The sequence below is a fragment of the Marinilabilia salmonicolor genome, from assembly GCF_003003035.1.
Classification (GTDB): Bacteria; Bacteroidota; Bacteroidia; order Bacteroidales; family Marinilabiliaceae; genus Marinilabilia; species Marinilabilia salmonicolor_A.
Genome location: NZ_PVTS01000005.1, coordinates 1 through 57671, shown reverse-complemented (window position 1 = coordinate 57671; position 57671 = coordinate 1). Strand labels below are relative to the sequence as shown.

Genomic DNA, 57671 nt, shown 5'->3' with positions numbered 1-57671 from the left:
ATCAAACTGATCCCTGAATTTTATCTTGGCATTAAATCCTTCACGGGTTACCTCTGTCCAGTTCGGAACATCTTCATAGTGGTTAAAGGTATAGACCTTCCGGAGTTTTCCGATTTTCTTTGCAATTGGGAACAATCGTTTATAGGTTGGTAAATCTGACACCAACAACATTTTACTGTCGGAATGCGAAAGAATGTGTCTGTAATCCTCATCACCCATTGTAGGATAAACAGGAACATGCACCACTCCAACCATGGCCATCCCCATATCCACAAAGTTCCACTCGGGGCGGTTGTTGGAAACAGTGGCAATTTTATCCCCCTTTTTAAAGCCCATTGCCAGCAACCCGAAAGCAAAGTTCCGTGCATTCCGGACATAATCCTCAGTGCTGAATTTAACCCAGTTCCCCTCTCTTTTGGCAACTAAAATATCAGACTTTTCATGGTTGAGTCTAAGGTTTTCCAGTAAATCAAAAGTCCTGTCGATCCTCATTGCAAAATATCTGTTTGCCGACCTTAAGGCCGGATATTAACCAAGTTTCTCTTCTATCAGTGCTTTAGCTTTAGTAAGGGCACTGTCAAGTCCTGCCGGATTTTTACCGCCGGCTGATGCAAAGAAGGGCTGGCCACCTCCGCCACCATTAATCTCCTGAGCTACCGAACGGATAAGTTCCACAGCATTCAAAGTTCCATTCTCAGCCAGGCTGTCAGATAAAATTACGGCAAGCTGGGGTTTTCCTTTTACTTCTGAGCCCAAAACTGCCACCATCTCACCATCCATATCATTGCGAAGCTGAAAAGCCAGATCCTTAAGATTTCCCCCCAGTTCGGGCTTCACCTGCCTGATGATGACACTTACACCATTCACATTATCTGCACCGTCAATGATAGATTGTTTTTCAATCCTCAGGAAGTTCTGCATCATTCCCTCAAGATCTTTGGTCAACCGGGAATTCTGGCTGATCAAACTCTCGATACTCTTACGCAGTTCACCTTTACTTTTTACCAGGCCGGCAATCTCCTCCAGCACATCAGCCTGACTATATACCAACTCTTCTGCGCGATCTGCGGTAACTGCTTCAATACGACGTATTCCGGCAGAAACAGACCCTTCACTGATGATACGGAAAAATCCTATCTCTCCGGTAGCATGTACGTGGGTACCCCCGCAAAGTTCCACTGAATTTCCAAATCCGATGGTGCGAACCACATCTCCGTACTTTTCTCCAAACAAGGCCATAGCTCCCATCTCCCGTGCCTTTTCAAGAGGCACCTCCCGATGCTCTTCCACCTGAATATTGGCCCGAATATCAGCATTTACCATCTTCTCCACCTGACGAATCTCGTCTGCTGTAACTTTCTGAAAATGGGCAAAGTCAAACCTCAGATAGTCGGGATGAACCAGCGAACCCTTCTGTTCCACATGATCTCCAAGAACGGTTCTTAAAGCTTTATGCAACAAGTGCGTGGCAGTATGATTGCTTGCAGCCCTGCGGCGTTTCTCCACATTCACCTCCGCTTTGAAAGAAGCCTCAGGATTTGCCGGCAGCTTTTTGGCAATATGAATAATCAGGTCATTTTCCTTTTTGGTATCGATAATTTCAACCTTTTCTTCTTCTGAAACAAGAACCCCGGAATCACCTACCTGACCTCCACTTTCGGCATAAAAAGGAGTGATGTTAAACACCAGTTGGTATTGTTCTTTGTTTTTTACCTTAATTTGTCGGTAGCGGGTAATGAAAACCTCTGTTTCATAATAATCATACCCCACAAACTCTTCCTCCTTATCGTCACGCAAAACTACCCAATCCCCAGTCTCTACAGCAGAGGCATTACGGGCACGAGATTTCTGCGCCTCCATCTCCTTCTCAAATTCACGACGATTAACCACCAACCCTTTTTCGGAAAGAATCAGCTCTGTCAGATCAAGCGGAAAACCAAAAGTGTCGTATAATTCAAAAGCAACTTTACCATCCACCACTTTATATTCACCTTTCAGTGTTTCAACTATGATTTTATCGAGCAGTGCAATACCTGTGGCCAGTGTTTTCAGGAAAGATTCTTCCTCCTCATGAATGACCTTCTGAATTAATTCCTTTTGCGATTTCAACTCGGGGTAGGCCTCCCCCATCACATCAATCAGCACAGAAAGCAGCCCGCTCAAAAACGGCTTACGAACATTCAGGAATGTGTAGGCATACCGAACAGCCCTTCTCAAAATCCGGCGTATAACATACCCGGCTTTATTATTGGAGGGAAGCTGTCCGTCGGCAATAGAAAATGCTATGGTACGGATATGATCAGCAATGACCCTCATGGCCACATCTCCATCATTAGATGCACCGTATTTTACATCTGTAAGCGATGCGATCTGGTGAATCAGTGGCAGAAAAATATCGGTATCATAATTGGAGCTTTTTTGCTGAAGTACCCGACAGAGGCGTTCAAATCCCATTCCGGTATCCACATGCTTCTGGGGCAAAGCAGTCAATTCACCAGAAGATTTCCGGTTATACTGAATAAATACAAGATTCCAGATTTCTATCACCTCCGGATGATCCTTGTTAACCAGTTCGTGCCCCCCTTTCTTCATGCGCTCTTCTTCATTGCGCAAGTCAATGTGAATCTCAGAACAGGGGCCGCAGGGACCGGATTCTCCCATCTCCCAGAAATTGTCCTTTTTATTCCCGTTCAAAATCCTTTCTTTGGGAAGGTATTGCTGCCAGCATTGAGCAGCCTCCTCATCGCGGTCAACATTGTCACCTGCGTCCCCTTCAAAAACGGTGGCATACAGGCGATTTTTATCAACTTTCAACTCTTCGGTAAGAAATTCCCAGGCCCAGTCGATGGCTTCCTTTTTGAAATAATCTCCAAATGACCAGTTACCCAGCATCTCGAACATTGTATGATGGTAGGTATCATGTCCCACCTCTTCCAGGTCGTTGTGTTTTCCGGAAACCCTCAGGCATTTCTGAGCATCTGCCACCCTTGTTGCAGCCGGCTCCCTGTTACCCAGAAAAATATCCTTAAACTGATTCATCCCCGCATTGGTAAACATAAGCGTTGGGTCGTTCTTCACAACCATGGGTGCAGAGGGCACGATAGCGTGCTCTTTGGATTTGAAAAAATCAAAAAATTTCTGTCTTACCTCAGATGCTCTCATATACTGTTCATTAATAATTTGTTGTCGAAATAAAACTTTCCGCCAAAAAAATTAAACTTTTTTTTACTTTTTCCGTAAACTATCCGTCCAAGCGAAGGAAGATTGGTCATTTTTTACCATCACAACTATTTGTTTTGCAATATGATAAAAACTTCTAAAAGGACAATTTGTTTAAACGAAAAATTATCTGCCTGCAATAATGACAAAAAATTCAGACGCCACAAAATTAGATTAATCCTCTAATAAATAGGTGTTGAAAACTTTTTTTTCTATTTTTGGGCAACAAAATTATACCCTATGTCAAAAGTAAAGTATAAATACAATCCGGAAACGTTAACTTACGAACCAATTGCGACAGGGACGCGCTATATGCTTCGTCGCATTTTCACCTACTCCATGTTTTCTGCTGTATTGGGAGTTTTTTACTTTTTAGGTTATTCTTACTTTTTTGACAGCCCGCAAGAGAAAAAACTGAATCGCGAAAATTCAAGATTACAGGCACAATACGAAATATTAGATAAAAAACTTCAACAAGTCCAGATTGTACTGGACGATATTCAACAACGCGATGAAAACATTTACCGCGTCATTTATCAGGCCGATTCCATTCCCAATTCAATAAGAAGAGCCGGTTTTGGTGGTATGAACCGCTACAAACATCTGGAAAATCTGGAAAATGCCGATCTGGTGGTCAACACTTCTGAAAAACTTGACGTGATTATGAAACAGCTCTACGTCCAGAGCAAATCGTTTGATGAAGTCATTGACCTTACCCTTCGTAAAGAAGAAATGCTCAGATGCACACCTGCCATTCAGCCCATCTCCAACAAAGACCTTCGTCGCACAGCCTCCGGTTACGGATGGCGAATCGATCCCATATACAAAGTTAAGCGTTTTCATGAAGGAATGGATTTTTCTGCTCCTACCGGAACAGACATCTACTCAACCGGCGACGGAGTAGTAAAAAGAGTCATTCGATCTCATGGAGGTTATGGCAACCACATTGAAGTTGACCATGGTTTTGGTTACTCCACTGTTTATGCACACATGCACGAGTTTAATGTCAAGAAGGGACAAAAAGTGAAGCGTGGTGATGTGATTGGCTGGGTAGGAAACACCGGAAAATCAACCGCTCCCCACCTGCATTACGAAGTAAGAGTAAAAAGTCGCCCCGTAAATCCGGCACATTATTACTTCCAGGATCTGACGCCTGAGCAATATGAGAAAATGATTCATATCTCAAGCAACAGCAATCAGACATTTGACTAGTGTCTGTCCATAAAGTACCATTTGCGTCCCCTAAGAATCGGGGCAGGCTGTTACGCTTGCCGCCAATACAGACGGGCTTTTGACTAACCCACTTATTTTAAAACGATTCCACTTCAGGAAGCAGCACTAATATTTGCAGCCTCCAAAAAAAAGAATTAAAATTGTAATTGCTGCCCAAACACGCTTTTGGCAGCAATTCTTGTATAATGGTGACCATAAATTCATAAAACGATGCCCTACAAAGAGCCAAAAATTGAAAAGCTTTATTACTCCATCGGAGAGGTTGCTTCTATTTTTGATGTCAACACATCATTGATTCGTTTCTGGGAAAAAGAATTCGACATCATTAAGCCTCATAAAAACAAGAAAGGGAACCGTTTATTTACACAAAAAGACATTGACAACTTCCATTTGATTTTTCATCTGGTAAAAGAGCGTGGGATGACCCTTAAAGGGGCGCAGAAGAAACTTAAAGAGAACAAGGAAGGCACCGAAAACAATTTTGAGGTTGTTAAACGACTTAAAGACATCAGAGCCCTGCTGGTAGATATTAAAGACAATATTTAGTGTTTGTCCATAAAGTACCATTTACTGCGTTACGCTTGCCCGAAAATTACTCATTTACTCAAGTAAACTGCGGATTTTCGGGCTTCGCAAGCCCCCGAAGAAAAATCGGGGCAGGCATTGTAACTGGCACTTTCTTGACAAACACATGACCAGAAACAAAATTTTGCTTAGTTTATAGACAGGCACTATTTAGTTTGTGGCCATAAAGTTCCACTTGCATCCCCGAAGGATCGGGGCAGGTTGTTACGCTTGCCTCCAAAATACTCATTTACGATTAGATGAACAGGGATGCAATCTCAACTCTTTAACCGAACACCAATATTATAATAGATAGAATGTCAATGTCATACGATTTTTCTAATCTCTAATTTCTAAAAGTCCAACGATCTATTGATAAATGATAGCTTTAAAAAACATAATTAAGGAACTGGAAACGTTTGCACCTCCTGTATTTCAGGAGGACTATGACAACTCAGGCCTTCAGACAGGCAACCCTGAAGCAGATATTTCAGGTGTCCTGATCACGCTGGATGTGACGGAGGAAGTTTTGGAGGAAGCCATCGCTCATCACTGTAATCTGATTTTGGCGCACCATCCGTTAACCCTCAAGGGTATAAAGACGCTGACAGGCAAAAACGAACCGGAACGCATCCTTATAAAAGCGGTAAAAAATGATCTGGCCATCTATTCTGCACACACCAATCTGGATAGTGTGGAGAATGGCGTGAGCACCGCGCTTGCCCGTAAACTGGGTTTACAAAACATCCGAATTTTACAACCGCGCGAAGGACTGCTGTTGAAGCTTGTTACTTTTGTACCTCAGGATTATGCCGCCAAAGTCAGGGAAGCTTTGTTTTCATCAGGCGCCGGCCACATAGGCAACTACGACAGTTGCAGCTACAATTTGGTTGGAGAAGGGACTTTCCGGGCGGGAGAAAACACCAATCCTTTTGCCGGTACCAAAGGGCTGTTGCACCACGAAAAAGAGGGAAGAGTGGAAACGGTTGTTCCCGCACACCTGAAAAATAAAGTATTACAGACACTTTTTCAGGCTCATCCTTACGAGGAGGTGGCGTATGACTTCTACCCCCTTGAAAACAGCTGGAACCAGGTTGGATTTGGAGCCTTCGGGGAAACAGAAACCGCGGTGACTGAAGAAGAGTTTCTTAAACAGCTAAAAGCCACAACCAATGCAGGCTGTATCCGACATACAGACCTGAGAAAAAAGCCCGTAAAGAAAGTGGCTGTTTGCGGCGGATCAGGTAGTTTCCTGTTACAACAAGCCATAAAAGCAGGTGCTGACATGTTTGTCAGTGCCGATTTTAAATATCACCAATTTGCAGAGGCCGACGGCAAAATCGTTATTGCAGATGTAGGGCACTATGAAAGTGAACAATTTACTAAAGAAGTTTTTTTTGAGTTACTTACAAAAAAATTCCCTAATTTTGCAGTCCGTTTGTCGAACGTTTCTACCAATCCCATAAAATACTATTAGCAGAATGGCAAAAATGGATAAAAAAACAAATACCGGCGAGAAGACCGTAGAAGACAGACTTCGTGCGCTGTACAATCTTCAGAAAGTGATGTCGGATGTTGATAAAATCCGCACCCTTCGTGGAGAACTCCCTCTGGAAGTTCAGGATCTGGAAGATGAAGTTGAAGGACTGGAGACCCGTATCAACAATCTGAATGCTGAGATAAAGAACCTGAACAACAACATACAGGACAAAAAGAACGGTATCAAAGAAGCCGATCTTTTGATTAAGAAATACGAATCACAGCAATCCAGTGTTCGCAACAACCGTGAGTTTGAGTCCCTGAATAAAGAGATTGAATTCCAGAACCTGGAAAAAGAGCTTTGCAAAAAAAGGATCAAAGAATTTGAGACCGAAATGAAAGCAAAGCAGGAAGCAGTTGCCAGTTCTGAAGAGTTGATGGGCGAAAGAAAAGCAGACCTGGAGTCCAAAAAGAAAGAGCTGGAGAATATTGTTTCTGACACACAGGAGGACGAAGATAAGCTCAAGAAAAAAGGAAAAGAGATTGAAAAAGAGATTGATGAGCGCCTGCTGACTGCATTCAAACGCATCCGCAAGAATGCCCGCAACGGACTGGCAGTGGTTACGGTTGAGCGTGACGCATGTGGTGGTTGCTTTAACAAAATTCCTCCCCAGCGGCAACTGGACATTCAGTCACGCAAAAAAGTGATTGTTTGTGAATATTGTGGTCGCATTTTGGTGGATAGCGAATTGTAATTCCGGAATATCCAGAATTTAAAATAGAAAAAGAGCTGCTTCTGATTATTTAGAAGCAGCTCTTTTTTTATGAGAATTACATTATCTTTTTAATCAAGGTGTCACCCCTGCCGGGGCTGATCCTATCATAACAATGCCTTTGCTACCATACTGTCGCCTTGCTGGGGCTGGCCTACCATCAAAAGAAAATATTGACCCCACATTATCTCCCTCCATAAATTGAAAAACACATGGTAATGCAAATCTTCTGCTTTCTGCCTTATAACTAACATCAAGCTCTGCGCGGCAGTTGTTTTTCACCATCTATGCCATTTATATAGCTTTGCGGAAGCCATCTACCAACTACCACCGGCACCGCCTCCGCCGAAACTGCCTCCGCCGAAGCCGCCGAAACCGCCTCCCCCGCCAAAGCTACCACCTCCTGAAGAGAAGTTCCCCCAGCTTCCGGAATGGCTTCTGCTCCCGGATCCCATCATAGATAAAAGCATCCAGAAAGGCAAACCATGGCCTATCGAACTGTGTCTTGATTTCTGACTCCTGAAGGCCGAGATAAAAATTACTCCAAAAATTATCATCACAATCACAGCCCCTGAAGCCCCGCCACTACGGCCGGTTTGTTCCATATAACCATCTGCGGTAAATTCTCCCCTCGTAAGATTGGCCAGCACCTGCACTGCCGCTAAAACACCACCGGTATAATCGTTTTGCTTAAACCTGGGAATCATTTCATTGTCCACAATGCGATTGGCCACCGCATCGGGAACCACACCCTCCAGTCCGTAACCGGTGGCAATAAATGCCTGGCCCCGAAGATCATTCGTTTTAGGCTGAACCAATATAAGAATTCCATTGTCTTTGCCTTTCTGGCCTATCCCCCACTTCTCAGCAAGCTGAAAAGCATAATCTCCGGCATCATAACCGCCAAGATCAGAGATCGTGACCACGGCAATCTGGGTGCTGGTTTCTTTGGCAAAATCCACCAGTGTATTTTCCAATGGCTCCTTTACCTCTTGATCAAGCACTCCGGCCAGATCATTCACCAAACGAGGTGGTTCGGGCCGGGGTGGGAAATCGTCCTGCGCAAAAGAAGAAAAAGAAATCAAAAATGCCCCAATCAGGGCTGTTATTACTTGTCTCATATCAATAGATCGTTATATTTCAAGGGGTTAGGGGTTGGAAATTAGAGGTTAGGGATTAGAGGTTAGAGGTTGAAAATTAGAGATCAGAAAAAAAACTATAATTACTTGACAATTAACACTTTACCAAACACATTCCGTTAATTTAAAGATTTAACTTCCGAAGGGTTGAAAAGGTTTAATGGACTGTTGTCAGATAGCTTTCATTATTTATCCGAAAGAAATATCATCATTCAACTCATTCACATCATCTTTCTGATAAGGGAAATGGGTTTTCAACTGTTCTCCGCTGCGGAGAACTCCCTGAGTCAATCCGCCGGCAAAATCTCCTTCCCGAAAACTGGTCAACATCAATTCTTTGATTTCATCCCAGAACCCTTTCGGGACTTTAGCATTAATTCCGGCATCGCCTAAAATGGCAAATTTCCGATCTTTTACAGCCAGGTAAAAAAGCACTCCGTTTCGAAGTTCTGTTTTATGCATCTTCAGCTTTTCAAATATGTAAGCAGCACGATCCATCACATCTTCGGGACAACTTTTCTCGATATGTACCCGGATCTCCCCGGAAGTATTTAGTTCTGCTTCTTTGATTGCATTTATAATCTCCGTTTTTTGATCTTCGGTAAAAAGGTCTTTAGCCATATAATATAGGTTATTAGATATTAGTGAATTAGTCAGTAGTAAAAATAGCAATTAGCGATTGGCTCTTAGCTCTTAGGAAATCAGTCGCCAGACAGGAGACAGAAGTTGTTAGAAGCTTAAAGCCAAAAGAAATAATAAAGCCTGCGTTAAAGACCTGCTTAAAACTGCACTTCCGGAACCTCACTGGATCCCTCGTCAGCCTCAAAATAAGGTTTACTCTCAAAATCAAACATTCCGGCAATCAGATTCCTTGGAAACCGCCGGATGTAGGTATTGTAAGCACGCGTAGCTTCATTAAAATTGCGGCGTTCCACAGCTATGCGGTTCTCTGTTCCTTCCAGCTGAGCCTGCAGATCACGGAAATTCTGATTGGCTTTTAAGTCGGGGTACCGCTCCATTACCACCATCAGACGCGACAATGCAGAAGAGAGCCCCTCCTGTGCTTTCTGAAAATTCTGTAATGTTTGTTCATTGAGTTCATCGGCCGACAGGTTGATGCTGGTAGCTTTGGATCTTGCTTCCACTACGCCCTGAAGAGTTTCCTGTTCGTGTTCGGCATAACCTTTCACGGTATTTACCAGGTTGGGAATCAAATCAGCGCGTCGCTGATAAACATTCTCCACCTGCGCCCAACTGGCAGTAACATTCTCATCCAACTCAACCATTGTGTTATAACCACAACTCGACAGTAACGGAATCATTACCACTGCCATCAATATCCACTTTATTCTTCTCATTGCTTCTAAATTTTAGTTATTGTAATTATGAGCCCACTCCGAAAAGTCCAATTTCGCCAACTTCTTTGTTGAGCCGTTTTTTTGAATCCTCATTATCAAGCGATAACTCCGGATCAAAAAATCCGTTCGCCTCGAATTTAACGAAATTCTTACTTTTAGGAGTACACTCAATTCTAATGTTCTATGCCGCTCAAATATGGTTCCACAAACTCAGAGATGCCATTCTGTCACGACTCTTTGTGTGAAAATATCCACAGAAGACCAAAAGCCATTGCTCCGTTGAGCATCAGTTTCTCAAAACCGAGTGCAAACCCGAACCAATCAATGGCGTTGTAATCAATAACTCCGGTAATTAGAGGTGTCAGCACGGCAATCAACGGCACCACTTTATCTCTGACCCGGCGCCGGGTATAAAGACCGAAGGCAAACAATCCCAACAACGGGCCGTATGTATATCCGGCCAATGTGTAAACAGTATCAATAATACTGTCCTGCCCGGCCATTCTAAAAACAATAATTACAAAACCTGTTATGATGGCAAAACAAAGATGGACAAACATCCGGACTCGCTTACCGGCCTGAGGTGTCAGTTGATTAACCTTCAAAATATCTACGGAAAAAGAGGTTGTCAGAGAAGTCAATGCCGAATCAGCACTGGAAAGAGCAGCTGCCAGCAATCCCAGAAAAAACAGAACGCCTACTGAGAGCGGAAGATAGCCTCCTGTGGCCACCACCGGAAAAATATCATCGGCCCGGGCCGGCATGGGAATGCCTTTAAACTGCATAAAAACAACCAGCAAAGCGCCCAGCGAAAGAAAAAGCAAGTTGACCGGCACAAAAGCAAATCCGTAGGACAATACATTCTTTCTGGACTCCCGAAGATTTCGGCAACTCAGGTTTTTCTGCATCATATCCTGATCCAGTCCGGTCATGACAATGGTAATAAAAATGCCGGAAAAGAATTGCTTGACAAAATGCTGTGAAGAATGCCAGTTCTCAAATTCAAATATTTTAAACAACCCGCTGTCCCCTATGGCCGATATCAGTCCCGATACTCCCAGGTTCATTTCGTTCCCGATGTGATAAATTGTAACGCCCACAGCCACCAGAAACAAAAGTGTCTGCAATGCATCTGTCCAGATAATGGTTTTTATTCCTCCGCGAAAAGTATAGAGGTAAATCAAACCAATCAACACAGCTACCGTAGTGGCAAACGAGACTCCCAAATCGTCGAACAAGGCTATCTGCAACACCACTGCCATCAGGTACAATCGGGCAGCCGCCCCTACCAGCTTACTGGCAATAAAAAGCAACGCTCCTGATTTATAAGAACTGACACCAAAACGTCCGTCGAGATAAGAGTAAATAGAAGTGAGATTTAACCGGTAATAAAGGGGCAACAGGACAAAAGCAATTACCAGATACCCCACAAAAAAACCGGCCACCATTTGCATATAGGTAAACCCGACCGAAGTCACATACCCGGGTACCGAAACAAAAGTAACACCCGACAGGGATGCACCCACCATCCCGATGGCAACCACCACCCAAGGTGAGCGGCGGTTTCCCAGAAAAAAACTGTCGTTATCGGCTTTGCGGGAGGTAATGACCGATAAGGCAATCAAAACAACAAAATAGACACCTACCAGTGAAAGTATCAGTAACGGATCCATAAGCCTGAATTCTGTTTTGGAACAAAGTTCACAAATTTAAGGGAAGATTGGAGAAAAAAACAAAATACCTCGCTTCGTACCTGCTCCGGGGCATCATCGTACCTGCTTCGACCCTTGATCGACTGTTCTTCGACTGTTGTCCGACTCTATAGATTCGAAGAATAGTCGAACAAGACCCGAAGAAAACCCGAAGAAGGTACGAACAAGGTACAAGCAGACATCTTTCAAATAGCTATCCTTCACCGCTTTAATAAATTCTTAGATTATCATAATATTATTAACAACCAATCCAGATATGAAAAAAAACCTCCTGAAAATCAACTTCAGAGACCGTCTTTGCCGAAGAAAAGCCGAAGGTCTTTAAGCAATAGCCTGAGCCAAACCACAGAAAATTACAATCAGTAGTGTCCGGTTAAAAAATGCGATTGGATCACTACGTTACCATTGACAGATTTAAGTAATAAACATTTTCCGCTCTTTATTGATCGTGTTATGATTAATAAAGAGAATACTTTGCTTTCTTTGTGTTTTGCCAACCTTCAACGAACGGACCTGTTATTTTACTAACTTTGCAGCATTAAAACATCAATCATGTCAGATATCCAGTTTCCATCCAAGATACTTGAAAATGCGGTGAATGAGTTTTCCAAGCTGCCCGGGATTGGCAGGAAAACGGCTCTCCGACTGGTATTGCATATCCTGAAACAGGAGAAGGAATCGGCCTACCAGTTTGCAGATGCCATCACCACCCTGGCCGATGAAATCAAATATTGCAAAAGTTGTTACAACATTTCCGACAGCGATATCTGTTCCATCTGCTCCAATCCCCGGCGCGACCACTCCGTGGTTTGTGTGGTAGAAAATGTACGTGATGTAATGGCGATTGAGAACACCCACCAATACCAGGGCATTTACCACGTGTTAGGGGGCCTGATCTCTCCTATGGATGGAACAGGTCCCGATGACCTTACCATTACTCCTTTGGAGGAGAAGTTGAAATCAGAAGAAGTAAAAGAGATCATTTTTGCCCTGAGCACCACCATGGAAGGAGACACCACCAATTTTTTTCTATACCGGAAATTTCAACAATACCCGGTGAAATTCAGCACCATTGCGCGCGGTGTGGCTATTGGTGACGAGCTGGAATATGCCGATGAAGTGACGCTGGGACGATCTTTGGTGGACCGGCAACCATTTGAGAAAAACGCACTATAAAAAAAACAAGAAATACAGACATTCAGTAAAATGGACAAATCAATCAAACAAATTAAAATAATCTTCTGGGCTCTTCTTTTTATCATGCTGATCATGGCCGCCATGGCATTTTACGTCACAAGGCAAACAGGCCCCCTAATGGATTGGACACTTTCACAAAAAGAGAATCTAAAGTCCGTCATTCTGATTTTAGCCCTGGGGGGAATTCCGGCGAGCTACATCTTTCACTCCAAGAAGATAAAACACATCGCTGAAGACCTTCCCATGGAGCAAAAGGTCAACCAGTTTAAAATCAGCTATCTTATAAAAATCATTACTTTGGAAGCCCTGTCTGTGCTGGGCATTCTCAGTTATATGATAACAGCCGACAATACTTTTCTATACATTTTCGCGTTACTATTTGTGGCCTATCTCATAAACAGACCAACAAAACACGGCATTACGGAAGAGATTGAGCCCTATACCCCGGAAGAGACCAACGAATCATAAAAAGAGAACTGAACATGATTATTGCAGTTGATTTTGACGGCACCATCGTTGAACACCAATATCCCAAAATAGGGAAGGAGAAACTTTTTGCCTTCGAAACCCTGAAAGCGCTCCAGAAACAAGGTCATTTACTGATCTTATGGACTTTCAGAGCCGGTAAAGAACTCGATGAGGCGGTGGAGTACTGCAAAAAAAACGGTCTTGAGTTTTTTGCAGTCAATAAAAGTTATCCCGAAGAAGATAATGATCCTTCATTAAGTCGAAAAATCAATGCAGACCTTTTTATTGACGACAGAAATATTGGTGGTTTCCCGGGATGGGGAGAGATTTATCAGATGTTAAGCAACGACGTATCGGAACAGGAACGTGAACTGTTTTTTTCGAAATACAAAAAGGCAGAAAGGAAAACCTTTTGCGGATTCATTAAATACCTGTTTTGCAAAGATTAGCACATCAAAATTCGCAATGAGAAAAACTGCTTTATGACGCCACGCATTTCAGTTATTACCGTTACGTACCATGCCACACCATTAGAATATCTTTATCTGTGGTCGTTGGCTGCATCGGGACTGAAACATTCAGAAGTCATTATTGTGGACAATACAGGAAAAGATCCGATTCTTCTGAAGATCAAAGAAAAATACCCTTTCATCAGGATCATTCACAACACTGAAAACGAAGGCTTTGGAAAGGCTTGTAATCGGGGATTCGCAGAAGCCCGGGGAGACATTGCGCTCTTTTTAAACCCTGACACCATTGTTCCCGAGGATCTTGAGAATCAGATTCTGGAGTTCTTTAAAACGCATCCCCGATGTGGAGCCATGGGAGCAATGATGATCGACGGGCAAGGCCATTTCTTACCGGAGTCAAAAAGAAACTTTCCCACACCGGCAGCTTCCTTTCTGCGGTTCAGCGGACTGGACAAATTCTTCCATTCAAAAGAGGAAAGATGGAGCTATTATGTACAGCAAAGCTCATCCAATGCTCCTTTCAAGGTTCCCGTCCTGTCCGGAGCATTCATGGCAGTAACCCGAAAAGCAATGCAGCTAACAGGAGGCTTTGATCCCCGCTTTTTTATGTTTGCAGAAGACATCGATCTTTCTGTTCAGATTGCCAGAGCCCGACTGGAAGTCTGGTACAACCCCCGTATCCGGATCATTCACTTCAAAGGACAGACCTCCAGACAATCAAGAAACTACCCATCCCTCTTTCACAACTCCATGAGTTTGTTTTATCAAAAGTATTACAAAAACCACCACTCCCAATTACAATGTTTTTTCATAAAATCCAGCATCAGCCTGTTGAAGCAATTCGCACAATGGCGTATGTTTTTTAGAAACAGCACATCCGGAAAAAACAGCACACAACCCTCCTTTACACAGGAATCGTCCTACCGGGCAATAAAAGCAATTCAACCAAAGGCAATCTCCGGGACATATTCAAAAAACAAAAAACCCGGCTTGCTTTTATCTACGTTGGAGCTTTCTCCATCAAAACTTATTACCCTGATAGCCGAAAGATCCCCGGGTGAGCCAAAGATTTTTTTATACCACGATGAGACAGGAAATCTGTTCGAACTCAGTGACAAAAATCACTTTGTGCAAATTTTATTATAGTCAAACATCACTAAAAAACGGTTTTTCATCACAAAAAACCAATCGTTAAAAAAACTCCTTAAAATAGCTGTTCCCACAACAACCAAAATTTCGTATTTTAACGCGTTGAAACCTAACCTGAAAATTCAATTTCTTACGAAAATGCAATAATTTATCAGGCTAAAATACCGCCATCATGTCGAGAAAACTTTACGCTTTTTTTGTTACAACGATAATCATAATTAGCTTTTTTTTCAATAATGCTGCTGCTCAGTCAACCCGAAAAATAATCCGTGAAGCCAACCAGCTTATCGAAATTGCCTATTATGACGAAGCAATCAAAGTGCTCACCCCTCTTGCAAACCAGGATCATCCGGAAGCACTTCTGCTAACAGGCTTCAGCCACCTGGCCAACGATCATGAACTACAAAAAGCTATAGCATCTCTGGAAAAAGCAGCAGCACTTTATCCGCTAAAGAAAAACAGCAGCAACCAGGCCCTGGAGGCTCATTTTTACCTGGGTCAGGCATATCGGTTAAATAAAGAACCGGAAAAAGCATGTGAGAAATTCAACCTGGTAAAAACACACACCCGAAGCACCGAGTTTATTGAAGACATCGAACAGGAAATTGCCTATTGTGAAAACTACCTGAAATTAAAAGAGACCCCTGTAGATAGAAAAGTTGAGCACCTGGGTGCCATTATTAACAGCCCCTTTGAGGACCACAGCCCCATTGTTTTGTACGATGAATCAACCATTTACTTTACCTCAACCCGGCCTGTGGATAGTTCACGGATTGATGGCCCTTTCTTTGAGAATATTTTCGCCAGCCACTGGCGCAATGGTCAATGGACCACCCCAAAAGTATTGGAAATCCCCGGATACGGTGGAACCAATCGTGCCACAGTGGGACTTACGCCCGATGGACAGGGATTGATATTCTTCGAAAACTTTGGCGTTGAAGGAGCTCTCTTTATTACCTACAAAACATTTGAAGGATGGACCGACCCTGAGCCACTTCCGGCCCCTATTAATTCAGGCTTCAAAGAGACTCATGCATCCTTTTCCCCCGACGGAAATACCATTTATTTTTCCAGTGAAAGACCCGGAGGTTTGGGAGGCAAAGATATTTACTCTTCCGGCAAGCTGCCTGACGGAACCTGGGGAATGCCCGTTAATGCCGGAGAAACCATCAACTCACCCCGGGATGAAGAGAGTCCGTTTATCCATCCCGACGGAAAAACACTCTATTACTCCTCATCCGGGAAAAACTCTATGGGTGGATACGATGTGTTTAAAAGTACGATGACAGAAGATGGAAAATGGAGTACTCCCAAAAACATTGGATACCCCATCAACACCCCTACTGATGATCTTTTCTACCTTCCCACACCCAACGGACAGAGGGTTTATTACTCCTCTCAAAAGGAACAGGGAATGGGGCTGTCAGATTTGTTTGTACTTCACTTCCCGCCGGAAAACGAACGTGCCATGGCCGTGGTTTCTTCACATATTTTCAATAGTGACAATCAACCTGCGGAGAATGCAGTCATCCGTGTCAAAAATCTGAATTCTCAGGAGATTATGGGAACATTCAGGACCAATCCCCTGACCGGAAAATTTGTGGCAATCATCCCCACTGCGCAGGAGTATCAACTTACCATTGAATGTGATGGGCATGATTCCTATACCAAAACATTTAACCTGGACGCGAGAGACGATTACAAATCCAAAAACCGGGCAATTTATCTTCCGGCAATAACGCTGACAAGTAACCTCACTGTTGAATAACACCATCTCTGTTTTTGGGGAACCGGCTGCATTCATTTATTTTTGCCGGCATAAATTACCGGCACATGATCAGAAATGACAAAATAATTCTCAGAGCCCTCGAACCGGCAGATGCAGATTTGCTCTACCAATGGGAAAACCAGATGGAGTTGTGGAATGTAAGCAATACGCTTACCCCTTTTAGCCGACATCAGATTGTGACTTACATCAACCAGATTTCACTGGATATTTATCAGACCAAACAACTGCGCCTGATGATTGATATTCCCAAAGAAAACAGGCAGGAAAGCATTGGAATGATTGATCTGTTCGATTTTGACCCCTACCATTCACGCGGAGGCATTGGAGTAATGATTTACAAGCAGGAAAGAGAAAAAGGTTATGCACGGGAGGCAGTGGCCCTCTTTGCTGAATATGCTTTTTCACACCTCGGACTGCATCAGATTTTCTGCGATATTTCCGAGGAGAACACCGCCAGCATTAAACTTTTCGAAAGTCTTGACTTCACTTTTGTCGGTAGAAAAAAACAATGGTTGAAAACTTCGGAGGGCTATAAAGATGAATTAATGTACCAGAAAATATCAACTAAGTAGTTTCTGTCCATAAAGTACCACTTGCGTCGTTACGCTTGCCGCCAAAATACTCATTTACGCAAGTAAACTGCGCTTTTGGCGGCTTCGCAAGCCTTGCAATTGGCACTTTCTGACCAGAAACAGCTCATAAAACAGAATTTACTTAGTTTATGAACAGAAACTAAGTAGTATCTGTCCATAAAGTACCATTTACTGCGTTACGCTTGTCCGAAAAGTACTCATCTACAAAAAGTAAACTCCGTATTTCCGGACTTCGCAAGCCTCGTAACTGGCACCTTCTGAACAGACACAGCTCCAGCCAGAAACTTTCCCGACTCTATAGACGGGCAGTAAGTAACCTGAACTACAACTCTTCAAAAGACGGAAAGCCCGAAAGTGCCTCATGATCTCCCGTCTCCACATCTGTTTTTATACAATAATGGGTCAGACCATTGGTCAGCACCAAAAACGGAACTTTTAAAGTAGTATTGTACCTGGCAGCCTGGGTTAATGTCCTGGTATTAACCGGCACCGAGGGTGCCTTGCACTCAACAATTAGTACGGGCTCTCCTCTCCTGTTGTAAAGAAGAATGTCACAACGTTGAGACAGACCATTGACCTTTAGCATCTTTTCCACTCCGGTAAGCGCTTTAGGATAATGCAAATGAGCCTCCATAAACCGTAAAAAATGCTGCCTGACCCACTCTTCCGGTGTCAGGGCAACGAATTTTGCTCTAACCTCATCGAAAATAAACTTTTTCCCTTTTTCTTCCTTGTATCTGAAAGTATATTCCGGCAAATTCAACTTCTCCATTGTACAAAAATAAGACAATTTAACCACCCTATACGAAAATTAAATTATATTCGTAAAAAAACCGTAAACCAATTTACAATGAAGACCAAAAACGAAATTGTTGAAAACTGGCTGCCCAGATACACCGGTCGGCCTCTTAAAGAATTTACAAAGCACATATTACTGACCAATTTTAACCATTATGTGGAGTTGTTCTCCAAATGGCATAATGTGCCTATTGTAGGAGAAGAACACAACATGCCAAACTGCAGCGCCGACGGCATTACCATTTTGAATTTTGGAATGGGAAGTCCCAATGCGGCAACCATCATGGACCTTTTAAGTGCCGTGGATCCTCAGGCAGTTTTATTTTTGGGGAAATGTGGCGGACTAAAAAGAAAAAACACATTAGGTGATTTAATACTCCCCATTGCCGCCATTCGAAGCGATGGTACCTCCAATGACTATCTGCCTCCGGAAATTCCGGCGCTTCCGGCCTTTAGCCTGCAAAGAGCCGTATCCACCACCATCCGTGATTATGGTCGTGACTATTACACCGGTACTGTATTTACCACCAACAAGCGCGTTTGGGAATACGACGAACGATTTAAAAAATACCTGGCAAAAACCAGAGCCATGGCCATCGACATGGAATCGGCAACGATTTTCACAGTCGGTTTTGCCAACTCAATCCCCACAGGGGCTTTGCTGCTGGTTTCAGATCAGCCCATGATTTCCACAGGCATAAAAACCGATGAAAGCGACAAAAAAGTTACCAAGGAATTTGTTAATGAACACCTTCAGATTGGCATCGATTCGCTTAAGGAGATTATCAACAACGGAAAATCGGTGAAACACCTGAAGTTTGACACCTGATAACAAATGAAGTTTATGGTAAATAGTTTTTAGTGAGTAGTCAAGTTTTAACCGGGTAGTGCGTTTTCTAACCTACCTTTCACACAAAACAGGAAAGATGTAAACAAACTGAAAGCCTGAGAGCAAAAGTTCCGAAAAACACCCCGGGTATCAGGACCCCCCTCACGTGCCTTTCTTCTTTATCGGTTACATTAAAATCAATAAAGAGATAATCAGGTTAAAATTTTAACTTTGCCTGTTCAAAGTATTAATCTATGGATTTCGCACAAATAGTCGCACAGTTAAAAAAAGGAGAGTTTGCCCAGGTGTATTTCCTGTCGGGTGAAGAACCCTGGTATGCCGATTACATTACCGATTACATTGCCCAAAATGCCATCAAGGAAGAGGAGAAAGCCTTTAATCAGTCGGTCTTTTACGGTGCTGATGTGAACATCGTGGATGTGGTGGAATCTGCACGCCGGTTTCCAATGATGGCTCCCAAACAGGTGGTAATCGTTAAGGAAGCCCAGAACATCAAAGACCTCAAAAAAAGCGACAATGCTCTTGAATCCTATTTACGAGCCCCCTCTCCCTCCACCATTTTGGTTATCAATTACCGTGACAAGTTTGACAAACGGTCAAAGGTTTGGAAAGAACTTAAGAAGAAAGACTTTGTCACTTTTGAATCCCAAAAGCTTTGGGAAAACCAGGTGGGGCCCTGGATCAGCAAATACCTGAAATCCATAGGGCTGGAAATCGATCCCAAAGCCAACACCATACTGGTCGAGCATCTTGGAAACAAGCTCACCAATGTGGTGAAAGCCCTCGACAAGCTGAAAGTGGCAGTGGGAACCGATGTAAAAACAATCACTCCGCAACACATAGAAGATTATGTAGGTATCAGCAAAGACTTTAACAACTTTGAGCTACAGGATGCCATCGTAAAAGGGGATGTTTACAAAGCCAATCAGATTGCCCGCGTATTTGCCAAAAACCCCAAAGATTTTCCGATTCAGCTGACCATCGGGTTGCTCTTCTCCTTTTTCAGTAAACTGATGCTCTATGTGGCAACGCGGGACAAAAGCAATCAGAATCTTGGATCGCTGGGCATCACACCTTTCCGGGCCAAACAGTTTCAATCGGCCTCCCGACGTTTTGGATGGAACAAAAGTCGTCGCATCGTCTCCCTGCTGCGCGAATACGACATGAAATCGAAAGGTTTTAACAACAATTCGGCAACCCAGGGAGATCTTTTACAGGAGATGATTTTTAAGATTATGCATTGAAGCAGAGATCGAAGTTAATAGTTTGTAGTCAGTAGTTTATAGAAAAGAATTCCATATGCACATAGATATCAACATCATACTCATCATCATCATTTCGGCCATCAGTATTTTTGCTTTCAGCCGACCCGACATTCTGGACAAGTTGAAGTTTAATGCCTGGCAGGTGGTGCACCGAAAAGAATATCACCGTATTCTTTCTTACGGGCTGGTTCACGGCAGCTGGATGCACCTACTGATCAATATGTTTGTACTGTGGTCTTTCGGACGTGCAGTTTTGTATTATTTCGACATGGCTTTTGACGGAGGAACCGTAATTCGCTACCTCATATTGTTCGTCAGTGCCCTTGGTGTTTCGACACTCTCGACTCTGAACAAGGAAAAGAACAATCCCCACTACAATGCTGTTGGCGCTTCAGGAGCAGTTTCTGCAGTAGTATTCACCTCTATTCTGTTCAATCCTTACAATCCCATTCTGCTGTTTGGCATCATTCCCATTCCGGGAATAATTTTCGGTGTCCTTTACATTATTTATTCCAAATATATGGCCGGAAAAAATGTGGATAACATTGGTCATGATGCGCACTATTACGGAGCCATCTACGGATTGATATTTCCGCTCTTTTATGAACCCAAACTGGCTCTGCATTTTTTTAATGAACTCATTAGTTTTAACTTTTAAGCCGCTTCTTCATGCCTCCCGGCAATAAAAAATACCTTATTCTTAACGGTCATTTTTATGAAACCGATCGCCCGCTCTTTTCCCCTGAAAACAGAGCCTTCCGGTACGGCGACGGATTGTTCGAAACCATTCGGTGTCACAAAACCATTCCGTTGTTTTTCGAAGAGCACTACGATCGGCTTTTACGGGGCATGGCCACTCTTAAATTAACCGCAGCAGGTCTCCCCTCTCTTTCCGTACTTAAAAACCATATTGAAAAATTAATCGTCAGAAACCGGATTTTTTATGATGCACGGGTACGGCTGACCGTCTTTCGACGCGAAGGAGGCTTGTACACACCCGAAACCAACAGTCCTGCATGGCTGCTGGAAGCCTTTCCGCTTGATGACAAAGGGTATCATCTCAACCGCGATGGGATACGCATCGGACTGTTTACCGGGTTCCCAAAAGCATGGAGCCTGGCAGCAAGCTACAAAACCCTCTCCTGCACTCCGTCTATTCTGGCCGGCATCCACAAAAAAGAGAACTATTGGGATGACTGCCTCATCGTTAATCAGGATAAAAAAATTATAGAAAGCATCAGTTCCAATCTGTTTTGGGTGAAAAACAATACCATTTATACCCCGTCGCTATCTTCGGGATGTGTGGACGGCATTATGCGACGACAAATCTTCAAATTTGCTAAAGAAATCAACGCAGAGCTAAAAGAAAACAGCGGTGCTTCCAAAGAAGAACTGATGGATGCCGAAGAAATATTTCTCTCCAATTCGATTTCCGGTATCACCTGGGTAGTGGCTTTTGAGCACAAGCGTTATTTCAACCGGATCCCCAAACAAATTGAGAACTGGCTGAACAATCAATTGAAAACTATAGCTCCGGATTAATTAGTGTCTGTCCATAAAATACCATTTACTACGTTACGTTTGTCCGAAAAGTACTCATTTACGAAAAGTAAACTCCGTATTTTCGGACTTCGCAAGCCCCCGAAGAAAAATCGGGGCAGGCATTGTAACTGGCACTTTCTGAACAGACACGCTTCTAAAAACAGAATTTGCTTAGTTTATAGACAGGCACTAATTAGGGGTTTCTGCAAAAGTCAGCAGCCCAATTTTTATTATATTTTCTTCTGTTCTTTTTGGCATTGCCCCAAAAAGGAACCCAAAAGGTCTAGTCCGTTTAAACCTCTCCTCCCGCGAAAGCCAAAATTTCCGGCCATTGCGCAAGACCCTGAAATTGGCCCATTTTGGCTTCCCGCTATCCGCCAGCCCGGAAAACGGACAGGCTACCCTGCCTTTTTAATAGTAAAAATCGTTCATTAAAATACCATTCTTTTGAACAATGATAGGTTGACAGTTTACCCTTGCAGGTGCAGCCTTTTTGAAATAATTGCAAGAAAAACCTTGCACTTAGAATTGCAACATTTACAATAAATCACTTATTATTAGATTTTTGCATATTTTTCAGCAGACATTAATTGAAGGCAGGATTTCTGGGGAAATTAGTCCAGGTCTTGTAAATATCTCCCATTTGCGACATGGCTTTTTCCCAAATGTCGTCAACATCGCGTGTCATAATAAACTCATCGCTGAGTGTGGAAACCACCCAACTGTTTTCTGCCAGCTCACCATCCAGCTGATCAGGTGCCCAACCTGAGTAACCTGCAAAAAACTTTACCGAATTACTCGATGCCTCTCCCTCATTTATCATCTTTTTCAGATGTTCAAAGTCGCCGCCCCAGTAAACAGATTCGGTGATTTGCACAGCACCGGGTACCGCAGGCCCCAGGGTATGAAGAAAATTCAATGTATTTGAACTTACCGGCCCGCCAACAAACAATTCTCCCTCAAAACTCAGGATATCATCAATCACCTCATCAGGATACAGTTCAGTGGACTTATTAAGTACCAATCCAACCGTTCCCTTTTCATTATGTTCGGTAATCAATATAATGGCTCTGCCAAAATAAGGCCCCTGCAGAAAAGGCTCAGCAATGAGTACTCGTCCGGCAGCAGGCTTAAGGGAGGTTTTATTGGGCTGGAAAATATTAAAATCAAGATTTTTCATAACAACTCAGTTTTTCAAAAGAAAACATTTTGTTATCAACTAACAGTAATAATAACCAATCTGTTTTTTCAAAAATGAAAAAACTTCCGGTTTATATATCTAAATTAAGAAAAAATAAGGGTGCTTTCCAAAACTTTGCCATACAATTTCATCTATTTATCAAATATAACTGCACACTCAAGGTCTGGTACTGGAAATTGGATACCAAAAAACATAGATTTGTAGTAAGATGTAAACAGGCTGAGAGCAATAGCCCGGGGCAACGCCCTGGGTTTTGAGGTAACCCCCACACCCCCTTCATTATTGGTCGCGACGCGACCAATAATGAAAGGGGGAGTATTTATTACAATAGCCTGGGGTGTTGCCCCAGGCTATTGCTTAAAAACCTTTGCCCTTTTAAAAATAGTGAACTATTTTCAAGTTAATTTTATTGAGAACGCCTAAATTTAGCAGTCAGTTAAACATTGAATTAGATAATCTAGAAATAATCCCAGCTAACGACAACACCTTAATTTATATGTACACAAATCCGGATATTCTAAAAAAATCGTTTTACGCTTCTATCAGAATTGCAGGGTTGCTCCTAATCATGGGGGCCATCGGTTGCCAAAGCCCACGCAAAATGGTATATCTGAAAAATGCCTCGGCCCAAGACACCACGATGGTCTATCATCAGCCGGATAAAAAATACCACATCAGTTATGACGATATACTCTTCGTGAGGATTCTGACAGGCAACCCTGAAATGTCTGCACTCTACAACAATGCTCCCACCACAGGATTCAGTACATCCATGACTTCGGAAGCCGATCAGTACATCAATGGTTTCACGGTAAATGAAGAAGGAAAAATCAAACTCCCTGTTTTGGGTTCATTGGAAGTGAACGGCTTAACGCTTCAGGAGGTTGAAAAGCGCATCCAGTCCATGGCAGATGAGTACCTCATCGATGCCACTGTCATTGTAAGGTTACTGAACTTCAAAGTCACTGTACTGGGAGAAGTAACACGCCCGGGAGTTTACAGTCATTACAACGATAACATGACCATTCTGGAAGCCATCGGTAAAGCCGGCGACGTAACAGACCTGGGAGATAAAAGAAACATCATGGTTGTTAGAACGGTTCCCGAAGGAAGAACCACTTTTGAAATTGACCTCACCAAAAAAGTTCTGATGACCTCTCCAGCTTTCTTTTTAAAGCCCAACGATGTTATTTATGTAAAACCATCCGGCAGTAAAGCTTTTCAAATCAACCTGCCCACCATGAGCATGATTCTTTCATCCGTAACCACCATTATCGTGCTATTGCAATATTTTGACAATCAATAACAAACCACCTGAAATGCCAAACCACCAACCACTCTCAGCGCCAGAACACAAGGATACCTTTACTCAGGGGAGCCAGCAGGATCTCACAAAATGGATTCAGCGGTTTGCCAATTTGTGGTATGTTTTTATTGCAGGTCTGCTGATTGCACTTTCCATTGCTTTCCTGATAAATAAATTTACTCATCCTGTTTACAAAGGAAGAACAACCATTCTCGTAAGTTCTGAAAAAAACAACCCGGTGGGCGCTGAAGCCCTGATTCGTGATCTTTCTTTTGACAATCAAACCAACATTCGGAATGAAATCGGAATTTTAAAATCCTATTCACTGGCAAAAAGAACGCTAAAGGATTTGGATTTGGCCACAGGTTACTTCAAGATTCCCCGTGTAACCAAAAACTGGCGCATCCAATCGCTTCAACGTGAGCAATACCTGAACTCCCCCATAAAAGTTACATCAGGAGAGAATGAAAAAAAGTTGTACAACACCCCTTTTTTCATCCGCATTTTGTCTCCCGGAAGTTACCTGTTGGAGTTTGAAGCCACCATCAATGAAAAACAAGTGGCCCAGACAGATACCTTCCGGTTTGGTCAGCCCATCAGGAGCCCTTACTTCTCTTTCACAGTCAATCTTCGGGATAAATATGCCTCCGGTTTGTTCGATAAAAATTCTGACCATTACACTTTTGACTACAGTGTGGTTTTTTATGACTCTGATCAATTAGCCTCCCAATTCAGCAACAACCTGCAGGTCAATTTTTATTTCGATGATGCCTCCATTCTGGAACTAAGCCTTCAGGGTAAACATCCTGAAAAAATAACCGATTACCTCAACCATCATGCCCGGGCTTTTATTGAAAACGGCCTGGAGGAGAAGAACCAGATTGCCAGTGCCACCATCCGGTTTATTGACGAACAAATAAGCGGAATCTCAGACTCACTACAGGAAGCAGAGTCTGATTTCCAGAAATTCCGGTCTCGAAACAAAGTCATCAACATCAGTACGGAAGGCAATTATGCCATGGAAAAACTTGAAAACCTGGTTTCTCAAAAAAGCGACCTTCAACGCAGGTCAAAATACTATGATTATCTGTATGATTACATTATGAACAGCACTGATTTTGATGATGTAATTGTTCCGAACACCATGGGAATAGCAGATCCCTCACTCAACAACCTGGTCAGCCGCCTGGCCGAATCCTATGCAACCCGCAACCGCCTGCTGATGACAGCACGCGAAAACAGTCCGCAGGTAAAACAGGCCACAGGAGAGATAGAAAATATTAAAGATGCGCTTACAGAAAACATCCGCAACATTATCAACACTTCAGCCATTGAAATGGAGGTTATTGAAAACCAAATAGCGGAAGTGAACCGTCAGATACAGAAACTTCCGGGAACAGAACGTGAATACATCAATATTCAACGGGATTTTACCCTTAATGACAACATCTACACCTTTTTGTTGCAAAAAAGAGCTGAAGCCGGAATTGCACTGGCTTCCAACGTGTCGGATCATAAAATAGTGGATCCGGCATTGAGAAACACCACTTTTCAAACCACCCCAAAACCTCTGGCAAATATGATCATTGCCGGATTGCTGGGACTACTGCTGCCGGCCATAGGTATCATTCTCAAAGACAGCCTGAACAATAGGATCAACGCTCGTTTTATGGTGGAAGATCACACCACAATCCCTGTACTGGCTCACATTGAGCACTACCGCTCGGGAAAAAAACTACCGGTTCTTGAATTTCCCAGATCTCCGTTGACTGAATCTTTTCGGGCATTGCGAACCAACATTGATTTTATGCTGGGCAAAAATGCACAAAATCCGGTTCTGGCACTTACATCCTCCATTTCCGGCGAAGGAAAATCTTTCTGCTCCGCCAATCTGGGTGCCATTTTTGCACTGACAGGAAAGAAAGTCCTCGTTGTAGGAATGGATCTGCGGAAACCACAAACGCACACCGAATTCAGCATAGACAATTCAAAAGGGCTGAGTAACGTACTAATCGGAACGGAGACTGCCGACAATGTACTGGTGGAATCTCGCCTTCCCGGGCTGTTTGTGGTCCCTTCGGGCCCCATCCCTCCCAACCCGGCAGAACTTCTTCAGAGTGAAGAGATGGGGCGTTTCCTAAATGAGATGCGCAACAAATTCGACATGGTAATTCTCGACACGCCACCACTGGCTCTTGTTGCAGACACACTTCTGGTTACGGAAGAAACAGATCTGAATCTGTTCATTCTGAGGCAGGGAATATCCAAAAAACAAGCATTAACCTTCATTAATCATATGGTAGAATCAGGAAGAATTCGCAAGACCGGGCTGTTAATCAATGATGTGAAAATCCTGAACAGTTACAGCCCCGCAAACCGATATGGTTATGGATATGGGTACGGAAGGTTTAAAAACAGTGGATATTATGATTCACAATAGATCGTTAGATTTTAGAAGTTAGAGATTAAATAAAATCGTAAGATATTGACCTTCTGTATTTTATCAAAAAACACTCATTTAAAATTAACAACTTAATTTCCAGAGCTTTGAAAAAGTTTAACGGACTATTGATTCTTAAACTGATCTTATAATCAAATCAGGGATTAACCGAATTAACAACCTCGGCACCTATGAGCCGGTCATAACGAGCTCCGGCAGGACGGTAATAAACCAGAATCAGATAATCATTTTCGGTACGCCCGAAACTACCCTCGACGGGCAAAACCGAACCCCGGGCATCATTATCATCAACCACCAGGTACTGATAATTGTAGTATCCCTGTTTAAGAAGCAACGTTAATGTGTAAAGATTCTGATCAAAATCATACTCCATCTTATTCCCGTCGATCAGCAGCCAGTTGGTCAATCCTCCGGTCAGATAAACCTCTCTTCCTCCAACAGGGGGCATCCAGTCGAGAGAAAAATGGACAAAAGCATAATCGGCAGAAACTTCAGGGTCCTGTTCCTCCTGCACCTCAATATAATACCTTCCGTTAAAATCTTTATGATAATAATAAGGCTTGTCACCCTGATGCTGATCTGTAAAAACATCGGCATGATAAAAAGGATCGTAAAAAGTTATATCCGAGATATGGTCTGACTGAAAACGGAAGCTACGCAAATCCACCCAGCGAAATTCATTGCCTCCTTCCATAATCACCTCCCGGTTGTAATTAAAATCCATGCGGTCGTTTCCGAAAAACAACGGCGGAAGGCCTGTAATGGCATTATCAGTACGTCCGTTTTGCATCAGGGTAACCGATACCTCCGTACCCGGATCCATAATACTAAGTCCCGGATAATGCACTTCGAAATCAATTTCCTGAAAATTACTTCGTCCGGAGGATTGCATCGTGTATTTGACATCAGCTTCCACCGATACCCGTTGCTCATTTACCATAAAACGTTTTACCAGCACCGGATTCTCTCTTTTAAAGCCCTCAAAAACTTTCAACACATAATTCCCTGACAAAAGGAGATCAATATTTTCATTGGGAAAAACCAATTCATAATGCACATAGTCGAAAGTGGTATTAAAAGAGCGTCTGAAATTCTCCACAGGTATCATCTGATCACCATCGGCATACTCGGTACGCATCAATTCTGATGGCTCCCACTCTTTATCACACATTTCAACAGAATAATAATAACTTTTTATATCGGTTCCCAATTCATCAAAAGAAAGAAATAACTTCTGTCCTGTTCCGAGTCCTATTACCGGATATGACATGGGCCAACCATTACGGTGAAAGAGAACTGTTTTTATATTGTCAGAAATTTGTTCGGGATTGTTAAATTCTCGGGAGACCTGCGAAAACAAGGAGAACGGTAGAAAAAAAACAAAAACGGAGAAGAAATTAAAGAAATTTTTACGCAAATCACAAGAACCAAAAGACCGTGGAACTTGTTTGCCCAATGTAAAAAATATATAATTGCTCATTTCGAAGTGGTTTCAATGCCCTAAAAAATACTCTAAAGTAATAAATTTAACTATTTTTGCAGACAAATTCAAAAACCGTTTTTCAAACATGTCTGAGGTAATCAAAATAAAAAAAGGGTTGGACATTCGGCTCAAAGGCAAAGCAGATAATGTCTTTGGCCAGGCTCAACTACCCGATTTGTTTGCCATTAAGCCCACCGATTTTCACGGTGTGGTGCCAAAGATGGTAATCAAGGAAGGCGAGAAAGTTAAGGCAGGCTCGGTACTTTTCTACGACAAGTATCAGCCCGATGTAAAGTTTGTATCTCCGGTGAGCGGTGAACTAAAAGCCGTGATTCGCGGCGAGCGCCGTAAAATACTGGAAGTGGTGGTGCAGTCGGACGGACAGAATGAGAGCCTCGACTTTGGCACCGGTGATGTTGCATCTCAGGACCGTGATGCTGTGGTGAAAAAAATGCTGGAAGCAGGCGCATGGCCTTACCTGCGTCAGCGTCCATACAACATCATTGCACGCACAGGAGATACACCAAAAGCCATCTTCATTTCCGGATTCGACAGTGCTCCTCTTGCACCCGACTACGATTTTGTAATGACGGGCAAAGAGAAAGAGTTCCAGGCCGGAATCGATGTTCTTAAAAAGCTGGCCGATCAGATACACATCGGTATCAACGATGATGCAGCTTCCAAACTTTACACCAATATCAGCGGCGTTGAGACACACCGTTTCAGAGGGCCGCATCCGGCTGGCAATGTTGGTATTCAGATCGGTCACATCATGCCCATTAATAAAGGCGATGTGATATGGACCATCCAGCCACAGGAAGTTGCAGCAATTGGAAAATTGTTCACCAACGGAAAACCGGATTTCGAAAGAACCATTGTGGTGGCCGGCTCGGAGGTAAAGAAGCCCGCCTATTTCCATACCATTCTGGGTGCGCAGATAACTCCATTCATCAAAGACAACTTAAATACTTCCGAAAACATCCGGCTCATCAGCGGGAATGTGCTAACCGGCTCACAGGTCAGCGACGACGGATATCTTGGATTTTATCACAATCAGTTGACTGCCATCCCCGAAGGAGATGAATTTGAATTCATGGGATGGGCCGCCCCCGGATTTGGGAAATACAGTGTATCCCGTTCTTTTTTCAGCTGGTTGAATCCGAAAAAAGAGTATCGCTTAAATGCCAATATGCATGGAGGAAAAAGAGCGATAGTGGTTTCAGGCGAATACGAAAAAGTATTGCCCATGGACATCATGGCAGAGCAGCTTTTTAAAGCCATTTTGGTTGAAGACATCGACAAGATGGAACAACTGGGAATTTATGAACTGGCTGAAGAAGACATTGCTTTGTGCGAATTTGTATGTACCTCGAAACTGAATTTGCAGAAAATTCTTCGCGACGGAATAGATTTAATGATTAAGGAGCTGGGGTAAGATCCTTCCGGTTTCATAACAAAAAAAACAAATACTTTCGAATGAAGGCATTACGGAATTATATAGATAAAATCAAACCCCACTTTGAAAAAGGCGGGAAGTTTGAGAAGTTGCACTCCACATTCGATGCATTCGAAACCCTGTTGTTTGTTCCCAATACAACCAACAAGAACGGGGTGCATGTACGCGACGCCATGGATATGAAACGTACCATGGCCACAGTAGTTCTGGCCCTGGTTCCGGCACTCCTTTTTGGTATCTGGAACGCAGGCTATCAGCACTTTCTGGCCACCGGCCAGGAGGCCGATTTCTGGCCCATGGTGCTGCACGGTTTTTTAAAGGTATTCCCGATCATTGTAGTCTCTTACGGAACGGGCCTTATCATTGAGTTTATTTTTGCTCAATTGCGTGGTCACGAAGTAAATGAAGGCTTTCTGGTTTCCGGGATGCTGATTCCACTGGTGCTTCCTGTTGACATCCCTTTGTGGATGGTTGCTGTAGCCACTGCTTTTGCAGTAATTATTGGCAAGGAAGTTTTTGGAGGAACAGGTATGAACATCTGGAACCCCGCACTTTTGGCAAGAGCATTTCTCTTTTTTGCCTACCCTGCACATATGTCGGGCGACACCATCTGGATCAGCGGACTATCCGGTGGCGAAGGAATTGTTGACGGATACTCAGGTGCTACGGCACTGGGAGCCGCTGTTACTTCAGGAAATATTGATAAGTTCTCTCTGATGGACAGCTTCCTGGGCTTCATCCCGGGTTCTATCGGAGAAACCTCCACTCTGGCCATTTTACTGGGAGCAGTAATCCTGATCTATACAGGTGTCGGAAGCTGGCGAATCATGCTTTCGGTTTTTGCCGGAGGATTCTTAATGGCACTCGGATTTAATGCAATCGGGTCCACCCCGCTGATGCAAATTCCGGCCCTTCACCATCTGGTGTTAGGTGGATTTGCTTTTGGTGCTGTATTTATGGCTACCGATCCCGTATCGGCCACCCGCACCACCAGAGGAAAATACATTTACGGCTTCCTCATTGGAGTGCTGAGTATCATGATCAGGGTTTTCAACCCGGCTTACCCAGAAGGTGTAATGCTGGCCATCCTGCTGATGAATACATTTGCACCGCTGATCGACCATTTCGTGGTGGAAGGCAATATTAAACGACGTCTGAAAAGAGCAAGTGTAAACGCATAACAATTGATAAAATGGACAGACAAGGAAATAAATATACTTTTCTTTATGCTTCGGTAATGGTAATTGTAGTGGCTACGGTACTTGCGTTTGTTGCCGAGGCCCTCAACCCCATCCAAAAGAAGAATGAAGAAGAGGCAAAAATGATAGACATACTCAAATCGGTTAGCATCGAAAGTACAACTGCCAATGTTGCCGAAAAGTATGAGCAATACATCGGAGAGAATGTCTATATCGTAAATTTTGAAGGTGAACGTCAGGATGTTAAACCCCAGGCTGCCTTCAACATCGACCTGAGCAAAGAGGTAAGGAAACCTCTTTCGGACAGACAATATCCTGTTTTTGAGTGTCATCTGGACAACGGAGAGGTAAAATACATCCTTCCCGTTCGCGGAAAAGGCCTTTGGGGCCCTATCTGGGGATATGTTGCCCTCAACGAAGATAAAAACACCATTTTCGGAGCTACTTTCGACCACAAAGGAGAAACACCCGGGTTGGGAGCAGAAATTTCCACCGATGCCTTTCAGCAACAATTCAAGGGTAAAACCATCTTCGACAATGGCGAGTTGGTATCAGTGAACGTTGTAAAAGGCGGTGTGCCCGACGATGCTCCGCACGGAGTGGATGCCATTTCGGGTGGTACCATTACCAGTAAGGGTCTCGACGACATGCTGGAAGATTACTTTAACGGCTACGAAGCATTTTTAAAAAAATAAAAAGAGGGAACTATGAGTAGTGAGAAAGAACCTTTGTTCTCATCGAAGAACCTGAAGTTATTAACCACACCGCTGGGGGCACAAAACCCGATTACCGTACAGGTACTGGGTATCTGTTCAGCGCTGGCGGTTACCGCAAAACTTGAACCTTCCATCGTGATGTCACTCTCGGTGGTATTTGTACTTGTTTTTTCAAACCTGATTGTATCGTTGTTACGAAATACCATTCCGTCGCGTATCAGAATCATTGTTCAGCTGACGATAGTGGCATCTCTGGTAATTCTGGTTGACCAGATTCTGAAAGCTTTCGCCTACGAAGTAAGCAAACAGCTCTCGGTATTTGTGGGTCTGATCATTACCAACTGTATCATTATGGGACGTCTGGAAGCATTTGCTTTGGGCAACAAACCCTGGCCGGCCGTGCTCGACGGGTTCGGGAATGCTGCCGGATATGGACTCATTCTGGTAATTGTTGGTTTTGTTCGTGAGCTATTCGGAACAGGCAACCTGACCTTCCCGGGAATCGGAGAGGTTCAGATTGTTCCTGACATTGTTTACGAATGGGGTTATGTGGATAACGGACTGATGATTCTGCCTCCCATGGCATTGATTACCGTTGGTATCATCATCTGGGTTCAACGTTCGAAGAACAAAGATTTGGTGGATATAAGCTAAACACCAAGCAGAAGAAACAAGAATCGAATCGGATTTCTTTCCGGGAATCTGAAAACAAGAAACAACAAATAATCACAGAGAAATGGAAAATCTGCTAAACATATTTGTTAAGTCCATTTTCATAGAGAACATGATTTTTGCCTACTTCCTGGGTATGTGTTCTTACCTCGCAGTGTCCAAAACCGTGAAAACCTCTTTTGGACTGGGGGTAGCAGTTGTATTTGTGCTGGCGATCACCGTACCAGCCAACTACCTGCTGGAAAATTACGTTTTGAAAGAAGGCGCATTAAGCTGGCTGGGAGAAGGATTTGAAGACATCAACCTTAGTTTCCTTAGCTTCATCATGTTTATTGCCGTCATTGCCTCCATGGTGCAATTGGTTGAAATGGTAGTAGAGAAATTTGCACCTGCCCTCTATACCTCCCTGGGTATCTTCCTGCCCTTGATTGCAGTGAACTGTGCCATCCTAGGAGGATCCCTGTTTATGCAGGAACGCGACTATGCCAACATCGGCGAAGCTGCTGTATTCGGATTTGGTTCGGGTATCGGCTGGCTACTGGCTATTGTAGGTATCGCTGCCATTCGAGAGAAGATTAAGTACTCTGATGTTCCCGCTCCGCTGCGTGGTTTAGGTATCACCTTTATCATCACCGGACTGATGGGTATCGCATTTATGAGTTTCATGGGTATTCAACTTTAAAAAGAGCACTCGAAAATGAACATATTAGCAATTTCAATCCCGGTAATCATCACCAGCGCCGTTGTCTTTCTGACAGTGATCATCCTGCTGGTATCGATACTGCTTTATGCCAAGAAAAAACTGACACCGTCAGGGAAAGTAACCATCAACATCAATGAAGGTGAAAAAGAACTGGAAGTTGAAAGTGGCCAGACTCTTCTTTCGGCATTGGGCAGCAACAAAATATTTTTACCTTCTGCTTGTGGTGGAGGTGGTACCTGCGCCATGTGTCGTTGCCAGGTTCATGATGGTGCAGGTTCAATTCTGCCCACAGAAACAGGGTATTTCACCCGCAAGGAACAGGCTTCAGACTGGCGTCTGGCCTGTCAGGTAAAGGTGAAAGACAATATCAAAATGGAAATCCCTCAGGAGATTCTGGGTATTAAGAAATGGGAATGTACCGTGGTTTCCAACAAAAACGTGGCGACTTTCATCAAGGAATTTGTGGTACAACTGCCAGAAGGCGAAACCCTCGACTTCAGATCAGGTGGTTATATTCAGATTGATGTTCCCAAGATTGAGGTGGATTTCAAAGACATCGAAGTGGAAGAAGAATTCCGTGGTGACTGGGAAAAATTCAACATGTTTGATCTGAAAATGAAAAACCCGGAACCAACATTCCGTGCTTATTCAATGGCCAACCACCCGGCTGAGAACAACATCATCATGTTGAACATCCGTATCGCCACACCTCCTTTCGACAGAGTAAACGGAGGATTCCAGAAGATCAACCCCGGAGTTTGTTCTTCATTCATCTTCTCCCGCAAAAAAGGTGACAAAGTAACCATTTCAGGTCCTTACGGAGAATTCTTTATTAAAGATACCAAGCGTGAGATGATGTTTATTGGCGGTGGTGCCGGAATGGCGCCCATGCGCTCACACATCTTCCACCTTTTCCATACCGAAAAAACCGACCGCAAAGCCACGTTCTGGTATGGTGCACGTTCCAAGCGCGAGATCTTTTATGAGGAAGATTTCCGTGAAATTGAAAACAATTTCGACAATTTCGACTTCACCATTGCGCTCTCTGAGCCACTGCCCGAAGACAACTGGGAAGGTTCAACCGGCTTCATTCACTCGGTAATTTTTGAAGAATACCTGAGTAAACATGATGAACCCGAAGAGATTGAGTACTACCTCTGCGGACCACCGATGATGAACGCAGCGGTTCAAAAGATGCTGTACGACCTCGGTGTACCCGACGAAATGATTGCATTTGATGATTTTGGATCGTAAACGATAAAAAAAGCCCCGTCAAAACAGACGGGGCTTTTTTTGATGATCATTTTCCAGACCTTCAGTTTGTTTACACATCACCTGTTTTTGTATAAGGCAATCCCCAAAAAATCAGGATTTTTCTTATTAGGGAATTACGTAATGCCATTTTGACAAGTTGAGAGAATGGTTTAAAAAGGCCGAAGGTCTTTAAGCAATAGCCTGGGGCAGCGCCCCAGGAAAATTGTAACAACTCCCCCCCTCTCATTATTGGTCGCGACGCGACCAATAATGAGAGGGGGGGATGAGGGAACCCTTAAAACCCAGGGCGTTGCCCTGGGCTATTGCTTTCAGGCTTTCAGCCTGTTTAAATCTTACCTGTTTTATCCAAAAGGAAGGTTAAAAAATAATTGTTCTATTTTTGCACAAATTATTTGTTGAAAAAATGAAGCTTTTAAAAACAACTCCCGTATTCCTGGTTTCAGTATTCCTCTTCTTGTCTGGCTGTAACCAATCAACCTGGATAAAGAACCAGGGCGAAGTTTTTGGCACCTATTACCACATCATTTATGAAAGTCCGGACGGGAAAGACCTTCACCAGGAGGTATTGCAGGCCCTGAAATCCGTTAACCAGTCCCTTTCCACTTACGACAGCACCTCTGTTATTTCACTGCTCAATAAGTCTGAAAACGGCACTCAGACAAACCTCCATTTTCGGAATGTATTTGAGGCGGGTAAAAAAATAAGCGCTGCCACAGATGGGGCATTCGACATGACAGTAGCCCCCCTTGTCAATGCATGGGGGTTTGGATTTACCAACAAAGAGGAGATGACTCCCGAAAAAATTGAAGCATTGAAGCAACTTGTAGGCATGAATTACCTGAAACTTACGGGTGATTCCGTAATTAAATCCCACCCCGGGGTTATGTTGGATGCTTCAGCCATAGCCAAAGGGTACGGTGTGGATGTGGCAGCACAAATCCTGTCAGAATCCGGATGTGAAAATTTTTTGGTGGAAATTGGGGGCGAAATTGTTTGCAGCGGCCTAAACTCAAGAGGAGACCACTGGAAAGTGGGTATAGACAAACCCATTGATGACCCAACTGCCTCGGACCGCGAGTTACAGTTCATTATACAACTATCAGGAAAAGCTCTGGCAACAAGCGGAAACTACCGGCAATTTTACATCGACGAAAAAACGGGAAAAAAGTATGCCCACACCATCGACCCCGTTTCAGGGATGCCGGTGGAACATTCTCTGCTAAGTGCATCGGTGATAGCCGACGATTGTATGACTGCCGATGCCTATGCAACAGCATGTATGGTGATGGGAGTGGAAAAAAGTATGGAATTAATGCAAAAACATCCGGAAATGGAAGGGTGCTTCATATTCAGCACAGAGGACGGAATGGAGGTTTCTTTGACTACAGGGTTTAAGAAATACCTCACTAATTAGAGTCTGTCCATAAAGTCCCGTTTACTGCGTTACGCCATTAGCGGAAATTGCTCATTTACTCAAGTAAACTCCGCATTTCCGCTAATGGCAAGCCTTGTAAACGGAACCTTCTGAACAGAAACAGCGAACTTGAACAACTTTGCTTAGTTTATAGACGGACACTAATTAGTTTCTGTCCATAAAGCACCATTTGCGTCGTTACGCTCGTCCGAAAATTACTCATTTACGATGAGTAAACTCCGTATTTTCGGACTTGCGCCACCCATCGGCCGCCAAAGGCTTGCCGACGGCACGGCGCTAAAGCTTTAGGCTGCACGCGGTCGCAAGCCTTGCAACTGGCACTTTCTGACCAGAAATAGCTCTAAAAACAGAGTTTACTTAATTTATGGACGGCTAATTGGTCTGAATTCTCCTGAGGGCAACGTGTTGCCCTCAAAACGAATCTTCAACAGGTCAACGGCCTGAAAGCAATAGCCTGGGGCAACGCCCCAGGAAAACGGGAACAACTCCCGCTCCCTCTCATTATTGGTCGCGTCGCGACCAACAATGAGAGGGAGCAAAAAAACCCAGGGCGTTGCCCTGGGCTATTACTCTTAGGCTTTCGGCCTGTCTAAATCTTCCCTGTCTTAGGTATAAGATAGGTCTGGTTAATCTTCTAACGCGCAACTTCGGTCTGACAACTGTCTGCTGATGAGTGGCAACCGCATGAACCACCACTACAGGTGCGCAGCGTTGCATCCTTTTTGAAAAAACTCTTAACGGCCAGACCTGCAAACGCCAAACCTACAAAAAGTATGGCCAGCCCTATCACTACTAAAATATTACTCATAAAAAATCCTCCTCGTTCGTTTCTTCTACAAAGATAAATATTTTGAGTTTCGGATGCAAATATCCTGTTATTATTTCAACAATTTTCATCTGTGATTTACAGCATTCCTCAAAAGCTAAAAGCAGCTATTAGATTTAGCTCAAGGTATCTTTCAGAATATGACGCTTGTCCTTACTGGCGATTTTATGCTGGGTGTTGGCACAGTAAATTCCACGTTTAGCCATATTCCGGTTTCCTCCAATGTGCGTATTCGGAAATTTACCCCCTTTCTGAATGAGAATACGAATCCCCAACAGAGCAGTTATACCGGCCATCAAAACAATCGTAATCAGTAGAAGTTTCAGTATCATTGTCAATCATTTTAAGAGCAACAAAGATACAAAAAATGAAGCAGGGTAAACATTCCTGCCACCCTTTATGTTTGAGTATTGCAACCTATAAACCAGAGGTGACTCAACCTTCAATAAAAACCCTAACTTTGCCCAGTTGGATGCTTATGGAGAGCTTAACCGACACAATTGAAGCGCAATGATGACAAGCAAACAGAAAACAGAAGAAATTATCAGCAACGATTCACCGGATAAGGCAAAAAAAGAAGCCCTCAGATTTGAAGAATTCAGGAAGGAAGTACTTAAGGACTACCGTTTGGCGCACCTCAGCCGCCAAATGAGCGTACTGGCCCGTCGCGAAGTATTGAACGGAAAGGCAAAATTCGGAATTTTTGGTGACGGCAAAGAAGTGGCGCAGATAGCCATGGCTAAACAGTTCAATGAAGGAGACTGGCGATCGGGCTATTACAGAGACCAGACATTTATGCTGGCCACAGGCATGACCACTCCGGAAAAGTTTTTTGCCATGTTGTACGGGGAAACCCGCACCGAACTGAACCCCGATAACGGTGGTCGCTCCATGAACAATCACTTTGGAACCAGACTGATTGACACCAACAATCAATGGATTGACCAGACGAAAAGTAAAAACACCTCATCAGATATTAGTCCCACAGCCGGCCAGATGCCCCGGCTCACAGGTTTGGCACTGGCATCAAAACTTTACCGGGAACAAGAAGAGCTGTCCGAATTCACACAATTCAGTAACAAGGGCAACGAAGTAGCCTTTGGAACCATTGGTGATGCCAGCACCTCTGAAGGACTGTTTTTTGAAACACTCAATGCGGCTTCGGTTCTTCAGATTCCTATGGCAGTGTCTGTTTGGGATGACGGATACGGAATATCTGTTCCGGTAGAAAAACAAACCACCAAAGCTAGCATTTCAAAAGCACTGAAAGGACTGGAAAAGAGCAGAAAAGACCAGTCAGGCATCCTCATTTACGAAGCCTATGGTTGGGATTATGCAACTTTATGTCAGATATACGAAGATGGCATCGCAAAATGTCGCAAAGATCATGTACCGGTGCTTTTTCATATTAAAGAACTGACCCAACCCACCGGACATTCCACCTCCGGATCGCATGAACGATACAAGTCGGAGGAGAGACTGGAATGGGAAAAAGATAAAGATTGTCTGGTTCAGATGCGAAACTGGATACTGGAAAAAGGACTTGCCGATGACGCTTCGCTTGATCAGTTGGAAGAGGAAGCCCGCAAAGAAGCCCTTGATGCCCGGAAGACCACCTATGAGCGGTATCTGGCCCCCATTAAGGAGGAAAAACAGGAACTTATCGACATCGTGGAACAAAAACATTGCGTCTGCGATGCTGCCCGGGAAAACGAAATCAAAAAAATCGTTTCCGGCCTCAAAGGTTCCGTCAGTCTCAACCGGAAAGAAAATCTCAGTTCAGCAAGAAAAATTCTTCGGCATGTGTGTGTATCCTGCAACAAACCGGGTGGGTTAAAAGAGAGTCTCAGACAATGGGTTAGCGACTATTACGAAAGTGGCAAAGAAAAATACAACCTTTACCTCTACGATGAATCGGACAAATCACCGCTAAAGGTGGAGCCCGTTGCCCCCCATTATGCAGATGTTGCCCCACTGGTTCCCGGTCGCGAAATCATCCGTGACAATTTTGATGCTGTTTTTTCAAGCAATCCTAAAGTGCTGACATTGGGAGAAGATACGGGCAAACTGGGAGGAGTCAATCAGACCCTTGAAGGGCTTCAGGCAAAGTACGGAGAGTGGCGCGTTCGGGACACCGGAATTCATGAAGCAACCATTGTTGGAGAAGGTATCGGATTAGCTCTGAGAGGCTTCCGACCCATTGCAGAAATACAGTATTTCGATTATTTGTTATATACACTGCACACCCTCAGTGACGACCTGGCATCCACCCATTACCGAACCAAAGGAGGTCAAAAAGCCCCTGTAATCGTCAGAACCAGAGGGCACCGACTTGAAGGCATCTGGCATTCAGGCTCGCCACTAAGCATGGTCATCAACAGCATTCGCGGAATCCATGTCTGCGTTCCACGCGACATGACCAGGGCATCAGGAATGTACAACACAATACTGCAGGGAGAAGATCCGGCCCTGGTAATTGAACCCCTTAACGGTTATCGCATTCGCGAGAAACAGCCATCCAACTGGGGCGAATTCAGGATTCCCCTTGGTGTGCCGGAAATCATTACCGAAGGAACTGATGTGACTCTGGTTACGTACGGTTCCTGCGTTCGCATTGCTGCGGATGCCATCTCCCAACTCAAAGATGCAGGTATTTCTGTTGAGCTCATTGATGTTCAGACCTTGCTGCCTTTCGACACTAAGGGCATTATCCTGGAATCGCTGAAAAAGACCAACCGAATCGTCTTTTTCGATGAAGATGTACCCGGAGGTGCCACGGCTTACATGATGCAGAAAGTCATTGAAGAACAGGGAGGTTTCTACTATTTAGATCACAAACCCGTTACCATTACCGCAAAGGATCACAGACCGGCTTATGGTACGGACGGAGATTACTTCAGCAACCCCAATGCAGAAGATGTGTATGACGCGGTTTATGGCATCATGGGCGAAGCGTATCCGGATAAATTTCCGCCGATTTATTAGGTTTGGGTTTTGAGTTGAGGGTTTTGAGTTGATTGACAATATGGTAGCCGAAGGTTTATGACAGGATAAAAAAAGCCCCGGCGGATGACTAAGCTGATGCCCCTGATGCTCTATGCTTCATGCCCCCTGCTTCATGCCTTTTCCCATAACACATAAAACCCTGACATTTTTCATTCCTAACAGGATGATAATTGGTTAGATTTGTGTAAAGCAGACCATTCAATCTGCGATTTGTTACACCTAAAAAAACCAAGTGCTATGCCAAAAGGAGTATTTCAGGTACCCCCTGCCAAAAACGAACCGGTTTTGAGTTATGCCCCCGGAACACCGGAACGTGCAGAACTCAAGAAACAACTTAAAGCCTATCGTTCCGTAGAGATGGACATTCCGATGATTATAGGCGGAGAAGAGATCAGAACCGGGAAGAAAGTCTCCATCCACCCACCCCATGAAATAAAACATTGTCTCGGACATTATCACCAGGGAGATGAAGCCCATGTACATCAGGCCATTGATGCCGCACTCAAAGCCCGCTCCAAATGGGCAGAAATGAGTTGGGAACATCGGGCATCCATATTTCTGAAAGCAGCAGATCTTTTGGCCGGTCCCTACCGTCAGAAAATAAATGCTGCCACCATGCTGGGGCAATCCAAAACCGCTTTTCAGGCAGAGATAGACAGCGCCTGTGAATTTGCCGATTTCCTGCGGTTCAATGTGCAATACATGACCCAGATTTACAGTGATCAACCCACATCGGCCAAAGACATCTGGAACCGGGTGGAATATCGCCCACTGGAAGGATTTGTATTTGCCCTTACGCCGTTCAATTTCACCTCCATCGCCGGTAACCTCCCTTCTGCTCCGGCTATGATGGGCAACACCGTGGTCTGGAAACCCTCTAAGACTGCCGTTTACTCGGCACACATCATCATGGAAATTTTCAGAGAAGCAGGACTGCCTGACGGAGTAATCAACCTCATTTTTGCCAGCGGCCCGGTTGTTGCACGTGAAGTATTTGACCATCCCGATTTCGCAGGGTTCCACTTCACCGGTTCCACAGAAGTGTTCCAGTCCATCTGGAAAACAATCGGAGAAAACATCCACAGATACAAAACCTATCCCCGGATAGTTGGCGAAACAGGCGGAAAGGACTTCATCATTGCTCACAAATCATGCAACGCTCAGGAAGTTGCCACCGCCATTGTACGCGGAGCTTTTGAGTATCAGGGGCAAAAATGTTCGGCAGCTTCAAGAGCATACATGCCGGCCAGCAGGTGGGAAGAGATCAACAATGAAGTCCAGGCACAACTGGCGGAACTCAAGATGGGGCCTCCCGAAGATTTCAGGAACTTTATGAATGCTGTCATCGATGAGCCCTCTTTCGACAAACTGGAAAGTGTCATCAAAGAAGCAGAACAGCATCCCGAGGCGAAAGTCATTGCAGGAGGTGGTTGCGATAAATCAGTAGGATATTTCATAGAACCAACGATTATCCTTACAACCAACCCCCACTACAGAACAATGGAGGAGGAACTTTTTGGCCCGGTACTGACCATCTATGTATATGATGATTTGAAATACGATGAAACGCTTGATGTGCTGGATAAAACCTCCATTTATGGCCTGACAGGGGCTGTTTTTGCCAAAGACCGTTACATCATCGAGAAAACGGCCAGACGTTTGGTCAATGCAGCCGGCAACTTTTACATCAACGACAAACCCACAGGAGCTGTTGTTGGACAACAACCATTTGGCGGTGCCCGCGGATCCGGCACCAACGACAAAGCAGGATCCTTGCTCAATATGATGCGCTGGGTGTCTCCACGCACCATTAAGGAAAATTTCGTTCCTCCAAGGGATTTTAATTATCCATTTATGGCGGAGGAGTAAAAATAGTTTAGCAAGTCACGTTTTTCTCTCTCTACGGGGTTGTTTTTCAAAGAAACAACCCCGTAGTATTTTTTAATGAGTGCTTTCGCCCCTTCAGGGCTCCATTGAACCTTTCGAGTAGGGCATAGGGCGTTGCCCTATGCTGGTGCTTGGGCCCCTCCAGGGCGAACACTATGTCCAGTTAAAAACTATTTTTCATTTCGGGTTGAGATTCATATAGTCAGAAGTTTCATTTCCATGGGGCATTAACCCTTTCGAGGGATTAAGAATATGTCCATTCTGAAACCATGTTTCAACAGGCCAACGGCCTATGAGCAACAGCATGGGGCAACGCCCTATGGTTAATAAAGAGACTAAACCGGAGCCCTGAAGGGGCGAAAGCAACTAATACCAAATATACCCCACCATCATAATCAACATTCTAATTTACCAAGGACTTGCGGAATTCATCTTTAGAATTATTTTTCATGATTTTTATCCTGATTATCAATATACCCTCTTCACAATATCAACTTCTCCTGAAATTACTAAAAAAACACCATACTAACTTTGGCAGCAAAATTTTGAATATTTAGAATCTACCTTTTCAGCCCTGTAAAATTTCTACAGGATAACATATCAACCTGTTTTATGAACCAATCCGGCTTGTAAAATCAGTCGAAATAATTACATTTGTGAGAAATCAAAAACGTCAGAAAAATGGGACTCAAAGACATATTAAGGTTGAGCTTACCCCTGTTACGTAACCGTTACGTAATTACCTTTCTGGCTTTTATCATCTGGGTTGGTTTTTTTGATCAGAATAATCTGGTAGAACGTCATGAACTCTCGGGCCGCATCGATGAGCTTGAGAAACAGAAAATCCACTACCGAAATGAGATAAATGACAACACCCGGAGAATAGAGGAATTACAAAGCAATCCGGATAATCTGGAAAAATTTGCCCGCGAACAATATCTCATGAAAAAGCCTGATGAAGATATTTTTGTGGTCACCGAAAAGTAGTAAACTATGGGATTTTACCGTTTTTTAAGCGGATTGTACTATGCCGGAATGGCACTTATTCTTGCAGGAATTGTAATGCACATTATTGAGATGCCTGCTGCGGTATGGGTATTTGCCATCGGGCTGATTCCCGTTTTAGGCATCAGAATCTATAATTTCATTATTGCTGCCCCGCCCCGCAAAAGAATCAACGGCATACTAATGCTAAGTGCGGTATTTCTTGCCGCTGCCATTTGGGCCATCTATTTCAAAAAAGATTACTGGATTATTTTCATTGCACTCTCAGCTGTTCTGGACGGATATGTCAGCTTCAGAAAAATTGTCTGATCATCATTCGTATTCGGTTTCCCATGGAAAATAAACAAAGAACTTTTTTATATTTTAACAATACAGTTATATTTGTCCTCATCAATAAAAAATTAAACATCATTTTCTGAGATATGAAAAATTTATCACTCGTTCTTAATGCAGTACTGCTTGTGGCTGTGGCTGCATTGTTTATCATTGTACTCTCCGATGGTTCAGAAAAAAAGGAAGAGGCGAACCAGCAAACTACAAAAGAAGAGGTACAAGACTATCCCATAGCCTATATCAATACCGATTCTTTATTAATAAACTATGAATATGCCCGTTTCCTGAACGAAGAACTTTTAACTGAAGAAGAATCATCAAGAGCTGATTTCAACGAGCGTTTGAGAGTCTTTCAGGATGATATGAGATCTTTTCAGCGTAAGGTTCAAAACAACGGATTCCTAAGCCTGGAAAGAGCACAAAACGAGGAAAGAAGATTGCGCGAAAAGGAGCAGGAACTTCAGGAACTCAACAACCAAATGTCCAACAACCTGATGCGTCAGCAAAACCAGATGAACAGAGAGCTGCGTGATACCATTACCGGATTTTTGGAGGAATACACAAAAAAACACCCCTACAAACTGGTATTAAGCAATACCATGGGGGACAATATTCTCTTTGCCAACAAGGCATTAAACATAACTGATACTGTTGTTGAGCAACTTAACAAACGTTACGAAAGTTCCAAAGAGGAGAAATAAAACAGGTCAACCACAACTATGACCAGGAAAAAAGATCCGGCAATTCTTTTAAAGAATTATCTGGAAAAACATAATCCTCCATACCGCATAAATACACCTGCGGATGCCAAAACCGGGCTAATTGTAGTTATTCCGGCCTATCGCGAGGATGAACTCATCTTTTCCACATTAAAATCATTGTTTTCATGTGAACCTCCATCCTTTCGGGTGGAGGTTATTGTTGTTTTAAACACACCTGAAGACGAGCAACCGGAAATCATTTCCGAACAAAAAGCATGTGCTGCTCAAATCCGGGAACTTGCAAATTCGGAAGCTTGTCCACAGTGGCTGGATCTCTTCACATTAGAGGCCTACGACCTCAGAAAAAAACATTTTGGTGCAGGACTCGCCAGAAAGACAGGCCTGGATGAGGCAGCAAGACGGTTTTACAGCATCGGAAAGCCCGATGGAGTAATCGCCTGCCTGGATGCAGACAGTCCCGTTGCCGTCAACTATTTTTCCGCAATTGAAGAGTGGTTTTCCAATAGCAATCATGCAGGTGCCTCTATCTATTTCGAGCATCCTCTGGAGGGCAAAAGTTATCCGGATGAAGTTTATGAGGCCATCACCCTTTACGAATTACACCTCAGATATTATCTGCTCGCCCTGAAACAAACGGGATTTCCATACGCCTTCCATACCGTGGGTTCCTGCATGATCTTCCGGGCCATCAACTATGCACTTGTGGGTGGAATGCCTAAAAAACAAGCGGGTGAAGATTTTTATCTGCTGCAGAAACTCATACCGCTGGGAGGATTTGGCGAACTCAATACAACAACTGTTTACCCCTCTCCCAGACCTTCGGACAGAGTCATTTTCGGCACAGGGGCAAGTGTCAAAAATCATTTGAAAGGAACCCAAAAACAGGGAACAACTTATAATCCGCAGGCTTTTAATGACCTCAAAACCTTCTTTTCACTTGCCCCGGAACTGGAAACGCTTCCTCCCGAAGAATTTGAGGACTGGACCTATCAACTCACTGGTCCGCTTCGAAGTTTTTTACTCAACACCAACTTTGAAAAAGAGTTGCGTACCATCCAACAAAACAGCAGCAACAGCAAAACGTTTTTAAAGCGTTTTTTTGGCGCTTTTAACGCCTTTACGATCATTCGATACCTCAACTATGCTCATGAGCATTTCTACGCCAAATCTGACCTTTTTGAGGCTGCTTTTGCCGCAATTGAAATGACCGAAACAGATTTATCGGAGATTTTGGATGAAAAAGAATTGTTAGCGGCGTATAGAAAAATGGAGAAAGGCACAGGGAATGAGGGTTGAGAGATGAGGGTTGAATTCCATGCCGCAGGGACGCACGCTCGTGCGTCTAAAAATCCGGTAACCCCGCGAAAACATTCATTTAAAGCAGAAAAAACCTGTCACCCCATCCGGGGCTCTTCCATTTCATCCAGAAAAACCAAATGTGTTTTGTTCATCTCCCATGATAAAGAGATTCTTTCTGGGAGCATTCGAAATTAACTATGTATTTGTCTTAGCCCCCGGAGGCGATAGTTTGGTAGCAATAGTAGCAAAGGGATGTAATAATATTAAAGAAGAGCCCCGGCAGGGGTGACAGATAATAAAGGCCCCCCACACAACCAATCGCATCATGTGAATTTGAATTTCGGAATTCCAGCCTGCACACGCTTCCAGCTTCCAGCTTCTACCTTCTAGCTTCTAGTCAAATCTTCTGCCTGTTCAACTTCTACCTGCAAACTCCTTTCTCCTAAAAAATGGACCTTCTACCTCTTCTGTAATTCGACTTATTCCGCAACCAGTCATTTCCGGGCTCTGTGCAAGGGATGGCTCCTCTGGGTGAATCATTAAATCCTGATGTGGAGAAGCGCCAAACAAGCGAAAATTCATTGGCTCCACCACTGTATCCTGCCAGATTGGAAAGAGTCATGTCATAACTGTAGGCAAGCCTCACCTGCCCGATGTTAAAACCTAAAATAAAGATCAGTGCATCATTATTGGTCAGGCCTTCACTTTCCATGACCGGAATACCCCGATACCACAACCCCAGTTCAAATGGGTTGATGTACCAGTAAGTTCCCAAATCCAGCTGTTGAAAATCCTGCTGCTTGCGGTACATAAAAGCCAGCGTTCCTGCCACCTCATCCTGATTTCGGGTACGTGGACGGAAACGGTATTTTCCTCCGCCATAAAGAGTGGTGCGAATGGGAAGAGATGATTCCACGTCGGTGAAACCAATGTCACTTTTTACCAAATGATCAACAACTGTCCCCACCCAGAAATCATCACTATAGATCATAGCTGATGCTGAAGCATCGATTTTTCGGTAACTTTCGGCTTCAAAGTCACCCAGTGCACTGGCCAGGATGTCTCCCTCTGGCCCGATCTGATCCCCCCAGAGCAGGGAAGTAGGGTCAATTTTTCTTTCAAAGTATTTAAAATTCAGTCCCGGGCGGGCATAAATTTCTCTGGTAATGGGAAACTCATAAGCATATACCAACCCAATATTCTGGGTTATCAACTGGCCGCTTCCCTGATCATCCCGCACAAAAACAAGGCCGAGTCCGCTGTTGTAATTTTCAAAGAAATGATCGGCAGCAAAAGAGAGTGTCCGGTAAGTATTGGGAATACCGGGCCACTGATCCCTGTATGCCAATGACACCCGGCTGCCATTGGTAAGCCCGGTAAACGAAGGGCTCAGATAGACCGGATTGGCATAGACCTGCGAAAAAGTAGGATCCTGCGCATTTATTTCCCCACTGAAAATCAGCAGAAAGCAACCCAAATAGACAATATATTTAAAACCTCTGTTCATTCAACTATCAATTACCAACTATCAATGATCAATGATCAATTACCAATTACCAATGATCAATTACCAATTTTATCTTACCAACAGGACGCTGCCGGTTTCACGGAATTCCTCCCCGTTTACGAAGGTACCACTAACTCTCCATACATAGACCGCCTGTGGTGCCAATTGCCCTTTGTAAAGCCCATTCCATCCCTCATCGATATCTGTGGATTCATAAATCAACTGTCCCCAGCGATTGTAAATCTGTATCTGATAGGTATCCACATCTCTATATACGGGTCGGAAGAGGATATTTGTTTCACTGGACTGATGCGAACTTCCTCCATCGGGTCGTGGCCTGAAGGCATTAGGGAACTTAATAAACCCTTTGGAAATGGCAGTAACGGCACCCTCTATGACAGTACTGTCCTCACACCCGAATTCATTGGTCACATGAAGCATAACATCATAAAGCCCACCTTCAGTATATTCGTGAACCGGATGAGCCTCAGTTGAGCTGTTTCCGTCTCCAAAATCCCACAAATAATCTGCCGCATCTACAGAGAGGTCGAAAAAGCGAACCTCATCTCCCGGAACATAAACCACTTCAGGCATTACACTAAAAGCAGCCTGCGGATGATCATAAACACGAATAATTTTTTGGTAACGTCCCTCAATTCCATCCGGTCCGGGAACTGTTAAGGTAACGGAATAATTTCCCGGATCCTCAAAGGTATGCAGAGGATTCTGATCTCCGGAAGAATTGCCATCTCCGAAGTCCCAGTGGTAATCGCGGTTCTGAACACCAACAGAATAATTGGTAAACAGTACCTCCAGAGGCCAGCAGCCTTCATCCACATCGGTAATGAAGCCGGCATCAGGCACAGGACGGTACTCCACGCTCACATCATCATAAGAGGTACATCCTTCCACGTCAATCACCCAACGATAGGTATTTATGCCTTCACTCAAACCGGTCACCATAGTGTTGAAGAATGCAGGATCCTCAAACTCACCGGTACCTCCAACAATATTCCAGCGGGCATTCAAATCTCCCACATTATTGGCATTCAACATAGCCTCAGGCTCATAAACCACCACATCTTCACCCGCATAAGCATCCGTTTTGTTGCTCTTGATGGTCACGGTACTTTCTGTTACACAATCATCGTAAGAGATGGTCCATTTATAGACATTGTTTCCGAAACCAATATTCCGCACTATGGAATTATTGGAATTTGGCGATTCAAAATCTCCTGCACCACTTACCACGGTCCAGGTTCCGATGGCACCGTCGGGCGGCAGGTTGGCATTCAATGTAGTATAATTGTCACAGAATTCCTTATCATTTCCGGCATCACTCTGCTCTGGCACCTTATTAAATATAACAACCGTATCTCTGGAAAAACACTGATCTTCACCTGAGCCATTCCAGATTTCCCACATAAGGATATTCTCCCCAAAGCCAAGGTCACGGATAACGGTACTCTCATCAGCAGTATTATCGAAAACTCCATTTCCTGAAACGATGTACCACTCTCCCACTCCCTGCAGCGGTGGGTTGGCATCCAGTTGGGACCAGTCTTTACAGTCGGCCACATCAGGTCCTGCATTGGCATTAGTAGCCGTATTGTTGGTAATCTCAATTTCATCAGACAGGGTACATTGTCCCTGAGAAACCGTCCACTTCAAAACATTTCTTCCCTGTGCCAGATTATTTATTTTTGCTCTGGGGTCTGTGACATCAGAGATATTACCTCCACCCTCAACGATGGACCAGAAACCTTCTCCATATTCAGGAGTTGAAGCCATCAGGTCATGGTTGGGTTCACATACGGTGAGGTCACTACCCGCAAAAGGCGTAGATGGAAGGTTGTTCACAATAAGTACGTCGTCCTCACTGCGGCAAATATCATTTTCCACAATCCAACGGAATACATTCTCGCCTTTGGCAATATTGGTTACAGAAGCCTTCGGATTATTAATATCGGCATCCGAAATGGTTGCAGAGCCAGAGATGATCTCCCAACGTCCGGTTCCGATTTCCGGTTGCAGCGCATCCAAAACAGTTGCATCAGCACACTTACGCTGGGTATTTCCCGCATAAGCAGTACTGGGGGAAGCATTGGTAATACTCACCTCTTTGGTGGTTTGACAACCTTTGTAACTAACGGTCCACTTCAATCGGTTTACACCTTTTCTCAAATTACGTACAGTGGTTCCGGGATCATTGATATTATCAAAGGTTGCCTGACTGGTGCCACCGGCAACGGTCCAGGTACCTGTGCCGGGTGAAGGATTGGCAGCTTGCAGCACTTCTGTATCGGAACAAACGGTGCGATCATCACCAACTTCAGGTTCAATGGTATTGTAATCAACCTGCACATCATCAATCGAAGAACAACCCTCATTAACGATGGTCCACCGGAAGACATTGGCACCAAAATTCAATCCGTTTACCTGAGTATTGGGATTGTTGGCATCCACAAAATCGCCACTTCCATTTCGTACGGTCCAGGTACCATTGCCCACAACCGGGGTATTAGCACTCAGAGTAACAGAATTTTCACAGGAAGCAAAATTACCTCCTGCATCTGCTTCGGTAGGCATATTGTTAACAATCGTAACGGTAGCCACATCGGTACAATGTCCGTTTGTCACAGTCCAGGTTAGAATATTTTCACCCTGAGCCAAATCTCTTACCGTGGTATTGGGATTTGACGGATTGTCAAAAGAGGCACTTCCGCTACCACCGATAACGCCCCATGTTCCCACACCTGGTGCGGGATTGTTAGCACGAAGTGCAACGGTATCCACACAGATCGGCTCCGGATTCAGGTAGAGAATCTTCGCCTCTTTGAAATCATTACGTATGATTACATCATCCCAATCGGAACATTGCCCGTTGGTAATAGTCCAGCGGAACTTATTCTCTCCCTGTCCCAGATTGGTAACTTCAGCATCAGGTTCTGTAGGATTCTGGATTTCACCGGAACCGGAAATACGTGTCCATTCACCTGTATGCCGGGTAGGCAAACTTCCCGAAAGCACCACCGTATTTTCACAAACCGGACGGTCGTCTCCTGCATTGGCAACAGATGGCTCATTATTTGTTATGGTCACGGTATCCTGCAAAGAACAGTTGTCCGTAGAAATCACCCACAAAAAGCGGTTCACACCAGGTGTAATTCTCCGTGCCATATTGCCATCAAACTCAGCCCCACCTTCGAGGATACGCCATTCCCCGGTTCCATGATTGGGAACATTGGGTTCCAGCAGAACACTATCGGTACAAAGCGTCTTATCATCACCCGCATAAGGTGTAGTGGGTGTGCCGTTAATAACCGTAATCGTATCGGTTGAATAACACACTTTATCCACACCTTTTTTGATGCTGTAAACAAATCGGTTCTCTCCCTGCATCAGATTGGTTACCTCAGTTATCACGGCAGTAGGATCAGCAATATCTCCCCCTCCTGAAACGATTGACCAGGATACTGTCCCCATTCCCGGGTCGGGTTCATTACCTTCGAGCAGGAAGGTATCATCACAGGTAACACCGCCATCTTTTGGTCTGGCCTCATCGGGTTTATTGTTGGTCACCACAATCACATCGGATGTTGACGTGGTACCGGGACCATACGAGATGGTCCAAACAAATTCGTTGTCACCGGGGCCGAGGTTTCGCACCATGGTATTCGGATTGTCGTCATCCACAATTTCACCCGAACCGTAGCTGCCACGTGTCCAACGCCCAATGGCATTACCAGGATCGTTGGCTCCCAGTTGAACATCAGAAACACAGGTAATAAAATCAGGAATGGTCTCAGCCTGTATAACGTCGCCATTGGTAATGGTAACCTGATCGGATCTGGAACAATCACCCAAAGTAACCGTCCACATAAACACATTGGGTCCCATTTCCAGTTCTGTAACTTCGGTAGTGGGGCTGGTAGGATCATCAATATTCCCACCACCTGAAATAATAGTCCAATAACCATCCCCTCCATCGGGTGCTTTCGTTGCTTGCAAATTGGTAGAACCGTCTCCACCTTCCAGCGTTTGATCCCCTCCGGCTTCCACCACTTCAATTGCATTCACCTGAATGGTTACCAAATCAGAAGAAGTACAACCACTCCCGATGTGTTCCACAGTCCAACGCAATTGATTGGTGCCATATCCCAGTTTTACCCGTGCATTGGCGTGCGTATTGGGGTCTTCCCAGGTAACGCTTCCCATACCCGGCTCCACACTCCAATATCCCACATAACCAGCAGGAGCAGGTATAGCTGCCAGATTTATTGTTTGCTCACAAGTAACCGTATCTTTTCCGGCAAATGCTTCCACCTGATTGTTGATTACGGTTAACTCAGCTGACGATGAACAGTTTTGGTTCTTGATAGTCCAGCGATAGATGTTTTCTCCATATCCTACGCCGGTGACATCAGTATTATAAAACGTAGGATCATCGAAACTTCCGCTGCCTTTGACAATCGACCAACGCCCCGATTCATACGATTCTTCCTGATTACCGGTGAGCGTGGTGGTAGTACCACATATTGTTTGAGTAGTTCCAACATCTGCTGGTGTAGCAGCATAACTCTCGATGGTTACCTCATCAGGAGTATCGCATCCATTAAGAGAGATTGTCCACCTGAAAGTATTGTTACCATTCACCAGATTGTCCACCTGCGTATTCCAGGCATTTCCATCAGCAAAAATGGCATTTCCATCGGCAGCACCCACAGCTGTCCACTGACCGGAAGCTCCGGCTGGTGGCACTGTTCCATTCAGCACAACCGAGTTGCTGCAAGTGGTAAAGCCATCTCCGGCATCCACCTCCAATTGATTGTTGTAAATCCTTATTTCGTCGAAGGTGGTACAGTTCCCATTCTTTGTTATTGTCCAGCGTAAAACATTTTCACCCATTGAAAGATTGGTGACAGATACATTATGACTGGTGGCATCATCAAAGTTTGCCCGCCCTTTAATAACAGTCCATTTTCCTGTCTGGTATGTTCCTAATGCAGGATCATTTGCAGTAAGACTGATCTCATCCCCGCACAATTGTCTTATCTCATCACCATCTATTTCAGCCTGATGTGCCTGATCATTCACAACAACTACTTCTGCAAAGCTTTCACACCCATTCTGAGTAATGGTCCATCGTAGAGTATTCTCACCGGGTGCCAGGTCATAGACAGTAGTTCCGGCTTCGGTGGCATCAACAAAAATACCACTTCCATCACCCGGTTCAATGCTCCAGTTACCCGATGTATTATCAGGCAACACTGTGCCATAGATATCTGTAGAGCCATCACAGGTCAGAGACTTGTCCACATCAGCTTCCACGTTCAATTTATTGTTACGAATAACTACCTGATCGGTACTGTAACATTGTGTTCCGTTATCGGTTACTTTCCATTCCAGCACCAAATCTCCGGAAGAGATATTGGTAAGGGTGGTGTTAGCAGCATTTACATTATTAATATTTGCATACCCGGAAACAATCGTCCATTTTCCGGTCTCAGTACCACCGGGTGTATTACCATCAAGTCCTGGTCCCGCAATTTCAGGGCCACAAATCATTCGGTCACTTCCGGCATCGGCATCAGGATTGGCATTAACCGTGACAGCATACGTTGCCACATTGGTGGACATTCCGCAACTGTTAAATGGTGTAGCCGTAATTTGTCCGGCTGTAGCAGTGGTAGCATCATCCACATCCACAATAATGCTGGCACTATTCTGTCCTGAAACGATGGTCAGGCCTTCGGGAACTGTCCACTGGAATCCTTCCACAACATCAATTGGAGTCACAGAGTAGCGTACTCCTTTGGCAGACTGACAAAGGTCTGAAGGTCCTGTAATAGCACCAACTGTTGGAGCAGGACGCACATTCACATACAATCTGTTCAACGGGCCATTGCCGCAACCATTGGTTCCCTGAACGGTGATATAACCGGAAGCCGAAGAAGCATCAAATTCTACCTGAATTTCCCGGGTACCTGCGCCACTTATAATGGATCCAACACTGGCAGGAACCTTCCAGGTATAACTGTCAGCATCTGTAATGACAGGAACGCTGTATGTGGCCGTATCCACCTGACAGACCTCTGAAGGTCCGGCTATATCGCCGGCGGCTTCAGGCACTTCATTGACAGTAATGGTCACCGGAAGTCCGGTAAGTGTAGCCGGGCAGCTATTAGCTCCACTGTAGGTATCCGTAACGGAAACCAGTGAATATTCGGTAGTCACCAGTGGTGATACATTCAGACGGTAATAAAAATTACCAGCAACTGTTGTCAAATCACTGCTTTCAACAGTAATTGTATGATTTACAGGAGTACCACTGAGATCATCTTCCTGATAAGTAACCTCCCAAGGGCCACTTGAAGCAGGATCAAAATCAATATCTATATAGCTTGCATCGCCACGACAGATTTCAGGAACCGTTGGAGCAATCAACTCCACGGTGGTCGTAGGATCAACAGTAACAGTAGCATCTCCGGAAACGGTTCCTGTACAATGACTGTCAGTAACAGAAACCAGGGTATAAGTGGTGGTTTCCACAGGTGAAACTTCAATAACTTTCGTTGAAGAGGTGATTCCTGTTTCAGTATAGTTATTGGTTCCGTCGGTGTAAACAATTGTCCATGGAGCGGCACCGGTAAGGCTCACCCCAATATTGCGTGATTCACCGGGACACAAGCGTCCATCGCCATAAATAGTGGCGGTAGGCGTTTCATGAATGGTTACGGTAGCGACACCGTTGCCTACACCCTTACTACAGGTTGTGCCAGTTTCAACTACACTTGTAACTTCATAGCCCACAACGCCTGCTGAAGGAGCAGTAGTCGGGGTAAACTGGAAGGGAGATTCAGGAACAGTTACCTCACTACCATCATTCAATGTAATATCCAAATCAGGTTGTGAAGTAAAGTCCCAGTTGGCAATGGTCAGCAACAATTCCGGAGATTCTCCCCGGCATAAGGTTTCATAACCGGGAACAACCTCTATACTGGCTACAACGTGAGGCTGGGGAACAGTCATTGAAATGGTTTGGTAACAGTCATCTTCTGCTGTTCCATTGGAGTAAATACCATCTTCATTGCTGTCATCCCATACTCTGAGCGTATAATTACCAGCAATCAGTGTATTAAATGTATGATTGCCTGTTGTTGTTATTTTACCGGATGTTCCGGCGGGACCAATAAGCTCCATCTGATATTCAAAGGTACCTGCATTATCAAGAGGTGTACCACCTGAAACAGTAACTTCAATGGATCCATCATTACCACCAACACAAGTTACCGGGGTAATATCATCCACAGCAATATTGATCACAGGAGGTTCAGCAATAGTAACATCAGTTGTCTCTGTAACACCATTGGCATCGGTCACCTCAATATGGTAACTGCCGGGAATAAGATTTTTCCGTTCGATGAAATCATCATCGCCGTTGTAAATCTCATCAGCACCACGAGTCACCACAATATGATAAGTTGCAGAACCACTGGCCATATCGGGAGTTCCACCTGAAGCTTGAATACGGATTTCTCCGTTGTTATTTCCAAAGCAGGGACGAACATCTTTATGTGTTTCAGAAATGGCAAGAGCACTTCCCGGTTCGGTCACTTCCACAGTAATATCATCGGTACAACCGTTATCATCCTCTACCTCTATGGTATAAGTCCCAGCAGGTAATCCTTCATTTCGATTGGAATCATCAAAACTGGTGACAGTTCCGGTAGATTCAGTCCAGTCATAAGAATAACTTCCTGTACCACCCGTCACATTCACCTGAATAGCTCCGTTGGAACCGGAAGGCACCGTTACATGTAGTACTTCATCCAGTTCGATATTCAATGGCTGAGCTGGCTGCCTAATTGTATAAGGCCCAAAATTGGCTACACAACCGGTCACTGCATCTGTCACTTTAAGATTATAAGCACCTGCGCCCACATTTGTAAGCTGATTGGTTGTTTGGCTACTTAAATCACCGGGACCACTCCATGCATAGGTATAAAATCCCATTCCACCTGCGACAGTCACTTCAATACTTCCGGTTGCACTGCCATAACATTTAACATCCGTTGTAACTACATCTGTCACTTCAATGGGGCCGGTTGGTTGCGATACCACGAATGACTCCGTGAAAGTACAGGTTGCACCATAATGCTGGAGTTCTAAGTCCACTACCTCTACTTCGTAAGTCCCACCCGCGAGGTTTTCAATATCTTCATCGGTTGATGAGAAACCATCAGGGCCTCTCCAAGCAAAGGAGTAGTTACCTGATCCGCCTGTCGGATTAATTGAAATGGCACCTGTCTCCTCGCCGAAACAAACGATAGGCGTGATAGAAGGATTGAGTTCAATATCGTTGGTAATAGGAACTTCAACAGTCAATGTTCCTCCACAAGTTCGGTCATCGGAATAAGTTACAGTATATTGACCGCCACTCAAACCAGCCTGATTTTTATTGTTTGGACTAACGGTAGGATCTCCATTCTCATCTATCCAGGAGAAGGTAAACGGACTTCGGCCACCTTCTACTTCCAATTCGATGGCTCCATTGTTGGAATCGGGGCAGGTTTCGGCTGTAACTACCGGGGTAATACTGATGGGTTTGGCAAGAACCACCGTTTTGGTCACAGAACAATTGCCCGGTGAACCCAGGTCTGTCAGGGTGAAATTGTACTCACCACCCTGTACGTCTACAAAATCATCACTTTCGGTCCATCCTGATGGAACGCCCGGTCCGGTAGCAGAGAACTCATACGGCCCAAAACCTCCTGTTGCAGAAGTCTCATCCAATGTAATACTGTTGGTACCGTTACACTGTGTATCGGTGGAAGTAACATTAAAATCAAGCACCGCTGGTTCAATAATTTCAATGGTCGTATTCTGTTCGCAACCGGTTAAAGCATCAGTCACGGTAACACCATAAATGCCACCTTCCAGACCCACCTGTTTTCTAAGTCCGGGAACAATACCAAGAGCAGACGCAGGCGTCCATGCATATTCATAACTACCACTGCCCCCTGTGACATCCATTGTAATCTGTCCGTCGGCATTGCCATTACAGGAAACATCTATCTTTTCGTAATCTACATCAATAGCTGCAGGCTGTGTGATGGTATAATTTTTTGTTACTGAATAAGGATTAGTACCTCCACCACAGTCCTGGTCAGCATGATTATCGGAAATAGTTACTGTGTAAGTCCCGGCTGTAAGTCCATTCTGATTTTTAACATTAGGATTGGCAGTTGGATTACCTCCTGCATCAACCCACGAATAAGTATAATTACCGCTTCCACCGGTAATGGTCAGTACAATGCTGCCATCGGTTCCGCCATTACATCTTACATGAGTCAAATCTTCTTCCACTGAGATATCGCCAAACACTGTAATGGATTCCTCCTGACTGCAACCGGCCTCGTCGATAATGCGCACGGTGTAAGTTCCGGCCTTTTTAATATTCGAAATACTTTGTTCATCACCAGCGATAGCAAAGCTGCCCGGCCCGTTCCAGACATAGGTAAAGTTAGCAGGATCACCTGTTCCATCGGAACTATCCAGATTGTTAATGGTAATGGAACGGTTATAAGGGCTGCAATTATCAAGCGATGTGGTCAAATCAAAGGTGATCGGATTCGGTTCATCGATGATAAACACTTTGGTTACATCACAGCTGTTGCCATCAGTAACTGAAAGAGTATAACTACCAGGCTCTAAGTCATAGAGATTGGGATCGAAACCAAACTCATCACTCATCATAGTAATGGTACCAATTCCAGGCCCCTGCCAAACATATTTTAAAGGCTGGGAAGGATCGGAAGCACCTGTCACCTGAACATTGCGAATAGCTCCGTCGGTACCTCCTGCACAGGAAATATCTCTCACTGACGCACTGATGTTGAGAACATTGTCGTTTTCAACAGTGAAATCTTTGCTGATGGTGCAGCTACCACGATCAGGATCAGTGACTGTAAGTGTATAAGTACCTGGTGCCAGACCAGACTGATCTAATGAGTTTTGATCAATACCAACAGCTGCTGCCGGTGTCCAGGCATAAGTATAATTACTGCTGGCACCTGTTACCTGCACATTAATAATTTCACCGTCCTGAATTCCGGAACAAGTGGCATTCACTTCATTTCCGGAAATTTCGATGTGTTCCAGGGTAAATGTCTCAAATATTGGATTGTCGCATCCGGTTGAGGCATCTGCATTATTGTCTCTAACACGTATCTCGTAATTTCCGGCGATCAATCCTGTAAAGTTAACGGTAGAAGTACCATCCACGGTTTGAGTCTGAATAACGCTGGTATTGGTATTCAGCAAACGAACGTGGTAAGAAAAGTCGCCTGCTCCATCAGGAACACCACCTGAAATATCAAAGCTTACTGTTCCACTGGTTTCATTACCCGCAATTGAACCATCACAGGCGATATCTGAGGTAATATTATTTATGCTCAGCGGGGCTGCTGGTTCATTAATGACAGCTGTGACAGCTGGTGCCTCACAATTATGGTCATCATAGACAGTAATCGTATAAGTATTGGCCGCCAGGTCGTTGATGGTAAAGATGGGGCCACCACCACTAACCGTACCAACGCCATAATCCACGATGTATGGGGGCGTTCCTCCGGTAACGTTTACTTCGATACTTCCGGAGTTATCACCATTACAGGTAGTTATATCCTGTGGTGTTGCAGTAACCGACAATGGATCCGGCTCTTCAATTAGGAAGGTTTCAGACTGCTTACTACAACCTGTTGGAGCTATCTCTGTAGCAACCACATAATAACTTCCTGGTGCAAGCCCGTCAATGCTGGTTGAACCATCGCTAATCGTTGCAAAAGGAGTCGCCGGTGTACTGGCCTCATACCACTCATAGGTATAGGATGTATATGGCCCATGGCCGCCGGAAATGTTAAAGAAAATTTCTCCGTCGTCGGCGCCATTACAGGAAATTTGTGAAACAGTTCCTGAAATCACAATAGGATCGGGTTCTCCGATAGTAAACGATTCGGAAATGGTGCAGACACCTGTTCCATCGGTAACCTGCAATAAATAATCACCCGCACTCAATGTGTTATTGGAGCCCGGACCATTGGTCGTTCCTGTTATAATAGATCCGCTTTGCGGAATAATACTGTAAGCATAATCCCCTAAAGAAATATCTCCACCTGAAATATCAAAACTGATAAAGCCATTTGCAGCACCCGGGCATTCGGCATCACGCACCTCATTCACTGTCAGCACCAGCGGATCAGGCCCTGTAAGATCAATACCCGCAATACTCTCCACTACCCCATTGGCGTCTTCCACTCTCGCTGTATAAAATCCGGAAACCAGATTTTCATACCGGGCAATGTTTCCTGAAATGGAACCATTGGTAATTGTGGTAGAAGGCTGACGCACAAGTGAAAAAGTATAATTTGCATCGTTCCCGCCGGTTGCACGGAGTTCAATTACACCATTGCCGGCCCCGTTGCAAGGTATCCACCCCAGCAATGACATCTTTCCTGGCATGATCCAGACGCCTACCTTTGTCAAAAAAAATCATGCAACACAGAAAATCTTTAAACCAGAG

At 44.3% G+C, this 57671-nt stretch carries 42 protein-coding genes (1 of these 42 running past the window's edge); 29 read left to right on the top strand and 13 right to left on the bottom strand.

Annotated elements, in window-relative coordinates; genetic code table 11:
* Both BY457_RS06420 and alaS read right to left on the bottom strand, forming a co-directional pair.
* Nucleotides 1-492, bottom strand: partial view of an AMP-dependent synthetase/ligase gene (locus tag BY457_RS06420; RefSeq protein WP_106152516.1) — the 5' end (the start) only. Its footprint begins 1329 nt before the window's first position; 492 of the gene's 1821 nt are visible here — the first part of the coding sequence; its start codon is at nt 490-492; the stop codon falls past the left edge of the window.
* A gap of 36 nt (nt 493-528) precedes the next feature.
* A complete protein-coding gene (alaS, locus tag BY457_RS06415) occupies nt 529-3162 on the bottom strand; it encodes an alanine--tRNA ligase (protein ID WP_106152515.1) in 2634 nt (877 codons plus the stop codon).
* A 297-nt stretch (nt 3163-3459) separates the two neighbouring features.
* Here alaS and BY457_RS06410 point away from each other — a divergent pair, with 297 nt between their 5' ends.
* The 4 genes from BY457_RS06410 to BY457_RS06395 all read left to right on the top strand — a co-directional run bounded on the left by BY457_RS06410 (nt 3460) and on the right by BY457_RS06395 (nt 7250).
* Complete coding sequence (locus BY457_RS06410; protein ID WP_106152514.1) at nt 3460-4431, top strand: M23 family metallopeptidase; 972 nt, start codon at nt 3460-3462, stop codon at nt 4429-4431.
* Nucleotides 4432-4662: 231 nt separating this feature from the next.
* A complete protein-coding gene (locus BY457_RS06405) occupies nt 4663-4998 on the top strand; it encodes a MerR family transcriptional regulator (protein WP_010664525.1) in 336 nt (111 codons plus the stop codon).
* Between the two features lie 397 nt (nt 4999-5395).
* Nucleotides 5396-6493, top strand: coding sequence for a Nif3-like dinuclear metal center hexameric protein (locus tag BY457_RS06400; protein WP_106152513.1), 1098 nt, complete (start codon nt 5396-5398; stop codon nt 6491-6493).
* Between the two features lie 13 nt (nt 6494-6506).
* Nucleotides 6507-7250, top strand: a complete 744-nt coding sequence (locus BY457_RS06395) for a zinc ribbon domain-containing protein (protein WP_258176640.1) — start codon at nt 6507-6509, stop codon at nt 7248-7250.
* Nucleotides 7251-7585: 335 nt separating this feature from the next.
* Here BY457_RS06395 and BY457_RS06390 read toward each other — a convergent pair whose 3' ends face one another.
* From BY457_RS06390 to BY457_RS06375, 4 genes are all read right to left on the bottom strand, one after another.
* Complete coding sequence (locus BY457_RS06390; RefSeq protein WP_106152511.1) at nt 7586-8389, bottom strand: TPM domain-containing protein; 804 nt, start codon at nt 8387-8389, stop codon at nt 7586-7588.
* Nucleotides 8390-8596: 207 nt separating this feature from the next.
* Nucleotides 8597-9028, bottom strand: coding sequence for a TPM domain-containing protein (locus tag BY457_RS06385; RefSeq protein ID WP_106152510.1), 432 nt, complete (start codon nt 9026-9028; stop codon nt 8597-8599).
* Between the two features lie 158 nt (nt 9029-9186).
* Complete coding sequence (locus BY457_RS06380) at nt 9187-9765, bottom strand: LemA family protein (protein WP_106152509.1); 579 nt, start codon at nt 9763-9765, stop codon at nt 9187-9189.
* A 227-nt stretch (nt 9766-9992) separates the two neighbouring features.
* Nucleotides 9993-11438: a sodium:solute symporter gene (locus BY457_RS06375; protein ID WP_106152508.1), complete on the bottom strand. Its 1446-nt coding sequence runs from the start codon at nt 11436-11438 to the stop codon at nt 9993-9995.
* A 591-nt stretch (nt 11439-12029) separates the two neighbouring features.
* On the opposite strand from BY457_RS06375, the gene recR reads away from it, so the two are divergent.
* The 6 genes from recR (at nt 12030) to BY457_RS06345 (ending at nt 17122) form a co-directional block, all read left to right on the top strand.
* Nucleotides 12030-12653, top strand: a complete 624-nt coding sequence (gene recR, locus BY457_RS06370) for a recombination mediator RecR (RefSeq protein ID WP_010664532.1) — start codon at nt 12030-12032, stop codon at nt 12651-12653.
* Nucleotides 12654-12791: 138 nt separating this feature from the next.
* The gene (locus BY457_RS06365) at nt 12792-13142 is read left to right on the top strand and encodes a hypothetical protein (RefSeq protein WP_258176639.1); all 351 of its coding nucleotides are present in this window, start codon (nt 12792-12794) and stop codon (nt 13140-13142) included.
* Between the two features lie 14 nt (nt 13143-13156).
* Nucleotides 13157-13591, top strand: a complete 435-nt coding sequence (locus tag BY457_RS06360; protein WP_106152506.1) for a BT0820 family HAD-type phosphatase — start codon at nt 13157-13159, stop codon at nt 13589-13591.
* A gap of 33 nt (nt 13592-13624) precedes the next feature.
* Nucleotides 13625-14758, top strand: a complete 1134-nt coding sequence (locus BY457_RS06355; protein ID WP_106152505.1) for a glycosyltransferase family 2 protein — start codon at nt 13625-13627, stop codon at nt 14756-14758.
* A gap of 175 nt (nt 14759-14933) precedes the next feature.
* Nucleotides 14934-16529, top strand: a complete 1596-nt coding sequence (locus BY457_RS06350) for a PD40 domain-containing protein (protein ID WP_106152504.1) — start codon at nt 14934-14936, stop codon at nt 16527-16529.
* Between the two features lie 65 nt (nt 16530-16594).
* On the top strand, nt 16595-17122 hold the full coding sequence (locus BY457_RS06345; protein ID WP_106152683.1) for a GNAT family N-acetyltransferase: 528 nt from the start codon (nt 16595-16597) through the stop codon (nt 17120-17122).
* 343 nt (nt 17123-17465) lie between these two features.
* Here the strand turns inward: BY457_RS06345 and BY457_RS06340 are convergent, their stop codons facing one another.
* The gene (locus BY457_RS06340; protein WP_106152503.1) at nt 17466-17915 is read right to left on the bottom strand and encodes a type I restriction enzyme HsdR N-terminal domain-containing protein; all 450 of its coding nucleotides are present in this window, start codon (nt 17913-17915) and stop codon (nt 17466-17468) included.
* Between the two features lie 78 nt (nt 17916-17993).
* Between BY457_RS06340 and BY457_RS06335 the strand changes: the two genes are divergently transcribed.
* The 4 genes from BY457_RS06335 to BY457_RS06320 all read left to right on the top strand — a co-directional run bounded on the left by BY457_RS06335 (nt 17994) and on the right by BY457_RS06320 (nt 21598).
* Nucleotides 17994-18770 carry an AMP nucleosidase gene (locus BY457_RS06335; protein ID WP_106152502.1) on the top strand — a complete coding sequence of 259 codons (777 nt, stop codon included), beginning with the start codon at nt 17994-17996 and terminating at the stop codon, nt 18768-18770.
* A 254-nt stretch (nt 18771-19024) separates the two neighbouring features.
* Nucleotides 19025-20035, top strand: a complete 1011-nt coding sequence (gene holA, locus BY457_RS06330) for a DNA polymerase III subunit delta (RefSeq protein WP_106152501.1) — start codon at nt 19025-19027, stop codon at nt 20033-20035.
* A 55-nt stretch (nt 20036-20090) separates the two neighbouring features.
* Nucleotides 20091-20714, top strand: a complete 624-nt coding sequence (locus BY457_RS06325) for a rhomboid family intramembrane serine protease (protein ID WP_106152500.1) — start codon at nt 20091-20093, stop codon at nt 20712-20714.
* A gap of 11 nt (nt 20715-20725) precedes the next feature.
* The gene (locus tag BY457_RS06320) at nt 20726-21598 is read left to right on the top strand and encodes an aminotransferase class IV (RefSeq protein ID WP_106152499.1); all 873 of its coding nucleotides are present in this window, start codon (nt 20726-20728) and stop codon (nt 21596-21598) included.
* A gap of 586 nt (nt 21599-22184) precedes the next feature.
* On the opposite strand, the gene BY457_RS06310 is transcribed toward BY457_RS06320, so the two are convergent.
* Complete coding sequence (locus BY457_RS06310; RefSeq protein ID WP_106152498.1) at nt 22185-22778, bottom strand: YqgE/AlgH family protein; 594 nt, start codon at nt 22776-22778, stop codon at nt 22185-22187.
* A 622-nt stretch (nt 22779-23400) separates the two neighbouring features.
* Here BY457_RS06310 and BY457_RS06300 point away from each other — a divergent pair.
* Together BY457_RS06300 and BY457_RS06295 are read left to right on the top strand one after the other, a co-directional pair.
* The gene (locus tag BY457_RS06300) at nt 23401-24105 is read left to right on the top strand and encodes a polysaccharide biosynthesis/export family protein (RefSeq protein ID WP_258176638.1); all 705 of its coding nucleotides are present in this window, start codon (nt 23401-23403) and stop codon (nt 24103-24105) included.
* Nucleotides 24106-24118: 13 nt separating this feature from the next.
* The gene (locus BY457_RS06295) at nt 24119-26545 is read left to right on the top strand and encodes a GumC family protein (protein WP_106152495.1); all 2427 of its coding nucleotides are present in this window, start codon (nt 24119-24121) and stop codon (nt 26543-26545) included.
* A 157-nt stretch (nt 26546-26702) separates the two neighbouring features.
* Here the strand turns inward: BY457_RS06295 and BY457_RS06290 are convergent, their stop codons facing one another.
* On the bottom strand, nt 26703-28046 hold the full coding sequence (locus BY457_RS06290; protein WP_106152494.1) for a type IX secretion system plug protein: 1344 nt from the start codon (nt 28044-28046) through the stop codon (nt 26703-26705).
* 88 nt (nt 28047-28134) lie between these two features.
* Here BY457_RS06290 and BY457_RS06285 point away from each other — a divergent pair, with 88 nt between their 5' ends.
* From BY457_RS06285 to BY457_RS06255, 7 genes are all read left to right on the top strand, one after another.
* A complete protein-coding gene (locus tag BY457_RS06285; protein ID WP_106152493.1) occupies nt 28135-29484 on the top strand; it encodes a Na(+)-translocating NADH-quinone reductase subunit A in 1350 nt (449 codons plus the stop codon).
* A gap of 41 nt (nt 29485-29525) precedes the next feature.
* Nucleotides 29526-30686: an NADH:ubiquinone reductase (Na(+)-transporting) subunit B gene (locus BY457_RS06280; protein ID WP_106152492.1), complete on the top strand. Its 1161-nt coding sequence runs from the start codon at nt 29526-29528 to the stop codon at nt 30684-30686.
* Nucleotides 30687-30697: 11 nt separating this feature from the next.
* The gene (gene nqrC, locus BY457_RS06275; RefSeq protein WP_106152491.1) at nt 30698-31399 is read left to right on the top strand and encodes an NADH:ubiquinone reductase (Na(+)-transporting) subunit C; all 702 of its coding nucleotides are present in this window, start codon (nt 30698-30700) and stop codon (nt 31397-31399) included.
* 12 nt (nt 31400-31411) lie between these two features.
* The gene (locus BY457_RS06270; RefSeq protein WP_106152490.1) at nt 31412-32074 is read left to right on the top strand and encodes an NADH:ubiquinone reductase (Na(+)-transporting) subunit D; all 663 of its coding nucleotides are present in this window, start codon (nt 31412-31414) and stop codon (nt 32072-32074) included.
* A gap of 82 nt (nt 32075-32156) precedes the next feature.
* Complete coding sequence (gene nqrE / locus BY457_RS06265; protein WP_106152489.1) at nt 32157-32774, top strand: NADH:ubiquinone reductase (Na(+)-transporting) subunit E; 618 nt, start codon at nt 32157-32159, stop codon at nt 32772-32774.
* A gap of 15 nt (nt 32775-32789) precedes the next feature.
* Nucleotides 32790-34049: an NADH:ubiquinone reductase (Na(+)-transporting) subunit F gene (gene nqrF / locus BY457_RS06260; protein ID WP_106152488.1), complete on the top strand. Its 1260-nt coding sequence runs from the start codon at nt 32790-32792 to the stop codon at nt 34047-34049.
* 424 nt (nt 34050-34473) lie between these two features.
* Entirely contained in the window at nt 34474-35484 is a 1011-nt protein-coding gene (locus tag BY457_RS06255; RefSeq protein ID WP_181256407.1) for an FAD:protein FMN transferase, read from the top strand.
* Nucleotides 35485-36139: 655 nt separating this feature from the next.
* Here BY457_RS06255 and BY457_RS18990 read toward each other — a convergent pair.
* Together BY457_RS18990 and BY457_RS06250 are read right to left on the bottom strand one after the other, a co-directional pair.
* The gene (locus BY457_RS18990) at nt 36140-36313 is read right to left on the bottom strand and encodes a hypothetical protein (RefSeq protein ID WP_181256405.1); all 174 of its coding nucleotides are present in this window, start codon (nt 36311-36313) and stop codon (nt 36140-36142) included.
* Between the two features lie 134 nt (nt 36314-36447).
* A complete protein-coding gene (locus BY457_RS06250; protein WP_010664554.1) occupies nt 36448-36663 on the bottom strand; it encodes a hypothetical protein in 216 nt (71 codons plus the stop codon).
* Between the two features lie 178 nt (nt 36664-36841).
* Here BY457_RS06250 and BY457_RS06245 point away from each other — a divergent pair, with 178 nt between their 5' ends.
* The 6 genes from BY457_RS06245 (at nt 36842) to BY457_RS06220 (ending at nt 44580) form a co-directional block, all read left to right on the top strand.
* Nucleotides 36842-39316 carry an alpha-ketoacid dehydrogenase subunit alpha/beta gene (locus BY457_RS06245; RefSeq protein ID WP_106152486.1) on the top strand — a complete coding sequence of 825 codons (2475 nt, stop codon included), beginning with the start codon at nt 36842-36844 and terminating at the stop codon, nt 39314-39316.
* Between the two features lie 258 nt (nt 39317-39574).
* On the top strand, nt 39575-41206 hold the full coding sequence (gene pruA, locus BY457_RS06240) for an L-glutamate gamma-semialdehyde dehydrogenase (RefSeq protein WP_106152485.1): 1632 nt from the start codon (nt 39575-39577) through the stop codon (nt 41204-41206).
* Between the two features lie 699 nt (nt 41207-41905).
* A complete protein-coding gene (locus BY457_RS06235) occupies nt 41906-42211 on the top strand; it encodes an FtsB family cell division protein (protein WP_106152484.1) in 306 nt (101 codons plus the stop codon).
* A 6-nt stretch (nt 42212-42217) separates the two neighbouring features.
* Entirely contained in the window at nt 42218-42538 is a 321-nt protein-coding gene (locus tag BY457_RS06230; protein WP_106152483.1) for a hypothetical protein, read from the top strand.
* A 113-nt stretch (nt 42539-42651) separates the two neighbouring features.
* On the top strand, nt 42652-43263 hold the full coding sequence (locus BY457_RS06225; RefSeq protein ID WP_106152482.1) for an OmpH family outer membrane protein: 612 nt from the start codon (nt 42652-42654) through the stop codon (nt 43261-43263).
* Between the two features lie 18 nt (nt 43264-43281).
* The gene (locus tag BY457_RS06220; protein ID WP_106152481.1) at nt 43282-44580 is read left to right on the top strand and encodes a glycosyltransferase; all 1299 of its coding nucleotides are present in this window, start codon (nt 43282-43284) and stop codon (nt 44578-44580) included.
* Between the two features lie 445 nt (nt 44581-45025).
* On the opposite strand, the gene BY457_RS06210 is transcribed toward BY457_RS06220, so the two are convergent.
* Nucleotides 45026-46090, bottom strand: coding sequence for a PorP/SprF family type IX secretion system membrane protein (locus tag BY457_RS06210; RefSeq protein ID WP_258176637.1), 1065 nt, complete (start codon nt 46088-46090; stop codon nt 45026-45028).
* 69 nt (nt 46091-46159) lie between these two features.
* Entirely contained in the window at nt 46160-57610 is an 11451-nt protein-coding gene (locus BY457_RS06205; RefSeq protein WP_106152479.1) for a PKD domain-containing protein, read from the bottom strand.
* Nucleotides 57611-57671: the final 61 nt, after the last annotated feature.

Coding starts and splice junctions, on each gene's coding strand:
- alaS (WP_106152515.1), bottom strand. CDS start 3,162: ATGAGAGCATCTGAGGTAAGACAGAAATTTTTTGATTTTTTCAAATCC.
- BY457_RS06410 (WP_106152514.1), top strand. CDS start 3,460: ATGTCAAAAGTAAAGTATAAATACAATCCGGAAACGTTAACTTACGAA.
- BY457_RS06405 (WP_010664525.1), top strand. CDS start 4,663: ATGCCCTACAAAGAGCCAAAAATTGAAAAGCTTTATTACTCCATCGGA.
- BY457_RS06400 (WP_106152513.1), top strand. CDS start 5,396: ATGATAGCTTTAAAAAACATAATTAAGGAACTGGAAACGTTTGCACCT.
- BY457_RS06395 (WP_258176640.1), top strand. CDS start 6,507: ATGGATAAAAAAACAAATACCGGCGAGAAGACCGTAGAAGACAGACTT.
- BY457_RS06390 (WP_106152511.1), bottom strand. CDS start 8,389: ATGAGACAAGTAATAACAGCCCTGATTGGGGCATTTTTGATTTCTTTT.
- BY457_RS06385 (WP_106152510.1), bottom strand. CDS start 9,028: ATGGCTAAAGACCTTTTTACCGAAGATCAAAAAACGGAGATTATAAAT.
- BY457_RS06380 (WP_106152509.1), bottom strand. CDS start 9,765: ATGAGAAGAATAAAGTGGATATTGATGGCAGTGGTAATGATTCCGTTA.
- BY457_RS06375 (WP_106152508.1), bottom strand. CDS start 11,438: ATGGATCCGTTACTGATACTTTCACTGGTAGGTGTCTATTTTGTTGTT.
- recR (WP_010664532.1), top strand. CDS start 12,030: ATGTCAGATATCCAGTTTCCATCCAAGATACTTGAAAATGCGGTGAAT.
- BY457_RS06365 (WP_258176639.1), top strand. CDS start 12,792: ATGGATTGGACACTTTCACAAAAAGAGAATCTAAAGTCCGTCATTCTG.
- BY457_RS06360 (WP_106152506.1), top strand. CDS start 13,157: ATGATTATTGCAGTTGATTTTGACGGCACCATCGTTGAACACCAATAT.
- BY457_RS06355 (WP_106152505.1), top strand. CDS start 13,625: ATGACGCCACGCATTTCAGTTATTACCGTTACGTACCATGCCACACCA.
- BY457_RS06350 (WP_106152504.1), top strand. CDS start 14,934: ATGTCGAGAAAACTTTACGCTTTTTTTGTTACAACGATAATCATAATT.
- BY457_RS06345 (WP_106152683.1), top strand. CDS start 16,595: ATGATCAGAAATGACAAAATAATTCTCAGAGCCCTCGAACCGGCAGAT.
- BY457_RS06340 (WP_106152503.1), bottom strand. CDS start 17,915: ATGGAGAAGTTGAATTTGCCGGAATATACTTTCAGATACAAGGAAGAA.
- BY457_RS06335 (WP_106152502.1), top strand. CDS start 17,994: ATGAAGACCAAAAACGAAATTGTTGAAAACTGGCTGCCCAGATACACC.
- holA (WP_106152501.1), top strand. CDS start 19,025: ATGGATTTCGCACAAATAGTCGCACAGTTAAAAAAAGGAGAGTTTGCC.
- BY457_RS06325 (WP_106152500.1), top strand. CDS start 20,091: ATGCACATAGATATCAACATCATACTCATCATCATCATTTCGGCCATC.
- BY457_RS06320 (WP_106152499.1), top strand. CDS start 20,726: ATGCCTCCCGGCAATAAAAAATACCTTATTCTTAACGGTCATTTTTAT.
- BY457_RS06310 (WP_106152498.1), bottom strand. CDS start 22,778: ATGAAAAATCTTGATTTTAATATTTTCCAGCCCAATAAAACCTCCCTT.
- BY457_RS06300 (WP_258176638.1), top strand. CDS start 23,401: ATGGTATATCTGAAAAATGCCTCGGCCCAAGACACCACGATGGTCTAT.
- BY457_RS06295 (WP_106152495.1), top strand. CDS start 24,119: ATGCCAAACCACCAACCACTCTCAGCGCCAGAACACAAGGATACCTTT.
- BY457_RS06290 (WP_106152494.1), bottom strand. CDS start 28,046: ATGAGCAATTATATATTTTTTACATTGGGCAAACAAGTTCCACGGTCT.
- BY457_RS06285 (WP_106152493.1), top strand. CDS start 28,135: ATGTCTGAGGTAATCAAAATAAAAAAAGGGTTGGACATTCGGCTCAAA.
- BY457_RS06280 (WP_106152492.1), top strand. CDS start 29,526: ATGAAGGCATTACGGAATTATATAGATAAAATCAAACCCCACTTTGAA.
- nqrC (WP_106152491.1), top strand. CDS start 30,698: ATGGACAGACAAGGAAATAAATATACTTTTCTTTATGCTTCGGTAATG.
- BY457_RS06270 (WP_106152490.1), top strand. CDS start 31,412: ATGAGTAGTGAGAAAGAACCTTTGTTCTCATCGAAGAACCTGAAGTTA.
- nqrE (WP_106152489.1), top strand. CDS start 32,157: ATGGAAAATCTGCTAAACATATTTGTTAAGTCCATTTTCATAGAGAAC.
- nqrF (WP_106152488.1), top strand. CDS start 32,790: ATGAACATATTAGCAATTTCAATCCCGGTAATCATCACCAGCGCCGTT.
- BY457_RS06255 (WP_181256407.1), top strand. CDS start 34,474: ATGAAGCTTTTAAAAACAACTCCCGTATTCCTGGTTTCAGTATTCCTC.
- BY457_RS18990 (WP_181256405.1), bottom strand. CDS start 36,313: ATGAGTAATATTTTAGTAGTGATAGGGCTGGCCATACTTTTTGTAGGT.
- BY457_RS06250 (WP_010664554.1), bottom strand. CDS start 36,663: ATGATACTGAAACTTCTACTGATTACGATTGTTTTGATGGCCGGTATA.
- BY457_RS06245 (WP_106152486.1), top strand. CDS start 36,842: ATGATGACAAGCAAACAGAAAACAGAAGAAATTATCAGCAACGATTCA.
- pruA (WP_106152485.1), top strand. CDS start 39,575: ATGCCAAAAGGAGTATTTCAGGTACCCCCTGCCAAAAACGAACCGGTT.
- BY457_RS06235 (WP_106152484.1), top strand. CDS start 41,906: ATGGGACTCAAAGACATATTAAGGTTGAGCTTACCCCTGTTACGTAAC.
- BY457_RS06230 (WP_106152483.1), top strand. CDS start 42,218: ATGGGATTTTACCGTTTTTTAAGCGGATTGTACTATGCCGGAATGGCA.
- BY457_RS06225 (WP_106152482.1), top strand. CDS start 42,652: ATGAAAAATTTATCACTCGTTCTTAATGCAGTACTGCTTGTGGCTGTG.
- BY457_RS06220 (WP_106152481.1), top strand. CDS start 43,282: ATGACCAGGAAAAAAGATCCGGCAATTCTTTTAAAGAATTATCTGGAA.
- BY457_RS06210 (WP_258176637.1), bottom strand. CDS start 46,090: ATGAACAGAGGTTTTAAATATATTGTCTATTTGGGTTGCTTTCTGCTG.
- BY457_RS06205 (WP_106152479.1), bottom strand. CDS start 57,610: ATGCCAGGAAAGATGTCATTGCTGGGGTGGATACCTTGCAACGGGGCC.